The organism is Streptomyces akebiae, assembly GCF_019599145.1.
Lineage (GTDB): Bacteria > Actinomycetota > Actinomycetes > Streptomycetales > Streptomycetaceae > Streptomyces > Streptomyces akebiae.
In genome coordinates this window covers 8314962-8372396 of sequence record NZ_CP080647.1, presented here as the reverse complement: position 1 = coordinate 8372396, position 57435 = coordinate 8314962, and the positions used below count along the sequence as shown (strand labels likewise).

Annotated in this window: 50 protein-coding genes and 5 pseudogenes (1 of these 55 cut by a window edge); 18 read left to right on the top strand and 37 right to left on the bottom strand. The window is 70.2% G+C overall.

The features are described from left to right. Positions 1-1268 carry the 3' portion of an ethanolamine permease gene (gene eat, locus K1J60_RS36295; RefSeq protein WP_220649910.1) on the top strand. Its footprint begins 172 nt before the window's first position, so 1268 of the gene's 1440 nt are visible here — the last part of the coding sequence; the start codon falls outside the window, past its left edge; the stop codon is at positions 1266-1268. A gap of 74 nt (positions 1269-1342) precedes the next feature. Continuing rightward, positions 1343-2026: a gamma-glutamyl-gamma-aminobutyrate hydrolase family protein gene (locus tag K1J60_RS36290; RefSeq protein WP_220649909.1), complete on the top strand. Its 684-nt coding sequence runs from the start codon at positions 1343-1345 to the stop codon at positions 2024-2026. Positions 2027-2197: 171 nt separating this feature from the next. On the opposite strand, the gene K1J60_RS36285 is transcribed toward K1J60_RS36290, so the two are convergent. The 4 genes and pseudogenes from K1J60_RS36285 to K1J60_RS36270 form a co-directional block, all read right to left on the bottom strand. Next, entirely contained in the window at positions 2198-3127 is a 930-nt protein-coding gene (locus tag K1J60_RS36285; protein ID WP_220649908.1) for a LysR family transcriptional regulator, read from the bottom strand. A 225-nt stretch (positions 3128-3352) separates the two neighbouring features. Further along, a complete protein-coding gene (locus tag K1J60_RS36280; RefSeq protein ID WP_220649907.1) occupies positions 3353-4111 on the bottom strand; it encodes a helical backbone metal receptor in 759 nt (252 codons plus the stop codon). 4 nt (positions 4112-4115) lie between these two features. Then, a complete protein-coding gene (locus tag K1J60_RS36275) occupies positions 4116-4697 on the bottom strand; it encodes a helix-turn-helix domain-containing protein (RefSeq protein WP_033531692.1) in 582 nt (193 codons plus the stop codon). A gap of 689 nt (positions 4698-5386) precedes the next feature. Continuing rightward, positions 5387-5756 (bottom strand): annotated as a pseudogene (locus K1J60_RS36270) (ATP-binding cassette domain-containing protein); the annotation flags it as partial. 225 nt (positions 5757-5981) lie between these two features. On the opposite strand from K1J60_RS36270, the gene K1J60_RS36265 reads away from it, so the two are divergent. The 3 genes and pseudogenes from K1J60_RS36265 to K1J60_RS36255 all read left to right on the top strand — a co-directional run. Continuing rightward, complete coding sequence (locus K1J60_RS36265) at positions 5982-6911, top strand: 5'-3' exonuclease (RefSeq protein WP_259408352.1); 930 nt, start codon at positions 5982-5984, stop codon at positions 6909-6911. Between the two features lie 174 nt (positions 6912-7085). Then, positions 7086-7931: a siderophore-interacting protein gene (locus K1J60_RS36260; RefSeq protein ID WP_220649906.1), complete on the top strand. Its 846-nt coding sequence runs from the start codon at positions 7086-7088 to the stop codon at positions 7929-7931. 235 nt (positions 7932-8166) lie between these two features. Beyond that, positions 8167-8523: pseudogene (locus K1J60_RS36255) on the top strand (type I restriction endonuclease subunit R); the annotation flags it as partial. A 54-nt stretch (positions 8524-8577) separates the two neighbouring features. Here the strand turns inward: K1J60_RS36255 and K1J60_RS36250 are convergent. The 5 genes and pseudogenes from K1J60_RS36250 to K1J60_RS36230 all read right to left on the bottom strand — a co-directional run. Continuing rightward, a complete protein-coding gene (locus tag K1J60_RS36250) occupies positions 8578-8784 on the bottom strand; it encodes a DUF397 domain-containing protein (RefSeq protein WP_220649904.1) in 207 nt (68 codons plus the stop codon). Continuing rightward, positions 8781-9276 (bottom strand): annotated as a pseudogene (locus K1J60_RS36245) (Scr1 family TA system antitoxin-like transcriptional regulator); the annotation flags it as partial. The gene K1J60_RS36250 and the pseudogene K1J60_RS36245, both read right to left, overlap by 4 nt. Positions 9277-9290: 14 nt before the next feature. Continuing rightward, a complete protein-coding gene (locus K1J60_RS36240) occupies positions 9291-9653 on the bottom strand; it encodes a hypothetical protein (protein ID WP_220649903.1) in 363 nt (120 codons plus the stop codon). A 17-nt stretch (positions 9654-9670) separates the two neighbouring features. Continuing rightward, positions 9671-10903, bottom strand: a pseudogene (locus K1J60_RS36235) (IS256 family transposase); the annotation flags it as partial. A 125-nt stretch (positions 10904-11028) separates the two neighbouring features. Further along, positions 11029-11270: pseudogene (locus tag K1J60_RS36230) on the bottom strand (helix-turn-helix domain-containing protein); the annotation flags it as partial. A gap of 115 nt (positions 11271-11385) precedes the next feature. Here K1J60_RS36230 and K1J60_RS36225 point away from each other — a divergent pair. Both K1J60_RS36225 and K1J60_RS36220 read left to right on the top strand, forming a co-directional pair. Continuing rightward, positions 11386-11883, top strand: a complete 498-nt coding sequence (locus tag K1J60_RS36225) for an ATP-binding protein (RefSeq protein ID WP_220649901.1) — start codon at positions 11386-11388, stop codon at positions 11881-11883. A 146-nt stretch (positions 11884-12029) separates the two neighbouring features. Next, positions 12030-12629: an ALF repeat-containing protein gene (locus tag K1J60_RS36220; protein WP_220649900.1), complete on the top strand. Its 600-nt coding sequence runs from the start codon at positions 12030-12032 to the stop codon at positions 12627-12629. 74 nt (positions 12630-12703) lie between these two features. Here K1J60_RS36220 and K1J60_RS36215 read toward each other — a convergent pair whose 3' ends face one another. Continuing rightward, entirely contained in the window at positions 12704-13591 is an 888-nt protein-coding gene (locus tag K1J60_RS36215) for an N-formylglutamate amidohydrolase (protein ID WP_220649899.1), read from the bottom strand. 312 nt (positions 13592-13903) lie between these two features. Here K1J60_RS36215 and K1J60_RS36210 point away from each other — a divergent pair, with 312 nt between their 5' ends. The 3 genes from K1J60_RS36210 to K1J60_RS36200 all read left to right on the top strand — a co-directional run bounded on the left by K1J60_RS36210 (position 13904) and on the right by K1J60_RS36200 (position 18173). Beyond that, positions 13904-15421 carry an amino acid permease gene (locus K1J60_RS36210; RefSeq protein WP_220649898.1) on the top strand — a complete coding sequence of 506 codons (1518 nt, stop codon included), beginning with the start codon at positions 13904-13906 and terminating at the stop codon, positions 15419-15421. 688 nt (positions 15422-16109) lie between these two features. Further along, complete coding sequence (locus tag K1J60_RS36205) at positions 16110-17126, top strand: terpene synthase family protein (protein ID WP_220649897.1); 1017 nt, start codon at positions 16110-16112, stop codon at positions 17124-17126. Between the two features lie 81 nt (positions 17127-17207). After that, entirely contained in the window at positions 17208-18173 is a 966-nt protein-coding gene (locus tag K1J60_RS36200) for an RluA family pseudouridine synthase (protein ID WP_220649896.1), read from the top strand. Positions 18174-18181: 8 nt separating this feature from the next. Here the strand turns inward: K1J60_RS36200 and K1J60_RS36195 are convergent, their stop codons facing one another. From K1J60_RS36195 to K1J60_RS36170, 6 genes are all read right to left on the bottom strand, one after another. After that, positions 18182-19642, bottom strand: coding sequence for a cytochrome P450 (locus K1J60_RS36195; RefSeq protein ID WP_220649895.1), 1461 nt, complete (start codon positions 19640-19642; stop codon positions 18182-18184). Between the two features lie 116 nt (positions 19643-19758). Then, complete coding sequence (locus K1J60_RS36190; protein WP_220649894.1) at positions 19759-20397, bottom strand: GTP-binding protein; 639 nt, start codon at positions 20395-20397, stop codon at positions 19759-19761. Then, positions 20378-20812 (bottom strand): DUF742 domain-containing protein, encoded by a 435-nt coding sequence (locus tag K1J60_RS36185; protein WP_220649893.1) that lies wholly within the window; start codon positions 20810-20812, stop codon positions 20378-20380. The genes K1J60_RS36190 and K1J60_RS36185 overlap by 20 nt, the downstream gene beginning before the upstream one ends. Continuing rightward, on the bottom strand, positions 20809-21216 hold the full coding sequence (locus tag K1J60_RS36180; RefSeq protein ID WP_033531682.1) for a roadblock/LC7 domain-containing protein: 408 nt from the start codon (positions 21214-21216) through the stop codon (positions 20809-20811). Before K1J60_RS36180 ends, K1J60_RS36185 begins: the two co-directional genes overlap by 4 nt. Next, entirely contained in the window at positions 21213-22850 is a 1638-nt protein-coding gene (locus tag K1J60_RS36175; protein ID WP_220649892.1) for a sensor histidine kinase, read from the bottom strand. The genes K1J60_RS36180 and K1J60_RS36175 overlap by 4 nt, the downstream gene beginning before the upstream one ends. A 362-nt stretch (positions 22851-23212) precedes the next feature. Beyond that, positions 23213-23848 carry a TetR/AcrR family transcriptional regulator gene (locus K1J60_RS36170; protein WP_220649891.1) on the bottom strand — a complete coding sequence of 212 codons (636 nt, stop codon included), beginning with the start codon at positions 23846-23848 and terminating at the stop codon, positions 23213-23215. A 191-nt stretch (positions 23849-24039) separates the two neighbouring features. On the opposite strand from K1J60_RS36170, the gene K1J60_RS36165 reads away from it, so the two are divergent. The 4 genes from K1J60_RS36165 (at position 24040) to atzF (ending at position 30888) form a co-directional block, all read left to right on the top strand. Beyond that, a complete protein-coding gene (locus tag K1J60_RS36165; RefSeq protein WP_220649890.1) occupies positions 24040-24864 on the top strand; it encodes an urea amidolyase associated protein UAAP1 in 825 nt (274 codons plus the stop codon). Beyond that, on the top strand, positions 24861-25466 hold the full coding sequence (locus K1J60_RS36160) for an urea amidolyase associated protein UAAP2 (RefSeq protein ID WP_220649889.1): 606 nt from the start codon (positions 24861-24863) through the stop codon (positions 25464-25466). The genes K1J60_RS36165 and K1J60_RS36160 overlap by 4 nt, the downstream gene beginning before the upstream one ends. Then, positions 25463-28990 carry a 5-oxoprolinase/urea amidolyase family protein gene (locus tag K1J60_RS36155; RefSeq protein ID WP_220649888.1) on the top strand — a complete coding sequence of 1176 codons (3528 nt, stop codon included), beginning with the start codon at positions 25463-25465 and terminating at the stop codon, positions 28988-28990. The genes K1J60_RS36160 and K1J60_RS36155 overlap by 4 nt, the downstream gene beginning before the upstream one ends. A 239-nt stretch (positions 28991-29229) precedes the next feature. Continuing rightward, positions 29230-30888, top strand: coding sequence for an allophanate hydrolase (gene atzF, locus K1J60_RS36150; RefSeq protein ID WP_220649887.1), 1659 nt, complete (start codon positions 29230-29232; stop codon positions 30886-30888). Between the two features lie 94 nt (positions 30889-30982). Here the strand turns inward: atzF and K1J60_RS36145 are convergent, their stop codons facing one another. The 11 genes from K1J60_RS36145 to K1J60_RS36095 form a co-directional block, all read right to left on the bottom strand. Next, positions 30983-33832, bottom strand: coding sequence for a DEAD/DEAH box helicase (locus K1J60_RS36145; protein ID WP_220649886.1), 2850 nt, complete (start codon positions 33830-33832; stop codon positions 30983-30985). 145 nt (positions 33833-33977) lie between these two features. Further along, a complete protein-coding gene (tatC, locus tag K1J60_RS36140) occupies positions 33978-34928 on the bottom strand; it encodes a twin-arginine translocase subunit TatC (protein WP_220649885.1) in 951 nt (316 codons plus the stop codon). A gap of 50 nt (positions 34929-34978) precedes the next feature. Continuing rightward, a complete protein-coding gene (tatA, locus tag K1J60_RS36135) occupies positions 34979-35266 on the bottom strand; it encodes a Sec-independent protein translocase subunit TatA (RefSeq protein ID WP_220649884.1) in 288 nt (95 codons plus the stop codon). Between the two features lie 258 nt (positions 35267-35524). Then, complete coding sequence (locus K1J60_RS36130) at positions 35525-35719, bottom strand: hypothetical protein (RefSeq protein ID WP_033531672.1); 195 nt, start codon at positions 35717-35719, stop codon at positions 35525-35527. A 22-nt stretch (positions 35720-35741) separates the two neighbouring features. Continuing rightward, positions 35742-36002, bottom strand: coding sequence for a hypothetical protein (locus tag K1J60_RS36125; RefSeq protein ID WP_033531740.1), 261 nt, complete (start codon positions 36000-36002; stop codon positions 35742-35744). A 176-nt stretch (positions 36003-36178) separates the two neighbouring features. Further along, positions 36179-37180, bottom strand: a complete 1002-nt coding sequence (locus K1J60_RS36120) for a helix-turn-helix transcriptional regulator (protein ID WP_220649883.1) — start codon at positions 37178-37180, stop codon at positions 36179-36181. Positions 37181-37195: 15 nt separating this feature from the next. Then, the gene (locus K1J60_RS36115) at positions 37196-38173 is read right to left on the bottom strand and encodes a helix-turn-helix transcriptional regulator (RefSeq protein WP_033531670.1); all 978 of its coding nucleotides are present in this window, start codon (positions 38171-38173) and stop codon (positions 37196-37198) included. Positions 38174-38323: 150 nt separating this feature from the next. Next, positions 38324-38695 carry an FKBP-type peptidyl-prolyl cis-trans isomerase gene (locus tag K1J60_RS36110; protein WP_220649882.1) on the bottom strand — a complete coding sequence of 124 codons (372 nt, stop codon included), beginning with the start codon at positions 38693-38695 and terminating at the stop codon, positions 38324-38326. 62 nt (positions 38696-38757) lie between these two features. Next, positions 38758-39702: an FKBP-type peptidyl-prolyl cis-trans isomerase gene (locus K1J60_RS36105; protein WP_220649881.1), complete on the bottom strand. Its 945-nt coding sequence runs from the start codon at positions 39700-39702 to the stop codon at positions 38758-38760. A gap of 108 nt (positions 39703-39810) precedes the next feature. Beyond that, positions 39811-41172, bottom strand: a complete 1362-nt coding sequence (gene pafA / locus K1J60_RS36100; RefSeq protein WP_033531667.1) for a Pup--protein ligase — start codon at positions 41170-41172, stop codon at positions 39811-39813. Positions 41173-41181: 9 nt separating this feature from the next. Further along, positions 41182-42441, bottom strand: a complete 1260-nt coding sequence (locus tag K1J60_RS36095) for an MFS transporter (protein ID WP_220649880.1) — start codon at positions 42439-42441, stop codon at positions 41182-41184. A 107-nt stretch (positions 42442-42548) separates the two neighbouring features. Here K1J60_RS36095 and K1J60_RS36090 point away from each other — a divergent pair, with 107 nt between their 5' ends. Further along, complete coding sequence (locus tag K1J60_RS36090) at positions 42549-43571, top strand: LacI family DNA-binding transcriptional regulator (RefSeq protein WP_220649879.1); 1023 nt, start codon at positions 42549-42551, stop codon at positions 43569-43571. Between the two features lie 102 nt (positions 43572-43673). On the opposite strand, the gene prcA is transcribed toward K1J60_RS36090, so the two are convergent. The 6 genes from prcA to arc all read right to left on the bottom strand — a co-directional run bounded on the left by prcA (position 43674) and on the right by arc (position 49814). Continuing rightward, positions 43674-44420 carry a proteasome subunit alpha gene (gene prcA, locus K1J60_RS36085; RefSeq protein ID WP_220649878.1) on the bottom strand — a complete coding sequence of 249 codons (747 nt, stop codon included), beginning with the start codon at positions 44418-44420 and terminating at the stop codon, positions 43674-43676. A 67-nt stretch (positions 44421-44487) separates the two neighbouring features. Next, a complete protein-coding gene (gene prcB, locus K1J60_RS36080) occupies positions 44488-45333 on the bottom strand; it encodes a proteasome subunit beta (RefSeq protein WP_033531663.1) in 846 nt (281 codons plus the stop codon). Beyond that, the gene (locus tag K1J60_RS36075; RefSeq protein ID WP_317619735.1) at positions 45285-45722 is read right to left on the bottom strand and encodes an endonuclease VII domain-containing protein; all 438 of its coding nucleotides are present in this window, start codon (positions 45720-45722) and stop codon (positions 45285-45287) included. Before K1J60_RS36075 ends, prcB begins: the two co-directional genes overlap by 49 nt. A 174-nt stretch (positions 45723-45896) precedes the next feature. After that, on the bottom strand, positions 45897-46112 hold the full coding sequence (locus K1J60_RS36070) for a ubiquitin-like protein Pup (protein ID WP_005485230.1): 216 nt from the start codon (positions 46110-46112) through the stop codon (positions 45897-45899). A gap of 189 nt (positions 46113-46301) precedes the next feature. Further along, the gene (dop, locus tag K1J60_RS36065; protein ID WP_398683796.1) at positions 46302-47813 is read right to left on the bottom strand and encodes a depupylase/deamidase Dop; all 1512 of its coding nucleotides are present in this window, start codon (positions 47811-47813) and stop codon (positions 46302-46304) included. Positions 47814-48047: 234 nt separating this feature from the next. Continuing rightward, positions 48048-49814, bottom strand: a complete 1767-nt coding sequence (gene arc, locus K1J60_RS36060; RefSeq protein ID WP_217180225.1) for a proteasome ATPase — start codon at positions 49812-49814, stop codon at positions 48048-48050. Positions 49815-50083: 269 nt separating this feature from the next. Between arc and K1J60_RS36055 the strand changes: the two genes are divergently transcribed. Further along, positions 50084-50389, top strand: a complete 306-nt coding sequence (locus K1J60_RS36055) for a ferredoxin (protein ID WP_184896119.1) — start codon at positions 50084-50086, stop codon at positions 50387-50389. Positions 50390-50480: 91 nt separating this feature from the next. Here K1J60_RS36055 and K1J60_RS36050 read toward each other — a convergent pair whose 3' ends face one another. The 3 genes from K1J60_RS36050 to K1J60_RS36040 form a co-directional block, all read right to left on the bottom strand. Continuing rightward, on the bottom strand, positions 50481-51056 hold the full coding sequence (locus K1J60_RS36050) for a hypothetical protein (protein ID WP_220649876.1): 576 nt from the start codon (positions 51054-51056) through the stop codon (positions 50481-50483). A 194-nt stretch (positions 51057-51250) separates the two neighbouring features. Continuing rightward, complete coding sequence (locus K1J60_RS36045; protein WP_220649875.1) at positions 51251-52153, bottom strand: tRNA (adenine-N1)-methyltransferase; 903 nt, start codon at positions 52151-52153, stop codon at positions 51251-51253. Positions 52154-52235: 82 nt separating this feature from the next. Further along, a complete protein-coding gene (locus K1J60_RS36040; RefSeq protein ID WP_220649874.1) occupies positions 52236-53858 on the bottom strand; it encodes a site-2 protease family protein in 1623 nt (540 codons plus the stop codon). Positions 53859-54076: 218 nt separating this feature from the next. On the opposite strand from K1J60_RS36040, the gene K1J60_RS36035 reads away from it, so the two are divergent. Together K1J60_RS36035 and K1J60_RS36030 are read left to right on the top strand one after the other, a co-directional pair. After that, complete coding sequence (locus K1J60_RS36035) at positions 54077-55000, top strand: RecB family exonuclease (RefSeq protein ID WP_220649873.1); 924 nt, start codon at positions 54077-54079, stop codon at positions 54998-55000. 15 nt (positions 55001-55015) lie between these two features. Then, on the top strand, positions 55016-55687 hold the full coding sequence (locus K1J60_RS36030) for a response regulator (protein WP_033531654.1): 672 nt from the start codon (positions 55016-55018) through the stop codon (positions 55685-55687). A 113-nt stretch (positions 55688-55800) separates the two neighbouring features. Here K1J60_RS36030 and K1J60_RS36025 read toward each other — a convergent pair whose 3' ends face one another. Then, on the bottom strand, positions 55801-57384 hold the full coding sequence (locus K1J60_RS36025; RefSeq protein WP_220649872.1) for an ABC transporter substrate-binding protein: 1584 nt from the start codon (positions 57382-57384) through the stop codon (positions 55801-55803). Positions 57385-57435: the final 51 nt, after the last annotated feature.

The following is a 57435-nucleotide window of genomic DNA, read 5'->3' as shown; positions in this document are numbered from 1 at the left end:
GTCTGGCGATCGCCACGGTGCTCATGGGCACCATGTACGCCTGTATGGTCTTCGCCCTCGCCGAGCTGTCCGCGATCCTCCCCACGGCGGGCGGCGGGTACGGCTTCGCACGCCGGGCGCTCGGCCCGTGGGGCGGCTTCCTGACCGGCACGGCGATCCTGATCGAGTACGTGCTAGCCCCGGCCGCCATCGTGATCTTCATCGGTGACTATGTGGAGTCGCTGGGGCTGTTCGGCCTGGAGTCCGGCTGGCCGGTCTACCTCGTCTGCTTCGCGATCTTCATCGGCATCCACCTCTGGGGGGTCGGTGAGGCGCTGATCGCCAGCTTCGTCGTCACCGGCATCGCGGTCCTCGCCCTGATCGTGTTCGCCCTGGGCGCGCTGCCCGACTTCAGTGTGTCCGGCCTCGACGACATCCCGGTCGACACGGCCGCGTTCGGTGCGAACTCCTGGCTGCCCATGGGGCTGCTGGGCATCTGGGCGGCGTTCCCGTTCGGCATGTGGTTCTTCCTGGGCGTCGAGGGCGTGCCGCTGGCCGCCGAGGAGACCAGGGACCCGGCGCGTACGCTGCCGAAGGCCATCCGCTGGTCGATGGCCGTCCTGGTGGTCCTGGCGGTGATCACCTTCTTCGCCGCGGCCGGGGCGCGCGGCTCGAACGCCATCCAGGCGGCCGGCAACCCGCTGGTCGAGGCGCTCCAGCCGAACGGCGAGGCCACGGCGCTCAGCCGTTTCGTGAACTACGCCGGTCTGGCCGGCCTCGTGGCCTCGTTCTTCTCGCTGATCTACGCGGGCTCCCGCCAGCTCTTCGCGCTCTCCCGGGCCGGCTACCTGCCCCGGGTCCTGTCCCTCACCAGCAGCCGCAAGGCCCCGTACCTGGGACTGCTGGTCCCGGGCACGATCGGCTTCGCACTGGCCGCCGCCACCGGGGACGGCGGCCGGATGCTGAACATCGCCGTCTTCGGCGCCACCATCAGCTACGCGCTGATGTCGCTGTCGCACATCGTGCTGCGCCGCCGGGAGCCGGGGCTCGAACGGCCCTACCGCACGCCGGGCGGCGTGCTGACCTCCTCGGTCGCCCTCGTCCTCGCGTGCTCGGCGCTGGTGGCGACGTTCCTGGTGGACGTGACGGCGGCGTTCATCGCGCTCGGCGTGTACGCGGTCGCGGCGGCGTACTTCGGGTTCTACAGCCGCAAGCACCTGGTGGCGAAGGCGCCGGAGGAGGAATTCGCCGCGCTGGCCGCGGCCGAGGCAGAGTTGGCACGGGACTGAACGTTCCGCCCCATGGGATCCGAGAACTCCGTGGGTTCCGTGGGTTCCATGGGTTCCCTTCGTGAGGAGCATGTGTGACCAGGCCGTTGATCGGTGTGAGTACGTATCTGGAGTCCGGCGCGCGCTGGGGTGTCTGGGAGCTGGAGGCGGCCTTGCTGCCGATCGGCTATCCCCGGCTCGTCCAGGCGGCGGGCGGCGTCGCCGCGATGCTGCCGCCGGACGACCCGTCGTACGCCGCCGCGGCGGTCGCCCGTCTCGACGGCCTGGTCATCGCGGGCGGGCCCGACGTGGACCCCGCCCGCTACGGCGCCGAGCGCTCCCCGCGCTGCGGCCCGCCCGCGCCCGAGCGCGACGCGTGGGAGCTGGCGCTGATCCGGGCGGCGCTGGACACCGGCACCCCGCTCCTCGGCATCTGCCGCGGCATGCAGCTGCTGAACGTCGCCCTCGGCGGCACGCTGATCCAGCACGTCGACGACCACGTGGCCGAGGTCGGTGTCTTCGGCCGCCACGCGGTGAAGCCCGTACCGGGCACGCGCTACGGCGACCTCGTCCCCGAGGAGACCGACGTCCCCACCTACCACCACCAGGCCGTGGACCGACTCGGCACCGGCCTGCTTGACTCGGCCCACGCCTCCGACGGCACCATCGAGGCCATCGAACTACCGCACCCCGCCTGGGTGTTGGGCGTCCAGTGGCATCCGGAGATGGGCGAGGACGTAAGGGTGATGCGAGCACTGGTGACGGCGGCGACGGCCTGACACGGGGCTTTGAGCGGAGGTGCTCCACCCAAGTGCTCCACCCAAATGCTCCACCGAAGTGCCCCACCAGGGGCTGCGCCCCTTCGACCCCCATCCCCCAACCCCCCATCCGCGGGTCCGGTGGGGGCTGGTCGCGCAGTTCCCCGCGCCCCTGAAGGGGCCTGCGGCCCCTCAGAGCGCAGGCTTCGCACCCTGGGTGAGGCTCAGCAGGTCTCGTGCCGGGCCCGTCGGGCGGTGGCCCGTCGGCCAGACCGCTCGTAGGGCGCGTCGCAGGCGGACGCCGTTCACGGGGACGCGGACCAGACGGCGGGCGGAGAGTTCCTCGCCGAGGGCGAGTTCGCTGAGCACCGCCGGGCCCGCACCGCTCAGTGCGGAGGACTTGACCGCCGTGGTGGAGGAGAGCTCGATGAGAGGCCGGGCCAGTCCGCCCAGGGCCGTCTCCAGGACCTGCCGCGTACCCGAGCCCTTCTCGCGCAGGATCAGCGGCGTGGAGGCCAGCTCGGCCGCCTCCAGGGGCTTGCGACGGCGCGCCCAGGGGTGGCTGGGCGCGGTCACGACGATCAGGTGGTCGTGCGCTATCACGGCCGCGTCCAGCCCGGCCGGAACGGTCGGTCCCTCGACGAACCCCAGGTCGGCCTCGTCCGCGAGCAGCCGCTCCGCCACGACCGTGGAGTTGCCCGCGAGGAGGGAGACCGCCGTGTCCGGACGCTCGGTGCGCAGCGCGATGAGCCAGCCGGGCAGCAGATACTCGGCGATGGTCATGCTCGCGGCGACCCGGAGCCGGGAGTCACGCCGGTCCCGCAGGGCCTGCGCGCCCACGTCGAACGCCTCGGCCGCCTCCACGATCCGCCGGGCCCAGTCGGTGACGAGCGCCCCCGCGTCGGTGAGCCGGGACCCGCGCGGCGACCGGTCGACCAGCGCGACCCCCAGCTGTCGTTCCATCGAGCGGACGCGACTGCTCGCGGCGGGCTGGGTGATCCCCAGCTCCCGCGCCGCCCGCCCGAGCGAGCCCAGCCGGGCCACGGCCAGCAGCAGTTCGAGCGCCCCGAGGTCCGGCACCCGGTGGGCCAGTCCGCCCCGCTCCCCGCTCGTCTCACTCATAACCCCAGCTTATGTCCCCATACAACCGGACTCCCTGGTGGGCCCCGCACGGTCTCGACGGCCCGGTGGGCGTTCACCTTCCCGGTCGGCACCCGCGCGGACCGGCGCGACGGGAACCGGCCCGGCACACGGGCCGCGTCGCCCTCGACGTCCTCGCCGTCGCGCTGAACGCCCTGCTGCTGGCGGCCTGGGCCGTGGCCGCCGTGTGCACCGCGCGCGGTCCGCTCAGCGGCGGGCCGCTCGCAGCGCCGCGTCCAGCACCCGCGGAGCCTCGGCCAGCGACGGCCCGTACCAGGTGAGGTGCCGACCGCTGAGCAGCGCGCACGGCAGCCCGGGGAACGCCTCGGGGCCGTCGTCGGCGGTGAAACGGTACGGCTCGTCGGGCAGGACCACGACGTCGGGCGCGGCGGCCCGCAGCTCCTCCACGGGGACCCGGGGATAGCGCTCCGCGTGCCCGGTGTACAGGTGGTCCACGCCGAGCCTGGCGAGCACGTCACCGGCGAAGGTGTCCCGGCCGAGCACCATCCACGGCCGGCGCCAGATCGGCACGACGGCGGTCGTCCGGCGGCCGGGCGTCAGCGGGCCGTCCGCGGCGGTGCCCGACAGCCGGGACCACGCCGACTCCGCTTCGTCCAGCCAGCCCGGCCGGGAACGGGCCCCGCAGGCCCGCAGCACCCGGTCCAGTTCGGCGCAGGCGCCCGGCACGTCCCGTACCTCGGTGACGAGGACCTCGACACCCGCCTCCCGCAAGGCGGCCAGATCCGCCTCCCGGTTCTCCTCCTCGTTGGCGATCACGAGGTCGGGGGCGAGGCGGGCGATGTCGTCGGTCCTGGGGTTCTTGGTGCCGCCGATCCGCACGACATCAAGATCACCCGGGTGGGCGCACCAGTCGGTCGCGCCGACCAGCACGCCGGGCAGCGAGACGGCGACGGCCTCGGTCAGCGACGGCACGAGGGAGACGACCCGGGAGACGGAACGCGCCACGACCTCACGCCCCCTTGCGGTGGCGGTCCTCCAGGGCCTCGATGTGGTCCGCGACGGCGACCACGATCACCCGGGTCTCGGGCTCGGTGGCCCGCCACCGGTGCCGCACGCCACCGGACATGTACAGCGTGTCACCGCGTCCGAGGCGGTGGGCGCGGCCCTCGGCCTCGACCTCGACGGCGCCGTCGACGACGTACATCAGCTCGTCGTTGCGGTGCTGGACCTCGCGGCCCTCGTCGTGGTCGCCGGTGAACTCCATGGCGTGCAGCTGGTGGTGACCGCGCACCAGGGAGCGCGAGCAGGAATCGGGGGGCGTGAAGCCGTCCTCGTCTGCGGCGCGCACGACGTCGACGCTGCACGCCGGGTCGGCCGCGGCGAGGAGTTCGACGGCGGTGGTGCCGAGGGCGTCCGCGATGCGTTCCAGGGAGGGCTTGCTGGGGCGGGCCCGTTCGTTCTCGACCTGGCTGAGGAAGGGGACCGACAGGCCGCTGCGCTCGGCCACGGCGGCGAGGGTGAGCTGTTGCGCCCGGCGCCGCCGCCGGACGGCCGCGCCCACCCGAAGGGGCTGTTCTTTGTGGTCGCCCATCGCTCCGGCTCCCTCCTTCGCTCGTCGGTCGGCTCGCGGACGCCCACCGGGCGGGTCCGCGAACGCTCACTGGTCCGGTTACGGATGGCCACCCGTCCGGCACTCATCGGGTGCGCTTCTCCTGATGAGTTCTCTGCACCCTACGCATGTTCGGCAAACCGTTTCACGTGCCCGTCACATCCCTGTGAACCGGCAGGGGGTCCATGCTCACACTTCGCGCCAGCGGAGCCGCCACCCCACCTCCATTCTCGCGGCCCCCTCGCACGGCGGGGCGGGGGTCGCCGGCGCCCCTGCGGGCGCGCGGAGTGCCCTCTCCGGCACACCGCGTCACCGGGTCGCCGGTCCGCCTCCGCCGTCCCCCGGAGCCGCCCCGCGCAGCCACGACATCGTCCCGGGCGGACGGCGGGGCAGCACTTCACCCCGCCAAGTCACGCACCCGGTAACGGAGTTGAACACCCGGGAACGGCCCGCCCCAACGGCCGCCAGGCCGCGCCGACCGGACGGATACGGACCACCACAGGGTTGTCCGGATCTTTCTCGTACGCCAGTACGCAATGCCCGGCATGCGTTCGGGCGGCGCGTGCGGCTGCCTCACCGGGGCCGTCTCGTCGACGATCCCCGGATGCGCGTCGATCCGCTTCTCGACGCCGTCGCCCTCCTTGCCGCGCCGGGCCTTCCGACCGGCCCGAGGCGAAGCGCTGGAAGACCATGCTGATGCCGGTGGCACGCACCGCCCGCGGTTCACGGTCGTCGATCGCGGTCAGGTCCCGGCCGCCGAGGCGGACGTGGCCGGCGGTGGGCTCCAGGAGCCCGTTGAGCATGCGCAGCAACGTGGACTTGCCGGACCCGGACACGCCCGTGACGACGAAGACGTGACGACGAAGACGTGACAACGAAGATCTGGCCGGACTCCACCGTGAAGGGGGCGTCGATCAAGGCGGCGGCGGTGCCCTCGGCGCGCAGTTCCTCGCGGTCGGCGCCGGCCCTCAGCCGGTCCACCGCGTCGTCGGGTCGTTGCGTCGTCGGGTCGTCGGGTCTGTCGGGGCGTCGGCCGAACACCTTGAACCGGCTCTGCTCCGGGGCCGCGCCTGCTCCGGCCGTGCCGGGCGAAACGCGACCGTGTTCCGCTTCACAGGGCGTTCACCACAGGTCACGGGTGATCACGGAACACCTCCACGCGGCGCACGCGCTGTCGCGAGGGTGGCCACGCGCCGCCGCGTCGGGACCCACGCGCTGTCGGGTCGGGGGCGGCATGTCGGTGGCGTGTCGGTGGCGTACGGCATGATGCGGGGCGTGACCCGACGCCTGATGCTTCTCGACACCGCCTCGCTGTACTTCCGCGCCTACTTCGGGGTGCCGGAATCCGTGAAGGCCCCGGACGACACCCCGGTGAACGCCGTGCGCGGGCTGCTCGAATTCATCGACCGGCTGGTCAAGGACCACCGGCCGACGGACCTGGTGGCGTGCATGGACGCGGACTGGCGGCCGCAGTGGCGGGTCGACCTGATCCCCTCGTACAAGGCGCACCGCGTCGCCGAGGAGCACGAGGTCGGGCCGGACGAGGAGGAGGTGCCGGACACCCTCTCCCCGCAGGTGCCGATCATCGAGGCGGTGCTGGACGCGCTCGGCATCGCGCGCGTGGGTGTCGCCGGGTACGAGGCGGACGACGTGATCGGCACCTTCACGGCCCGGGCGAAGGAGCCCGTCGACATCGTCACCGGCGACCGCGACCTGTATCAACTGGTCGACGACGAACGCGAGGTGCGGGTGCTGTATCCGCTGAAGGGCGTGGGCACGCTGCAGCTCACCGACGAGGCCTGGCTGCGCGAGAAGTACGGGGTGGTCGGACGCGGGTACGCGGATCTGGCCCTGCTGCGCGGCGACCCGAGCGACGGGCTGCCGGGGGTGCCGGGCATCGGCGAGAAGACGGCGGCGAAGCTGCTCGACCAGTTCGGCGACCTGGCGGGAATCATGGCGGCGGTCGACGACCCGGCGGCGAAGCTGACCCCGTCGCAGCGCAAGAGGCTCGACGAGGCGCGGGCCTATGTCGCGGTCGCACCGAAGGTGGTCCTGGTGGCGGCCGACGTACCCTTGCCGGACGTCGACACGGCACTGCCGCGCGCCCCGCGGGATCCGGCGGCGCTGGAGGCGCTCGCAGCGCGCTGGGGGCTCGGCGGATCGTTGCAGCGGCTGCTGACGACGCTCGGGACGTGAGACGCATGTCCTGCGGAGGGGGCGTACGCCGGAGGACGGGGTGACACTTCGGTAGTGAGGGGTCTGAGGCGCGATTCACATCGGGAAGTCCTCGTACACGCTCCGAGCGTGGGGTGTTAATAGGGGGGAGATGGTAACTTAGGTAAGCCTTAGCTAGGTATTTGGGAGGCTGTCATGGCAGAGCGTCCGGTACGCAGGACCCCGAAGCCCCACTCCGCGCGAGTCGTCCGCACCGAGCGGCTCACCCCGCACATGCAGCGCGTCGTACTCGGTGGCGACGGCCTCGCCGAGTTCTCTCCGCGCGGCAGTACGGATCACTACGTAAAACTGCTGTTCGGGCCCGAGGGCGTGACCTACCCGGAGCCCTTCGACCTCGAGCGGATCCGCGCGGAGTTCCCCCGGGACCAGTGGCCGGTGACCCGGACGTACACCGTGCGCGCCTGGGACCCCGAACTGCGCGAGCTGACCGTCGACTTCGTGCTCCACGGCGACGAGGGCATCGCGGGCCCCTGGGCCACCCGTGTCCAACCGGGCGAGCTGATCCGTTTCCTGGGCCCCGGCGGCGCGTACGCGCCCAACCCGGAGGCCGACTGGCATCTCCTCGTCGGCGACGAGTCCGCCCTGCCGGCGATCGGCGCCTCGCTGGAGGCACTTCCCGACGGCGCCCGCGCGCACGCGATCGTCGAGGTCGCCGGCGCCGAGGAGGAGCAGAAGATCAACTCCGATGTGGAGGTGGTCTGGCTGCACCGCGGCGACCGTCCCGTCGGCGCGGCCCTCGTCGAGGCCGTACGCGCACTGGAGTTCCCCGAGGGCCGACTGCACGCCTTCGTCCACGGCGAGGCCGGCTTCGTCAAGGAGCTGCGCCGCCTGCTCCGCGTCGAACTCGCCATCCCCCGCGAGGACTTGTCCGTCTCGGGCTACTGGCGCCTCGGCCATGACGAGGACGGCTGGCAGGCGGCGAAGAAGGATTGGAACGCGCGCGTGGAGGCGGAGCAGGAGGGCGAGCCCACGCCGACGTGACCCACGAGGGCCCGGCGACCCTGCCGACGTGGCCTCGTGCGCGTGCGGCGACGCGACCTCGTGTGTCCCCCTTGTCCCCGGCCTGCGTGACCGCACACGACCGGTGGTCTGTCCGGCGTTCCCCCGTACGGGTCCGACGACGTGGCCCCGTGCGACACCGGCGGCCCGCCCATGTGCCCTCATGGGGTCCCACGTCCCTGCTCTGCCCTGCCCTGCTCTGCCCTGCGCGCATCCCGGCGCCGGTGTGGGCGGCGCCAAGGAGGCCGAGAAGTCACTTCTGTCGGAGCTGATCGACAAGTTCAAGGCGAAGTTCGGCACGGACTTCACCGAGGAAGACGTCCTCCCGGCGTTCAACGCGGCCGAGAACGACCCCAAGGTCCGCGCCGCCGCCGTCGTCAACGACGAGGACAACTACGGCGTCGTTTTCGACAAGGCGTTCAACGGCTACATGATGGATCACGTCTCGACGATCGACACGCTCGGCAAGCGCCACTTCGGCGCGGACCGCAGCTTCAAGTCCAACCTGGACCGGAGCGCTCGCCGCGCGGCGTGGCGGATGATCCGCAACGAAGAGGGTTTGGACGACCTGTAGGTCCGAACGCGTCAGAGGGCCCGGCCTTTCGGCAGGGCCCTCCTGTTCATGTGCTCAGCAGCCTGCTGCCAAGGTCACCAGCCCAGCCCACGCCTCAGGCCCAACCGCCAGTACGGGCCCGGTGAGCTGCTTCGAGTCTCGTATCAGTACGGCCCTGGGAGTTGTGGCGACCTCGACGCATTCGCCGCCTCCACCCGTGCTGTAGCTGCTCTTGAACCAAGCGGCCTCCGGCACGGCCGCCTGGCTGCGGTGAGCGTTCATGCCTCTCCCATCAGTTGAACGATGAATGCCGACGACTCACTCGGTGTCAGCGCCCGTGATCGGAGGATGCCATAGCGGGCTTCCAGCTCACGGACCCTCGGCGCATCGGTGTACAGGCGGCTGTCGTCCTGTACCTCGGCATACGCGATTCGACGGCCCTTTTCCGCGTCGATCAACGTGAAGGGACCGCCGAGTGCAGCATTGTCCTCGTGCTCGGTTGGCATCACTTGCACCTCCACGTTCCTCATCTGCCCGATCAACAGAATCTGTTCCAGCGTCCCGCGCAGCGCCTTCCGGCCGCCGATCGGTCTGCGCAGCACAACAGACCCGGAACAGCAAATACGGCGTACACGTTCAGTGCTGTGGCCCTCGCCTCCAAGCGGGCCGCATCTCGAAGTAAGCCGGATACTGCGCCCGAGCCAACTCCTCCTTCAGGGCCGCCAACACACCCCCGGCCCCCAGCACCTCATGAGTAATTGTCAATTCCTGTGGATCGGTGGTGCTCTTCAGTTTTCTTCAGGCTCCTGATCTTTGGCGTCGAGGATGCGGCGGAGACGTCGGATCTCGGCGATCAGGCGGGGAATGTCCTGGCGGGCGTTGGCGATGAAGTGGGCGTTCTCGTCCCAGCGTTCGTCCGCGACGTCGACATAACGTGGCTGCTGGACCAGGGTGGCGGCCACGATCTGCCGGTGGTCGAAGTCTGGCCAGCGTTCGCCGGTCCCGGTGTCGGGGACCGTGCTGATCGCGACGAGGCTCATGGCGAAGTCGTCGTCGAGTTGGCGCACGTGCCAGGGCCCTGGGGTGGCGGCACCGGCAAGATCCTCGATCTCGGAGAGTTCCTCGTCGGTCAGCGGATTGGGCGTGTCCATCAGGCTGCCTGCTCCTCACGCTCAACCAGCTGACCGCGTTCGAAGTGGGCGCCGGCGCGGACAAGTGCGACGAGGTGGGGCGCGTTCACCGCCCGCCAGCGGGCCTGGGCCGACTCGATGAGCTTGAAGACCATGGCCAGTCCCGCCGCGCGGGAGCCGGCACCCTTGGTGACCTTGGTTCGAAGCCGCACGGTGGCGAAGGTCGACTCGATCGGATTCGTGGTCCGCAGGTGGATCCAGTGCTCGGCGGGGAAGTCGAAGAACGCCAGCAGCTCGTCCTCGTCGTCCGTGATCCGCTTGACGACCTTGGGGTATTTCGCCTGGTAGGCCCGTTCGAAGTCGCGGACGGCCCTGGCCGCGTGGTCCTTGTCCTCGGCGTTGTAGATCTCCTGGATCGCGCGTTTTGCCGCGGGCTGGGCCGACTTGGGCAGCGCGTCCAGGACATTGGCGGTTTTATGAACCCAGCACCGCTGATGGCGGGTGTCAGGGAAGACCTCGTTCAGCGCGTTCCAGAAGCCGAGCGCGCCGTCGCCGACGGCCAGGACTGGGGCCCGCATGCCCCGGCGGGCGCAGTCCCGCAGCAGTCCTGCCCATGCCTCGGACGACTCGCGGTATCCGTCGGTCATCGCGATCAGTTCCTTCGTGCCGTCCGTGCGCACCCCCATGAGCACCAGGACGGCGGCCCTCGCCTCCTCCAGGCGGATGCGCAGGTGGACGCCGTCTGCCCAGACGTACACGTAGTCGCTGGCGGACAGGTCCCGGTCCATGAACGCGGTGTGGTCGGCCTGCCACTGTGCGGTCAGCCGTGTCACGGTGGCGGGTGACAGGCCGGCCGAGGAGCCGAGGAACTGCTCCAGCGCGGGCACGAAGTCACCCGAGGACAGGCCGTGCAGGTAGAGCAGGGGCAGCACCTCGCTGACCTTCGGGGACTTGCGGCACCAGGGCGGCAGGATCGCCGAGGAGAACCGCTTGCGCTCGCCCGTGGTCTCATCGACGCGCTTGTCGTTCACGCGTGGGGCCCGCACCTCGACCGTCCCGGCTGCCGTGGTGACCTTCCTGGGCTGGTGGTAGCCGTTGCGCACGACCAGGCGGCGACCGTCGCCGTCCCGTTCACCGGCCAACTCGGCTATGTAGCTGTTGACTTCCACTTCCAGGGCTGCGGCCAGCATCCGCCGGGCCCCCTCACGGACGATCTCGTCGATCAAGGAGCCGTTTGGCGTGGAACCGTCAGCATTGACTACCGTGAGCACGGGCGTGCCTTCCCGACCGACGCGCCAACGTCGGCCTACTCGATGACCATCACAGGATCATTCGGGAAGGTACGCCCTCCACGTTGCCTCGCCGACACCGATCCACAGGTCATGAGCATTGCTCGCACCTCATCCGCCCGGTCCACAAACCTCGGCTGGGGAATCCGCCTCCCCTGCTCGATCGACGCGACCGAGTCCGCCGCGTACCCCACCAGCTTCCGAACGCCGCCCGATCCAGCCCCGCCCGGACCCTCAGCAGCTTCAACTACCGTCCGAACGCGGCCACCACACCGGTCCCCGGCTCGTCCTCCGGCCGCTGCCCGACCCCGTCGGCCCGGTCCACCCCGTCGACCTCGTCGTCCCTCATGGGTCACCACATCCACCCGCACCGCACGTACACGCACAGCACCCCCGCGTACAACCCACCCACGACGGCGCGTCACCACCGGTAACGCTACGCCACCAACGGCCACGGTGGAGCCATGACCAGCAACCCCACGATCACCACCCCCACAGAAGCCCCTACCGAACCCCGCACCACCCAACTCACGAACCCCACCCACCACTTCGCGATGAGCTTCCCCTCGGCCCGACGCGGTGCCCGCCTCGCCCGTCGCCTGTGCGGGGTGCGGCTCGACGCCTGGGGCATCCCCTGCGACAGCGACGCGCACGACGCGCTCGCGCTCATCGCCGCCGAACTGTGCGTCAACGCCGTGCGGCACGGGACCGTGCCCGGACGGGACTTCCACCTGCGGATCACCGCCCACGACAGGACCGTACGCCTGGAAGTGACCGACACACGCGGCGAACGCATCCCGGTCCTGACCCCGCACGGCACGCCCGCCGACCGGACCGATGGCCACCTCCCGGCCAGCCGGAGCCGTGGATCTCTTCAGGAGAGCGAGGACCCTGGGGTCAACTGGGCTCTCTGCGCGTCAGTCGACGGCGCGTACCCGGATTATCGATCGCCGACAGAGTGATCGAATCTAAACTGCTCGTGCTAGTGGTAGGCCTCGGCAATGAGGAGCCCGTGAAGACTGCGTGATCCGGGCGGTGGCCCGGCCGGCTCTCCTTGGGACGATGCCCCCACCGCACTCCGCGACAACGACACAAGGTGGTTGACTCCTTGAGACTGACCCGCGCGACCCTCGCCGTGGCCGCCGGCGCCCTCGCCCCGGCCCTGCTGCTCTCCACTCCCTCCTTAGCCACCGCCACGGCCACGACGCCGTCGACCGCCGCCGCGGCGTCGGCCGCGGGCTCCCCCTACGACGAGATGAACGCGGACGACCTGCGCATCGCGATCGCCCGCATCCTGGCCGACCCCGACAGCGGCGAGCGCGTGACCCGCGAGGCCAACGAGCTCCTCGACGACGGCACCGTGGAGGAGATGCGCGCCTGGCTCGAAACCGGATACGGCCTCGCTCAGGCCGAGGACGACCGTGTCACCATCGGCAGAATCCTCGCCGACCCCGACAGCGGCAAGGCCGTCGTCCGTGAGGCCAACAAGGCCCTCGACGACGGCAGCCCCGAGGTCGTGCGTGAATTCCTCGAAACCGGCCTCCGTCTCGCCCAGGCCGAGGACGACCGTGTCACCATCGCGCGAATGCTGGCCGATCCCGACATCAGCGACGCCCTGCGCACGGCGGCGAACGCGGCCCTGGACGACAACACCCCGGAAGCGCTGCGCTACTTCATTGAGGTCGGCCAGTACGAGGTAGACGGCTAGAGGGGCCTGCCGTTCGGCTGGGCCGGATCAGGGAGTGGGGCCTGGTACGTGCAACTGCACCCGCCCGACTGGCCTCACCCCTGAAGGGGGCGAGGGACCAACAGATCCGCACCATCCGGATCGGCCAGGCGTGCGCGGTGTCGTGAGGCAGTGGTCACCACATCAACGAGACGGCCGAGGGCGTCCGCCAGTGGGTCCACTCCCTGCCCCGCCGGCCCACCCGGCTCCGTCATGTAGACGTCCCGGCGGATCTCGATCATCAGGGCGGTCACCCTTGGGTCGTGCCCGTAGTACTCCAGCGGGACGTACGCGCCGCCGAACGGGCTGTTGACGCCGATGCCACCGAACCCGGCGAACACGTCCTCGGCGGCGGCCAGCAGGCCGGCCGGAGTGTGGAAGGGGTCGCTGCCCAGACAGACGGGCGGGCGAGGGCCCTCGCCGTGGAGTTCGTAGGGGAGGGGCTCGGTCGGGTACGAGTGGACGTCGATGACGACCGCCCGGCCGACCGTCTCCAACAGGTGCGTCACGGCATGGGTCATGGCGGCGGCGTAGGGGCGGAAGTAGCGGTCGACGAGCGACTGTCCGCCGAGGGGCTGACCGTCGCGTCCGGCCGGGCGGAGCACCTCCCCGTGCGTGGTCCTCGTGTAGACGGCGCCCATGCCCACGGCCAGCATCTCCTCCCGCTCGTCCGGGAACCGTTCGGGATCGACCACGAGCCGGGACAGCCGGTTCACGAACCGCCACGGGCGCACGGCAGACCGCACGGCGGCCCGCTCGGCGATGCGGTCCGTGTACGCGTCGGTGATGTGGTCCAACTCCCGCTCCAGCGCGGCGTCGTCGAGCACGATCCCGTCCCGTACGGCCGCCGGGATCGCGCGCGAGCCGTGCGGCACGTGCAGCAGCACGGGCGAGCCGTGCGCGCCCGGGAGAAGCTGGTGGGCGGGGGGTGCGGCGTCGTTCATCCGGAGGTTCCTCACCGCGATCGTCGGAAGCCGGCTGCCCGGGGCCGCTCAGCACGGGGGCGCGACACCGCCCCCGCCGCGACGCCGGTCCGGCGGGCCTCGCCGACCGTATCCCGGCCTTCTCGAACATGCCTGCGTCACTCCTTGCCCACCTGCCCGCCCTTGCCGTGGTCGTGAGGATTTGGGCGCGCCCCGGACACGGTCGCGTGACGCGCGCGACACAGGTCTCCCCTAATTTCTGTCGCCCGACAGGAATTCGCGCCGCTGGTGCGCGAAAGCTCGCGCCGCTTGTTGCGAAAGCAGGTTGCCGTCATGACGAGCACCGCCCCCGACCTCCGTCCGGAGCCGCCCCACTCCGCCGACGACCGTTCCCTGACCGAGTTCGGCTATCGCCAGGAGCTGCACCGCAGCCTGAGCAGATACGCCTCGTTCGCCGCCGGTTTCTCCTTCATCTCGGTCCTCACGACCGTCTTCCAGTTCTTCGCCTTCGGATACGCGTTCGGCGGCCCGGTCTTCTTCTGGACCTGGCCGGCGGTGCTCGTCGGCCAATTGCTGGTGGCCGCCTGCTTCGCGGAGCTCGCGGCGCGCTACCCGATATCGGGCGCGATCTACCAGTGGTCCTCGCGCCTGTCCAACCGGACCTTCGGCTGGTTCGCCGGCTGGATCATGGTGATCGGACAGATCGTGGTGGTCGCCGCGGCCGCGCTCGCGCTCCAGATGGTGCTGCCGGCGATCTGGTCGGGCTTCCAGTTCGTGGGCGGCGACCCGACACCCACCTCGCCGACGGGCGCGGCGAACGCGGCCGTCCTGGGTGTGCTCCTGCTGGCCCTCACGACGTTCGTGAACGTCCTCGACAACCGGGTGCTGTCCGTGGTCAACCGGGTGGGCGTGACCGCCGAGATCATCGGCGCGGTCCTGATCATCGTCCTGCTGCTCACCCACTCCGAGCGCTCCCCCGGCATCACGTTCCACATGGCCGAGGGCAGCACCGATCTGCTGGGTGCCCTGCTGGTGGGCTCGTTCATGGCCGCGTACGTGATGATCGGCTTCGACAGCGCGGGCGAGATGAGCGAGGAGACCCACCATCCGCGCCGCGTCGCGCCCCGCACGATCCTCACGGCACTCGGCGCGGCCGGTCTGCTCGGCGGTCTGCTCGTCCTCGGCGGTCTGCTCGCCGCGCCGAGCCTGACCGACGGCAGGCTGGGGGTGGACGGCCTGAGCTATGTGCTGACCAGCAGCCTCGGTGACGGGGTGGGTCGCGTCCTGCTCGCCGACGTGGTGGTGGCGATCACCGTGGCCACGCTCGCGATCCAGACATCGGCCAGCCGCATGCTCTTCTCGATGGCCCGCGACGGCCGGCTCCCCTTCGCCGGGCGGCTCGCCAAGGTCGCCCCACGCACCGGCATGCCCACCGCCCCCGCCCTGGTCGTCGGCGTCCTCGCCGCCGCCCTGCTGCTCCTCAACTTCGCCTCGCCGGAGGCGTTCCTGGCCATCGGCACGACCTGCATCGTGATGCTGTACCTGGCGTACGCGATGGTCACCGGCCCACTCCTGATACGGCGCCTGAAGGGCACCTTCCCCACCCCGGGCACCGACGAGACCGGCAAACCCCTCTTCTCCCTCGGCCGCTGGGGCATCCCCGTCAACGCCCTCGCTCTCCTCTACGGCCTCTTCATGACCGTCAACCTGGCCTGGCCCCGAGCAGACGTCTACGACCCGGCCGGCGGCCACTGGTGGTTCCAGTGGTTCAGCGTCCTGTTCCTCCTGGCCACGGTGGCCGCGGGCGTCACCTACCACCTCATCCGCAACCACCGCGCGCGCTCCGGGTGACACTCGTCCCGCTCGGCAGCACCACCACCACCCGCCTCGGCAGCGCGCCGCTCCCCCGACCGCCGCACAGGCCCGGCACGGGCGGCGCGCCGGGCAGCGCGGGACGAACGGCCGCTCCACGCGCCGGGGTCGCACGCCCTGTCGGTGGCCCTCATGCCATCGCATGGTGCGAAGTGGTGGGTTGTCGGGGCGATTTGCCGCCACAGCAGGGGGCAGGGATGAGAGAGCGGCCAACGGTGTCTCGTACACCTTTCGCAGGGGACTGGCCTGTTTTCACGCCCTGCGCCCCACATTCAAGTCAAACGATTGACACATCACCATAGGTCTTCGTTGCGTGCCCTCCTGGAAGGTCCGCCGAGGTTGACGCAGGACAGCGGGGAGCGGATGGTGGTTTGGAAGGTCAATTACCCGGAGAGCGTCCAGAGGAAAGCGGGGGGCGATTCACGGCCTGGTCGCCGATGGCTTGATCGCCGATGGCTCGGTCGCGGCGGTGGTGATCACGGATTTTCTGCACCGTCCGTACGTCACCTCGAAGTTCACGGCCGACGACACCGCCCGGCACGCAGGCGACGAGGCCCCGTTCGACCGGAGTACAGCGCGTGATGCACGGACCTGGTGGCGGCCCGCACGCCGTCGACACAGGACTGAGGGCGGTGCAGAGGCAAGTCGTCACAGACAGGAGGCAGCCGTGGCGGACACCTTCCAGATACCCTCGTTCTACATGCCGTTCCCGGCCAGGGTGAACCCTTACTTGGAGGAGACCCGTCCACGCGTTCGCGCGTGGGCGCAGTCCATGGGATTACTCGAACCCCAGCACACCGATTCGCACCACGGCGGATGGAGTGCCGAGATCTTCGACCGGGCGGACTTCACGCGGTTCACCGCCCTGACCTACCCGCACGCGTCGGCCCGTGAGCTGGAGCTGCTGTCCGGTTGGCACAGTGTGATCTGGTGCCTCGACGACATCTTCCTGCCCTGGTGCGAGGCCCTCGGAAAGCGTGAGCAGATCCTCGACCGCATCGAACGCCTGATGTCCTTCCTGCCGGTGACGGCACATCTCCCGGACTCGGGCCCGACTCCGAAGGAGCCGCTGGAACGCGCGCTGGCGGACCTGTGGCGGCGCACCGCGCCCGCGGCATCCCTCTCCTGGCAGTTCCTGTACACCAGGTCGATACGACAGTTCCTGGAAGCCTCGCTGTGGGAGACGGAGAACCTCACCCGCCACAGGTTCCCCGACCTGATCGAACAGACGGAGATGCGCCGTGACTACGGGGCGGCCGGGTGCAGCGCCCTGCTGATGGAGCACTCGCTCGGCTGGGAGATCACCGACGACATCCGCGCGACGCGCCCCTTCACCGTACTGATCAACGCGTTCCGGGACACCGTCGATCTGCACAACGACATCGTGTCCTACCCCAAGGAAGTGCGCGAAGGTGTCGCCAGGAACAACATCGTGCGCGTCACCCAGGAACTGCACGGCGTCCCCCTCCCCGAGGCGGTCTCGCTCGTCAACCGCATCCTGACAGGCCGTGTCAGGACACTGGACGAGACGGTCAGGTCGGACCTCCCGCAAGCCCTGCACGACCTGCGTACGAGTCAGCACACCCAGCGCGCCGTGCTCCGCCACGCCAGGGCCATCCAGGGCTGGGCCGCGGGTTCCTACCACTGGCACGAGGACACCGATCGCTACCGGTGCGCCGCCTGACGCCACCGACGGCGGGCCCGCTCGGAAGAAGGGGGACCGGACCGCACACACGCCACCGGTCCCCTCGTAGGCTTGCTCGTGATGAGACGCAGACGTCCGGTGCCCCCTTCCCCCCTGCCGCAGCGCGACGGGATCGATCCGGTGCGGGTCAGGCTGCCGCAGGGAACGGCATGGGCGACGGTGCGTGATCACCTGGTGGACCGGCTGGCGGCCGGGCCGGGCGTGATCGACGGCATGCTGGACGCCGGGCTGATCGTGGACGTCGAGGGGCGGCCGGTGCCGCGTGACACGGCGTATGTGCCGGGCATGTGGGTGTGGTTCCACCGGGACCTGCCGCCCGAGGTGCCGGTGCCGTTCGCACTGGACGTCGTGTACCGCGACGAGCACATCGTCGTGGTCGACAAGCCGCACTTCCTCGCCACGACGCCACGCGGCAGCCATGTCGCCGAGACCGCGCTCGCCCGGCTCCGCCGCGACCTGGGGCTGCCCACGCTGAGCGCCGCCCACCGCCTGGACCGGCTCACCGCCGGGCTGGTGCTGTTCACCGTGCGCCCCGGGGAACGGGGCGCCTACCAGTCGCTGTTCCGCGACCGGCTCGTCACCAAGGAGTACGAGGCCGTCGCCCCGTACGATCCGGCCCTCGCCCTCCCGCGCACCGTGCGCAGCCGGATCGTGAAGGAGCGCGGGGTCATGGCGGCCCGAGAGGTCGAGGGCGAACCCAACGCCGTCAGTGAGGTGGAGCTGCTGCGGCGGCGGGACGACGGGCCGGCCCGCTATCGGCTGACTCCCCGCACCGGGCAGACGCATCAACTGCGAGTGCACATGGCCACGTTGGGCGTGCCGATCCTCGGTGACCCGCTGTACCCGGAAGTGCGGGACCCCGTGCCGGCCGACGACTTCAGCCGTCCGCTGCAACTGCTCGCGCGGGTGCTGGAGTTCACCGATCCGGTCACGGGGCGCGAGTACCGGTTCGTGAGCGGGCGGGTGCTTCAGGCGTGGGCGTCGTACGAGGAGTGGGCGGGCACACCGTACGACGCCCGGGCCTGAGGGGTCGGCTATCGGCCGCTCATCCACAGCAGCACGCGGCGCAGGAGACCGGGCCGGGCGGGCGGTTCGGCCGATGCCGACGCCGACCGCGCGGGCGCGGCAGCCTCGGACTTCGGGCTCGGCGGGGTGGCCTTCCCACCCTCGCGCTGCGCCGGCACGGGACGGCCCAGGGGCCGCGGCTCCAGTTTCTCCTTCTCCTTCGGCTCGAAGCGCACCGGAAGCTCGACCAGATGCCGGGTCGAGATCGAGGACCGCCAGCGCAGCTCGTGCTCCTCGCAGTTGAGCTGGATGTCCGGAAGGCGCGCCAGCAGGGCGTCGACACCGACGTCGGCGATGGCTCGGCCCGTGTCCTGGCCCGGGCACTCGTGCGGGCCGCCGCCGAAGGCGAGGTGCGAGCGGTTGCCCTGCATGTTGGCGGTGAGATCGGGCCGTACCCGCGGGTCGACGTTGCCCGGCGCGATGCCGAAGAGCAGACCGTCGCCCTTGCGGATCCGCTGACCGCCCAGCTCCGTGTCCTGCTTGGCGAAGTAGGCGAGCTGTGTACTGAAGGGGGGCTCGTCCCACAGGGACTGCTCGACCGCCTCGGGCACGGTCATCTGGCCGCCCTTGAGCTGGGCGCGGAACCCGGGGTTGGTGAGGACCACCCGCAGCACGTTGGCGAGGAGGTTGGTGGTGGCCTCGTACGCGGCGATGAGCACGACGCGCAGGTGCTGGCTCACCTCCTCGTCGTTGAGCCGGGCCGGGTGGTTGATCAGGTGGCTGGTGAAGTCGTCCTGGGGGTGCGCCCTGCGGCGGGAGGTGAGCCCCGTCAGGGCTTCCATGATGTAGGCGTTGCTGGCGATCGCCGTCTCGGTGCCCTTGAGCATGTCGCGGGCGGCGTGCACGATCCGGTCGTTGTACTCCTCGGGCATGCCGAGGATCTCGCACATCACCGCCATCGGCAGGTGCTCGGCGAACTGGCTGACGAGGTCCGCCTCGCCCTCCTCGCAGAACTCGTTGACGAGCTGCTGGGTGTAGCGGTTGATGCTGCGGCGGATGCCCCGGAAGTTGATCGTCGACATGGCGCCGGTGACCGCGCCGCGCAGCCGCAGGTGCTCGTCGCCCTCGGCGTGGCAGCAGATGGGCTGCCAGGCGATGTGCGGCATCAGCGGGTTGTCGGGCTTGAACGTGCCGTCCTGGAGTTTGTTCCAGAGCCGGGTGTCCCGGGAGTACTGCGACGGCGTACTCACCATGTGCAGGTTCTCGCCGTGCCCCAGCACCACCCAGATGGGTACGTCGTCGTGGAGCAGGGCGGGGGCCACCGAGCCGTGTTCCGCGCGGAGCTTTTCGTACACGGCTCCCAGGTCCTCCGCCTCGGGGCCGTACAGGCGGCGGCGCCCGTCGGGGGGCGAGCAGTGGGCGGGGCAACCGGGGGGCGGCCCGAGCGTGGGGTCGTCCGTACCGGTCAGGGAGTTTGCTTCAGGCGTCACGGTGATCGCTCCGAACTGAGGTGAATCCGGTGTCTGTGGAAGTGCGACGGATCGCGGGGATGACGGGGGGACAGGGATGACGGCGGGGCTCCCCGGCGTGCGCGGGCGCGCGACGGTCAGGCCGAGGCTGCGCCCGGTGCCGTCGCCCCTGACATCGCCAGGGAATGCAGGAAGGTCATGAGGGTCATCAGGACGTCCCGGCTGGACGCGCGGCGGCGTACGTCGCAGCGGATGATCGGGATCTCCTCGGACAGGTCGAGGGCCTGACGCAGTTCCTCGACGGCGTAGCGGGGCGCGTCCGGGAAGTCGTTGACCGCCACGACGAAGGGCACACCGCGTTCCTCCAGGCGGCCCATGACATCGAAGCTGACCTCCAGCCGACGGGTGTCGACCAGGACGACCGCCCCGAGGGCCCCCTCGAACAGGCCGTTCCACAGGAACCAGAAGCGCTCCTGCCCGGGGGTGCCGAACAGGTAGAGCACCAGCTCGTCCGTGATGCTGATGCGGCCGAAGTCCATGGCCACGGTGGTGGCCGTCTTGGACTTGGAGCCGAAGTTGTCGTCGACCCCGATGCCGGCCTGGGTCATGGTCTCCTCGGTCGTCAGCGGCCTGATCTCGCTGACGGACCCCACCATGGTCGTCTTGCCGACGCCGAAACCGCCCACGATCACGATCTTCGCCGCGGCCTGCGCGGTGTGCGGGAGGTGGTCCTCGGTCCGTGGACCCGTGATGGTGTCAGAGCTTTTGAAGTCCATGCATCACCGCTTCGAGGAGGGAACGGTCTGCCCGCGCCTGCCGGACGACCGGTGCGCGCGCCTGAACCAGTTCGGCCGTCAGCAGCTCGGTGAGCAGGACGGTCACCACGCTGATCGGCAGGTTGAGATAGGCCGAGATCTCGGCCACGGACAAGGGGGCCTGGCAGATCCGCAGCAACGCCGACTGCTCCGGAGCGGCGGACGGCGGCGGATCGGCACGCGCCACGATTAACGTGACGAGGTCGATCGGGGCTCGCTCACCGTCCGCGCCGGTGAGGATGTAGAGCCGCTCGGGCGGGCGACCGCCCGATTCGCCGACGGGGTCTTCGCCCTCGGGCTGCGAGGACAGCGGCGGAAGCGGCGGGGGCGGGGGCTCGTGCTTGGGCTGGCGCCGCCGTCGTTGCGGAGGCGTCATACGGTCTGCCCGTTCCGCCGCGGCGGACTGGTGAGGTGGGAGCCGATGCGGTCCACGAGGTCGCGCATGCGGTTGCTCATCAGGCCGGGTTCGGCGACCTCGTTGGCGAGCACCGCGAGGTAGGCGTTGGCTCCGGCGGCCATCATGTAGAAGTAGCCACCGTTGATCTCGATGATGACCATCCGCATGTGGCCGTCGCTCTGCGGGATCTCACCGGCCACGGCGCCGGCCAGACTCTGCAGCCCCGCGCAGGCGGCGGCGACGCGGTCGGCGGCGTCCGGGTCGCCGCCGTGGCGGGCGATCCGCAGGCCGTCGGCGGAGAGCACGACGATCTGCTGGATACCGGGTACGCCGTCGGCCAGATCCTTCAGCAGCCAGTCGAAATTGGCTCGTTGCTGGATCACTTGAGGTCCCCCTCGTCGTCGGCCTCGGTGCGGGCCGGCTCGGTGTTCGCGGTGAGAGCGGTGGACGCCGTCGAGTCGTCCGGGTTCCGTCGGGCGTTCGGATCGGGGTCGCCCTTGAGCCCGGCCATGAACGCCTCGACCCACATGCCGGGCGGCGGCAGTTCCTTCTCCGGTTCGGGCTCCGGCTGCCACACGGGGGCGGCGGCCATGGCTGCCTCGGCCGCGGCCTCCGCTGCGGCGGCCTCGGCGTAGCGCTGGCTGAGCGGGATCTTGCTGCGGCTGCGGCGCTGCGGCAGGCCGTTGGCGGTCCACTCGGTGACGACGGGAACGTCGTCCTCCATGTCCCGGCTCATCTCCTCCGCGGAGCTCGGGATCCGCGGTCCGGTGGTCGGGCGGCGGCGCTTGGGCTTGCGGTCGGGGCCTGCGACGCCGCCGTTGTCGATGGTCGTCACGGCGCCGGCGCCGATGCCGTGCGCGAGGCCGGGGGCGGGTTCGTCGGTCAGCAGGTCGCGGGGCACCACGATCACGGCGCGGACGCCGCCGTAGGCGGAGGGCCGCAGCGAGACGTGCATCTTGTACATGGTCGACAGGCGGCCCACGACGGCGAGGCCGAGACGCGGGGTGTCGCCCATCTCCTGGATGTCCACGCCCTGCTGGGCCTTGGCGAGCATGTCCTCGACCTTGGCGCGGCTCTCCTCGCTGAGACTGATGCCGCCGTCCTCGATCTCGATGGCGATGCCGGTCTGCACCTCCACGGCGGTGACGTGCACCTTGGTGTGGGGCGGCGAGTAGCGGGTGGCGTTGTCGAGGAGCTCGGCGCAGGCGTGGATGACCGGTTCGACGCCGACGCCGTTGACGTTGACCTTGGCGATCGATTCGAGCTCGATGCGGCGGTATTCCAGGATGCGGGACATGGCGCCGCGCAGCACGCTGTAGAGCGGGACGGGCCGGGTCCACACACGGCCGGGGCGGCTGCCGCCTAGGACGGCGATGGAGTCGGCGAGACGGCCGATCAGGGCGGTGCCGTGGTCGATGCGCAGCAGGTCGTCGAAGACCTCGGGGTTGCGCCCGTGGTCCTCCTCCATCTCGCGGAGTTCGTTGTTCTGCTGGTGGACGATCGCCTGGACGCGGCGGGCGATGTTGACGAACGACCGCTGCGAGGAGTCGCGCAGCGCTTCCTCGCGGTCGACGATGGTGAGCAGGGTACGCAGCAATTCGCGCTGGGATTCCGGAAGTTCGCGCCACTCGACGTCACCGTCGACGACGTGACGAATCACCTCTGAGGGGGATTCTCCGGTGCGCAGCCGGTAGAGCGCTGCGGGCAGGATCTCCTTGCCCAGCCGGTTGAATTCCTCGTCGTGGGCGGTGATCCGCTGCTCGAGGAAGGCGGTCTGACGCTGCTGTTCGGCGCGCAGTTCTCGGACCGTACGACGGCCGCCGCGCACCGCGACGACGGCGACCGTGATCAGCAGGAGCGTCGCGACGGCTCCGCACAAGCCGACGGCGAGCCGGGCCGGACCCGTCACCAGGGAGACGGCGGTCCCGGTCGCCGCGGCCATCAGTATCGCCGGCAGCGGCAGCACGCGCGCGTAGGGAAGTTCACGGCCACCGGGAGGCGATTGAACACTCACCATGTATGCCCTCTAAAGACGGTTCGGCTGATGGTCGGGTGACTTGCGGAGAGTTGCTGGAGGTTGATCGGCTTCATCCGCGAATCAAACTGGATCTTCGGTATTTTTTGGAACAAGCGCCCGAATACATCTCAACTCGGTGCGCTGCGGGCGAGCTTAGTCCGACCGGATCATCGCTGTGTCATATTCAGCAACCGACTGAAATCACCCTCGCGACAGGAGTACGCTCTGGTCATTTACACGCCGGGTCGCCGCTCGCACACGCCGAGTAGCGAGGAACGGCCGTACGAAAAGAGCCCCTTGACAGAGTGAACCGACGACGCAGACGGACGCCCGGACCCTCCGCCGGGCACCGAAGAAGGCCGTCAGACCCCGGCGATACGCAGCGCCGCGTCCGCCGTCGCCTCGGCGAAGACGGAGACGGGGCGGTCGGGCTCGGAGCGGTGGACGAGGATGACTCCCTCGATCAGCCCGAAGACGAGATCGGTCCGCAGTTCCAGCTCACTCTTGGCGAGCGTCCCACCCACGGCCGTCGCCGCGATCAACTGCCGGTAGGCGTCCTTGAGTTCGGACCGCACGGCATGGAAGCCCGCGAAGCGTTCGGCGCGGACCTCCGGGAGGAGGTACAGGCCGCCGAGATTGTGCGGCCCGCCGCAGAGCAGGGCGACGTCGGCGCGGCACAGCTCCCACAGCCGCTCCTCGGCGGGGGCGGCGTCCCGGGCGAGAAGGTCACGGGCACAGAGCAACGACGGCGTGACCGTGGACTCCAGCAGCTCGGCGAGCAGCTCCTCCTTGCCGGACACGTAGTGGTACATGGACGCCTGCCGCATGCCGGCGCGCTCGGCTACGGCCCGGGTGGTGGTGGCGGCGTATCCCCGCGTCGTGAACAACTCGGCGGCGGCGTCCAGCAGTTCGTCCCGGGGCGACAGCCCGCTCTCCGGCCGGCCCTCGGCGCGCGGTCTGCCGACCCGCCGCCCACCGCCGCCACCCGCGCTTCCCATGCGTTCGATCCTCGCACACGGCCCCCGGCCACCGGCGACGGCCGACGCGCTGTTCCGCCACCCCCCGGCCGGGCACGATCATCGTGAGAGCTCGGTAACCGCCCGGCAACGCGAGGGACATGGCACCGACGCAGCCCGCTCCTAATTTCTGTCGCACGACAGAAATGCATGCCGCACCCGGAGGTCCCACGATGGCGACATCGACGACGTACGGAGCACGTGATCATGCCCGCGCACAGGAGGGCGCCCGGGCCGAGGCCATGCCCGTCGTGCCCGCGAGCGACTGGCCCGACCCTCCCCCCGAGGCCGCCCGGCTGGTCTGGGCCGAGACGGTGGCGGGCGGCAACTACACACACCGGGTGCTCGCCCGCGGCACCGAGATCCGGCTGACCGACCTGCGCGGCGACGCGTGCGCGCATCTGCTGCTGCACCACGCCGACCGCCCCTGGGAGCGGCTGAACGTGGCCGACACCGTCAAGGTCCAGTGGAACGCCTACCTGGGCGAGGGCGTCCTGCTGCTCTCCGACCAGGGCCGCGTCCTGGCCTCGGTGGTGGCCGACACCTCCGGCCGCCACGACGCCCTGTGCGGCACCTCCACCCTGGTGCGCAACACCGAGCGGTACGGGGACGGCACCCCGCACTCCTCGTCCCCCGCCGGACGTGAACTGTTCAAGCTCGCCGCCGCCAAGAACGGTCTGGAACCCCGGGACCTCCCGCCCTCCCTCTCCTTCTTCCAGGGCGTACGGGTACGCGAGGACGGCACCCTCGACTTCACCGGCTCGGCCGGCCCCGGCGCCGCCGTGACCCTGCGCACCGAGCAGGACGTGACCGTGCTGATCGCCAATGTGCCGCACCCGGCCGACCCGCGCCCCGAGTACGTCAGCACCCCGCTGGAGGTGGTCGCCTGGCGTGCCCGGCCGACCGGGCCCGGCGACCCCCTGTGGGACGCCTCGCCCGAGGGCCGCCGCGCCTTCCTGAACACCGCCGAATTCCTCGCCGCGAGGGGGACCGCATGAGCACGAGGACCGTGGTCCCGGCCCGCGCCGCCTGGTCGTCGATGATCCGCGCCGGCGAGAGCCTCACCCTCACCGATCTGCACGGCAACCAGGCCGTCGACTTCCTGGTGTACGACGCCCACGACACGGCCGTCCGCTACAGCGCGCCCGACACGATCCACGCGCAGGGCGGCATCTTCCTCACCACCGGCAGTGTGCTGATGTCGAACGAACACACCCCGCTGATGACCGTGACCGCCGACGACGTGGGCCGGCACGACACTGTCGGCGGCGCCTGCTCCAAGGAGTCGAACACCCTGCGGTACGGGCACCACACCTGGTCGCAGCACGCCTGCGTGGACAACTTCCTCGCGGAGGGCGCCAGGCACGGCCTCGGCAAACGCGACCTGGTGTCGAACATCAACTGGTACATGAACGTACCGGTCGAGAAGGACGGCACCCTCGGCATCGTCGACGGGATCTCCGCGCCCGGTCTCGCCCTCACCCTGCGCGCGGAGCGCGACGTGCTGGTCCTGGTCTCCAACTGCCCCCAGATCAACAACCCCTGCAACGGCTTCGACCCGACGGCCGTGGAGATGACGATCACCGGGAAGAACACATGACCTTCGACACCCTGCTGGTCGCCAACCGGGGCGAGATCGCCGTCCGGATCATCCGCACCGCCCGCGAACTGGGCCTGCGCACGGTCGCGGTGTACTCCGACGCCGACCGCTCCGCCGCCCACGTCCGGCTCGCCGACGAGGCGATACGGCTCGGCCCGGCGCCCCCGAAGGAGTCGTACCTCGACGCGGACCTGGTCCTGAAGGCCGCGAAGGACACCGGCGCGGGCGCCGTCCACCCCGGGTACGGGTTCCTCTCCGAGGACGCCGAGTTCGCCCGCCGCTGCGTGGAGGCGGACATCGTGTTCGTCGGCCCCACCCCCGATCAACTGGAGCTGTTCGGCGCCAAACACACCGCGCGGGCCGCGGCCGAGGCGGCGGGCGTGCCCCTCCTGCCCGGCACCGACCTGCTCGACTCGCTCGACGAGGCCCTCGTCCAGGCCTCGGCCATCGGCTACCCGGTGATGCTCAAGGCCACCGGCGGAGGCGGCGGTATCGGTATGTCGGCATGTCGATCCGCCGACGAACTCACCGAGGCCTGGGAGCGGGTGCGGCGCGTCGCCGCCGCCTCCTTCGGCCCGGGGTCCTCGTCAGGTGTCTACCTCGAACGCCTCGTCGAGCGGGCCCGCCACGTCGAGGTGCAGGTCTTCGGCGACGGCGACGGCCTCGTCGTCACCTTCGGCGACCGTGACTGCACCCTCCAGCGCCGCAACCAGAAGGTCGTCGAGGAGGCCCCCGCTCCCGGCCTGCCCGACCACGTACGCGCACGGCTGGCCGCCGCCGCCCGCGACCTGTGCGCGAGCGTCGAGTACCGCTCCGCCGGCACGGTCGAGTTCGTGTACGACGCCGCCTGCGAGGAGGCGTACTTCCTGGAGGTCAACACCCGCCTCCAGGTGGAACATCCGGTCACCGAGGAGATCTACGGCGTCGACCTCGTCGCCTGGATGCTGCGCCTGGCCCGCGGCGAGGTCTCCGTCGTCCGGGCCCCGGGGCAGCCGCGCGGCCACGCCGTCGAGGCCCGGGTCTACGCCGAGGACCCCTGTCGTGAACACCGGCCGAGCGCGGGCCTGTTGACGCGGGTCGAGTTCCCGCCGGGTGTCCGCGTCGACGGCTGGGCGGAGACGGGTACGGAGGTCACGGCGTCGTACGACCCGCTGCTCGCGAAAGTCGTCGCGCACGGCTCCGACCGCGCCCAGGCCCTGCGCCGGCTCGACGAGGCGCTGGCCGGGACCCGGGTCGACGGCATCGAGACGAACCTGGGCCAGCTCCGGGCGGCCCTCACCGACGGGGACTTCCAGCGGGCCGGCCACTCCACGGCGACCCTCGCCGCCGTCACCGATCCGACACCCCGGATCGAGGTCGTCTCCGGCGGCACCCTCACCACGGTGCAGGACTGGCCCGGCCGCACCGGGCACTGGCAGGTCGGCGTCCCGCCCAGCGGCCCCATGGACGACCTGTCCTTCCGCCTCGGCAACCGGGCGCTGGGCAACCCCGACGGCGCCCCCGGCCTCGAATGCACCCTCCAGGGCCCGTCGTTGCGCTTCACGCACGCCACCACGGTCTGCGTGACGGGCGCCCCGGCCCCGGTGACCGTGGACGGCTCACCGATCGCGCGGTGGGAACCGGTGACGGTACCCGCCGGAGCCGTACTGGCCGTCGGCGCCCCCACCGGACACGGACTGCGCACCTACGTCCTCTTCGCGGGCGGCGGCCTCGACGTCCCTCCGTTCCTCGGCAGCGCGGCCACGTTCACCCTGGGCCGCTTCGGCGGCCACGGCGGCCGGGCCCTGCGCACGGGCGACGTCCTGCACGGCGGCGAAGCCACGCGGCACGCGGGACCCGTCCCACCGGAAGCGCGCCCCTCCTTCCCCGCCTCCTGGCAGGTGGACGTCCTCGAAGGCCCGCACGCAGCGCCGGAGTTCTTCACCGAGGAGGACATCCACGAGTTCTACGCGGCCGACTGGAAGGTCCACTTCAACTCGGCCCGCACCGGCGTACGCCTCGTCGGGCCCAAACCCCGCTGGGCCCGCGCCGACGGCGGCGAGGCGGGCCTGCACCCCTCCAACATCCACGACACCCCGTACTCGGTCGGCGCCGTCGACTACACCGGGGACATGCCGGTCCTCCTGGGCCCCGACGGCCCCTCCCTCGGCGGCTTCGTCTGCCCGGCCACGGTCGTCTCCACCGAGCGCTGGAAGCTGGGCCAACTGCGTCCCGGGGACACCGTCCGCTTCCGCCCGGTCGCGGACGACGCCTCGCCCCGCCCCGCGATCGTCGACGGCGGCGTCCTGGCCCGCGACGGCGACGTGACGTACCGCCGCAGCGGCGACGACAACCTCCTGGTCGAGTTCGGGCCCATGCGGCTCGACCTGGCCCTGCGGATGCGGGTCCACGCCCTGATGGAGGCCGTCGCCGAGGCGGGCCTCGACGGCGTCACCGACCTCACCCCCGGCATCCGCTCCCTGCAGATCCGCACGGACCCGGGACGGCTCCCCCAGTCCGAACTCCTCACAGCGGTACGCCGGATCGCGGCGGCCCTCCCCCCGACGGACGAGCTGGTCGTCCCCTCCCGCACCATCCACCTGCCCCTCTCCTGGGACGACCCCGCGACCCGTGAGGCCATCGCCCGCTACATGGCGGGCGTCCGCGACGACGCGCCCTGGTGCCCCTGGAACATCGAGTTCATCCGCCGCGTCAACGGCCTGGACACGGTGGCCGACGTCTACGACACGGTATTCGCCGCCGAGTACCTGGTCCTGGGCCTGGGCGACGTCTATCTGGGCGCTCCCGTGGCGACCCCGCTGGACCCCCGTCATCGCCTGGTGACCACGAAGTACAACCCGGCCCGCACCTGGACGGCGGAGAACTCGGTCGGCATCGGGGGCGCCTACCTCTGCGTCTACGGCATGGAAGGGCCCGGCGGTTACCAGTTCGTCGGCCGCACCACCCAGGTGTGGTCGCCCTGGCAGCAGCGCGGCGCCTTCGAGCCCGGCTCCCCCTGGCTGCTCCGCTTCTTCGACCGCGTCAAGTGGTATCCCGTGGACGCCGACGAACTACTGGACCTGCGCGCGGACATCGTCTCGGGCCGCTTCGTCCCGCGCGTCGAGCAGGGCACGTTCTCCCTGGCCGAGTACGAGGCCTTCCTGTCCGAGAACGCCGAATCCGTGGCCGAGTTCAGGAGGCGGCAGCAGACGGCGTTCGCGGCGGAGAGAGCGGCCTGGGAGGCCGCAGGCGAGTTCGACAGGGGGGAGACGGGGACAGCCGAACCGCTACCGCCCGCCGAGATCCACGTCCCCGAGGGCGGCCACCTGATCGAGGCCGAGTACGCCGCCTCCGTCTGGCAGGTGAACATACGACCGGGAGACCGGGTGACCACCGGCCAGCCCCTCCTGTCCCTGGAGGCGATGAAGATGGAGTCCCACGTCCCGTCCCCCGCGAACGGCGTCATCGACCAGATCCTGACCACCCCGGGCGCCCAGGTGACCGCGGGCACCGCCTTGATCATCCTGACTCCGGACCGCACCTAGGGGGCTTCTGATGGATCTCCGTGGAAGAAGGAGCGGCGTTCGGTGCGTGCTCTCGGCGTGCCGGGCGGAAGTCCTCGTAGCGGAGCTACTTGGGCTTTCGTCCGGTGCGGCGAGAGTGCGTGCCGGGCATCGCGACGCCGCGGAGATCCATCAGAAGCCCCCTAGCCCCGACAGGGGCGCGGGGAACTGCGCGAGAAGCCCGACCGACCCGCAGCCGACCACAGCCCCCAGGAGCACAGATGCCCCACTCCCCCACCCTCACCAGAGTCCGCACCGCCTACGCCCGCATCGAAGCCGTCGACCGCCCCGAGATCTGGATCGACCTACGCCCCCGGGCCGAAGCGGAGGCCGAAGCAGAAGCCATCGACGCCCGCCTGGCCGCGGGCGCCCACCTCCCCCTCGCCGGCCGTCTCGTCGCCGTCAAGGGCAACATCGACGTCCACGGCCTGCCCACGACCGCCGGCTGCCCCGCGTACGCGTACACCCCGGACGCCGACGCCCCGGTCGTCGCCCGCCTCCGCGCGGCCGGCGCTCTCGTCCTCGGCACCACCAACCTCGACCAGTTCGCCACGGGCCTGGTCGGCACCCGCTCCCCGTACGGCGCCGTGCGGGGCGCCCACGACCCGTCCCGGGTCAGCGGCGGCTCCAGCGCGGGTTCGGCCGTGGCGGTGGCGCTGGGCCTCGTCGACTTCGCGCTCGGCACCGACACGGCGGGCTCCGGCAGGGTGCCCGCCGCGTTCAACGGCATCGTCGGCCTGAAGCCCACCCGGGGCCTGGTCCCCACCACCGGCGTGGTCCCGGCCTGCGCCTCGATCGACTGCGTCACGGTGTTCGCCCGCACCCTCCCGGAGGCGGAGCAGGCCCTCGCCCACATGGCCTCCCCGCCCGACCGCACCCTCCCGCCCCTCCCCCCGCGCACCCCGGGCCCCTGGCGCGTCGCGGTCCCCCCACGCGAGCAGCTGGGCGAGCTGGACGAGGGCTGGGCGGAGGCGTACGAGGCGACGGTGACCCGTCTGAGAGCCGCGGGCGCGGACGTACGCCCCCTGGACCTCGCCCCCTTCACCGAGGCGGCGGCCATGCTCTACCAGGGCGCTTTCGTGGCCGAGCGCTACACGGCGGTCGGCGCCTTCGTCGACAAGGCGATCGCGGACGGCGTCGACTCCCTGGACCCCACCGTCGCGGGGATCATCACCCGGGCCCGGGACATCCCGGCCCACCGGCTCTTCGCCGACCAAGAGCAGCTGGCCGCCCTGCGCAGCCGCGCGCTCGCCGAACTGGCCGACGCGGACGCCCTGTTGCTGCCGACGACACCGGGCCACCCCACGCTCGCCGAGGTGGCCGCCGACCCGCTGGGCGCCAACGCCCGCCTCGGCCGTTTCACCAACTCCACGAACCTCTTCGACCTGGCCGCGGTGGCCGTCCCCGCGGGCGAGGTGAACGGTCTCCCCTTCGGCGTGATGCTGATCGGCCCGGCCTTCACGGACGACCGCCTGGCCCGCCTCGCCGCAGAGCTCCAGCCGGACACCCGTCTGGCAGTCGTCGGCGCCCACCTCTCGGGCCAGCCGCTGAACCCCCAACTGCTGTCCCTGGGCGCCCGACTGGAGCGAACGACCACGACGGCCCCCGTCTACCGCCTCCACGCGCTGCGTACGGAACCGCCCAAGCCGGGCCTGGTCCACGTGGGCGAGGGCGGCGCCCCGATCGAGACCGAGATCTGGCGCCTCCCGGCAGCAGGCCTGGGCCGCCTCCTGACGACCCTCCCCCGCCCCATGGCCCTCGGCTCCGTCGAACTCTCCGACGGCACCCGAGCCCCGGGCTTCCTCTGCGAACCGACGGCCCTCCGGGACGCCCCGGACATCACCGAACACGGCGGCTGGAGGCGCTACCTGGCCCGCTGAGCGGTTCAGGGGGGCGCGGGGAACTGCGCGAGAACCCCCACTCACCCGCACCCGCCGACGAACCCCAGTCCACCCCACCCCAGGCGAACCCGCCTCACCCCACCGACGAGTAAGCCACAACCCCCCTCAATACCCCGTCCACAGCCTTGCGCGCACTCTTGCCCACGGTCGAACCGGCCGGCGCCGCCGCCGAGATCTGCCCCAGCACATCGATCACCTGCTTGCACCACCGCACGAAATCACCCGCCGGCATCTCCGCCTCACGCAACACCTCGTCGAGCCCCGACCCCGAAGCCCACATGTACGCGGCCCAGGCGAAGCCGAGGTCGGGTTCCCGCTGCCCGACCCCCTCGCTCTGCGTGATCCGGAACTCCTCCTCCAGCGCGTCCAGCCGCCCCCAGATCCGCACCATCTCGCCCAGCGCGGCCTTGGCGTTCCCGGACGGCAGCTTCGGCGCCATCGCGTCGTCCCCGACGCGGGCCTCGTAGACCAGGGCCGAGACGCAGGCCGCGAGCTCCGCCGGTCCGAGCCCCTCCCACACACCCGCCCGCAGACACTCACTGGCGAGCAGGTCCAGCTCGCCGTACAGCCGGGCGAGCCGCTTGCCGTGCTCGGTGACCTCGTCACCCCGCAGATAGTCCAGCTCGGTGAGCAGGGCGACGATCCGGTCGAAGGTCCGCGCGATGGTGTTCGTACGGCCCTCGATACGCCGCTCCAGCTGTGCGGTGTCCCGCTTGAGCCGGTGGTACCGCTCGGCCCACCGCGCGTGGTCCTCGCGCTCGTCGCAGCCGTGGCACGGATGCGCCCGCAACTCGGTGCGCAGCCGGGCGATCTCGCGGTCGTCCGCGGCGGCGGCCCGCCGCTTGCGGTGCCGGTCCGGCACGAGGTGCCCGGCCTTGGTGCGCAGCGCCGACGCCAGGTCCCGGCGGGACTGCGGCGAACGCGGGTTGAAGGACTTCGGGATCCGCATCCGCTCCAACGCCTCCACCGGCACCGGGAAGTCCATCGACGCCAGCCGCTTGACCTGCCGTTCGGCGGTCAGCACCAGCGGACGCGGCCCGTCGTGGTACTCCAACCCCCGGTGGCCGTTGGACCGCCCGGCGGGCAGCCCGGGGTCCAGCACCAGCGCGAGCCCGGCGTACTTGCCGGTCGGCACGTGGATGACGTCCCCGGGCTTCAGCTTCTCCAACGCGACGGCGGCCTCGGCGCGCCGCTGCGCGGCCCCCTGCTTGGCCAGCTCCGTCTCGCGGTCCTTGAGCTCCCGCCTGAGGCGCGCGTACTCGTCGAAGTCCCCGAGGTGGCAGGTCATGGACTCCCGGTAGCCTTCGAGGCCCTCCTCGTTGCGCTGCACCTGCCGGGAGATCCCGACGACCGACTTGTCGGCCTGGAACTGCGCGAACGAGGTCTCCAGCAACTCGCGCGAGCGGTGCCGCCCGAACTGTTCGACGAGGTTGACCGCCATGTTGTACGACGGCTTGAAGCTGGAGCGCAGCGGATACGTACGGGTGCCGGCGAGCCCGGCGAGGTGGTCGGGGTTCATGCCGCGCTGCCACAACACCACCGCATGGCCCTCGACATCGATGCCGCGCCGGCCCGCCCGCCCCGTCAGCTGGGTGTACTCACCGGGGGTGATGTCGGCGTGCTGCTCGCCGTTCCACTTGACGAGCTTCTCCAGCACCACCGAGCGGGCCGGCATGTTGATGCCGAGCGCGAGGGTCTCGGTGGCGAACACGGCCTTGACCAGGCCGCGTACGAAGAGTTCCTCGACGACCTCCTTGAACGTCGGCAGCATGCCCGCGTGGTGGGCCGCGATGCCGCGCTCCAGACCCTCCAACCACTCGTAGTAGCCGAGGACATGGAGGTCCTCGCGGGGAATGGAGCCGGTGCGCTCCTCGACGAGGGCGCGCACCTTGTGCCGGGACTCGTCGTCGTTCAGCCGGAGTCCCGCGTACAGGCACTGCTGGACGGCGGCCTCGCAGGCGGCGCGGCTGAAGATGAAGGTGATGGCGGGCAACAGACCTTCGGAGTCGAGCCGTTCGATGACTTCGGGCCGGCTCGGGATCCAGATCCTCGACCGCTGTCTGCGCTCACGCTCACGGTCGGCCTCGCGCATGGAGCGGCCGCGACGGCGGTCCTGGAAGGACGGCCGGCTGGCCTCCATCCGTGCCATCCGGGTCAGGTCCGGGTTGACGGCCTTCTTGTTGCCCTCGCCCTCCTCGAACAGGTCGTACATCCGCCGTCCGGCGAGCACGTGCTGGAACAGCGGCACCGGCCGGTGTTCGGAGACGATCACGTCCGTGTCGCCGCGCACGGTGTCCAGCCAGTCGCCGAACTCCTCCGCGTTCGACACGGTGGCCGAGAGGGAGACGAGGGTGACCGACTCGGGAAGGTGGATGATCACCTCTTCCCACACCGCGCCCCGGAAGCGGTCGGAGAGGTAGTGCACCTCGTCCATGACCACGTACCCGAGGCCGAGGAGGGTCTGGGAACCCGCGTACAGCATGTTCCGCAGCACCTCGGTGGTCATCACGACCACGGGGGCGTCGGAGTTGACGCTGTTGTCGCCGGTGAGCAGACCGACCTTGTCGGCGCCGTGACGGCGGCACAGGTCGGCGTACTTCTGGTTCGACAGGGCCTTGATGGGTGTCGTGTAGAAGCACTTCTTGCCCTGGAGCAGGGCGAGGTGGACGGCGAACTCGCCGACGATCGTCTTGCCCGAGCCGGTCGGGGCGGCCACCAGGACGCCCTTGCCCGCCTCCAGCGCCTGGCAGGCCTCGATCTGGAAGGGGTCGAGACCGAAGTCGTACATCTCGCGGAAGGAGGCGAGCGCGGTGGCCTGCTCGGCAGCGCGCCTACGTGCTGCCGCATACCGCTCAGCGGGTGAGAGATCCTCTGTCATCGTGCTTTCGAGCGTACCGGGCCCCACTGACAACAGGACGATCATTATCCGGATCGTGGCACCGTCGAGATCAGGACCGTCCACGGTCCGAAAAGGAATCACGGCGAACGGACGCACGACGACGGCGGTGGGCCCCCGGATCCGGGGGCCCACCGCCGTCGTGGCTCCGCTTCGTGCCGTGCGCCGGTGCTCAGGTCACGTCGTCGTACCCGTTGATCCGTTCCCGCTCGGGCTCGGTCTGCGCGGGAAGCGCCTTGCTCACGGACACGGTCTCGATCTCGCCGATGTCCTCGGGGGTGAGATCCAGCTCGGAGGCCTCGTCGTCGGCGGGGCCGAGCGCATCGCGCTGGCGCCTGCGCTTGTCGTTCAGCAGGGAGAACCCGGTGGCCACGAAGTAGAGCGCGATGATCGGCGCGGCGAGCGAGAGCATCGAGACCGGGTCGACGGTCGGGGTGGCGAACGCGGCGAACACGGTGACACCCATGATCATGGCCCGCCACCAGCCCAGCATCCGGCGGCCGGTGACCATGCCGGTCATGTTCATCATGACGAGCACGAGCGGCAGCTCGAAGGAGAGACCGAAGACGATGACCATGCGGGTCACGAGGTCCAGCAGCTCGTCCAGGGGCAGCAGGTTGACGGCGTTGTCAGGGGTGAAGTCCAGCAGGACCTCGGCGGCCGCGGGCAGCACGTGGTACGAGAAGTAGGCGCCCACCATGAAAAGGGGGAAGCCCGCCGCCACGAAGGCCATCGAGTAGCGCTTCTCGTGCCGGTGCAGACCGGGCGCGATGAAGGCCCACAGCTGATAGAGCCAGACCGGGCTCGCGATGACCACACCGGCCGTCAGCGACACCTTGATCATCAACGTGAACGGGCCCATCAGACCCGACATCGTGATGTTGCCGCAGGCTCCGGTGCTCTCCTTGGCGAGCTCGGTGAAGTCGCGCGTGCACCCGACGGACTCCTGGACCGGCCGGGTGAGGAAGTTGATGATCTCCTGGTAGAAGACCAGACCCACCACAGAGGCCACGATGATGGCCAGGAGCGCTTTGCCCAGCCGGTTGCGGAGCTCGCGAAGGTGCTCCACGAGGGGCATCCGCCCCTCGGGATCCTTCTCCTTGTTGCGGGCAGACTTGAGCAACCCACGTCCTCATCTCGTGCGGCAGGCCGGAAGTCCGATCCGGCCTTGCGTCAGCGCTTGGTGGTGTCCGTCGGCTCGCTCACCGGGCGGGAGCTGGTCACGTCGCCGGGGGCGGCCTGGATGGTGCGCTGGGCCGGAGCCTCGCTGCCGGCGTGCGGAGGCGCGGCCGCCGCGGTGGTGTCGTCCTGGCCGTCGGACTTCATGGCCTTGGCCTCGCTCTTGAGGATGCGGGCGGACTTGCCCAGCGAGCGCGCCATGTCCGGAAGCTTCTTCGCACCGAACAGCAGGATGATGACGACGAGGATCAGAATGATCTCGGTGGGGCCGAGCCTACCCATAGCTGTCTACCTTCTTCACCGAGGCGGCGGGTGGGGGCTGTCCGACCGGTCGGACAAGTGTCCGAACGATCGTACTGGCAGCGATCGTAACGCTCAGGGGTGAACGCTGGGCAATCCCCGTGCGTACTCCCGATTCGCGACCCGGGCCTCGTTCTCCGCGCCGCGACAGGCAGCGTACCTGCCCAAGGTGAGAAGGTGACAGGGCGAAGTGGCGCAAAACGCACCGCGCGGTCAACTCACAGGGGCCTCGGCCGCAACTCACAGAGCGTCCACAGAGCGGGCCGCGCTCGCCGTCGCCCGCTCCAGGTCCTCCGCCGCCCGGCTGATCCTCCGCGCCGACTCCGTGACCTGCGCACCGAGCCGCCGAGCCTCCAGAAAGACCCGCACGGCCAGCACCCCGAGCACGACCAGCCCCACGAAACCGACAGCCACCGCGAACATCGCCCAGAACATGAGCCGACCCTAGCCCCTGGCCCTACCCCGCCGAATGCAGCCTGAGGGTCCGCACGCCGCCCCCGGTCAGCAGCTCGACGATGCGCTCGCCGGCCGGCTTGCGGACGGCGGTGCCGCACTCGGGGCAGGTGAAGGAGTAGAAGGTGGTCTTGCTGGTGGCGCCGATGGCGAGACGCAGTGCGCTCGCGCCCAGCTCGAAGTTGGCCCGGCAGTCGGGGCAGCCGGCACGGAACACCACGTCGACCGCTTTCCTCATCCCCGCGAAGGCGACCGCGACGGTCATCTCCCGGATCTCCTGGATCTCCTGCACCCCGGACTTCACCCCGGACTTCACACCCGACACAACCGACCCGCCGCTCACAGCCCTCGCATCTCCCTTTTCCGGTCGTACGTCGTCGTACGTCGTCGTCGCGCCTCACCGTCACGGTCCCGCGCTCCCGAGGTCACGCGGCCCGCCCGTCACGGTCTCGTCGTCGTCACAGCCTCGTCGTAGGCCGCCAGCGCCTCACGGGCCGCCCGGCGGGCAGCGTCGGCCAGGTCCTGCGGGGAGACGATCCGGCCGTCGCGCCCGAGCCGCAGCGCCAGACGCCGCAGCGAGGCGGGGTCAGGGGTGCGCAGAGTGATGCGCAGCCCGCCCTCCGGCAGCTCTTCGGCGCTGTCGTGCGGGTAGTACTCGGCGACCCAACGCCCGCCGGGACCGACCTCGACGACGACCTCGGGGTCCTCGGCGGCCGGCTGCACCAGCGCCTCCGACAGGTCCCGCAGCTCGATCTCGGGCGGCGCGGACGGCTCGTCGAGGATCTTGATCTCGGCGACCCGGTCCAGCCGGAACGTACGCCGGGCCTCGGAGCGGCGGCACCAGGCCTCGACATAGGTGTGGCCGACGCTGACCAGGCGGATCGGGTCGATCTCGCGCTCGGTGACCTCGTCCCGGGCGGGCGAGTAGTAGCGGATCCACAGCCGCCGCCGCTCCGAGATGGCCCGGTCGACGTCCGCGAAGACCCCGCCCTCGGCCTCGAAGGTGACCGACAGCCGTGAGCTGGCGCCCGCCGCCTCCCCGGCCGCGGTCTCGACCTTGGCGGTGGCCCGCAGCAGGGCCTGCCGGTCGCTCTCGCGCAGCCCGGGCAGGGTGGCGACCGCGCGGGCGGCCACCAGCAGGGCCGTGGCCTCGTCGGCGGCCAGCCTCAGCGGCTCGGCGGCCTCCGCGCCCAGGGCGGCCGGGTTGTGCCACCAGATGCGCTCGCCGTCGGTGTCGATGTCCAGCAGATCACCACCGCGGAAACTGGTCCCGCACATGGGCAGCACATCGAGGTCCGAGACCAGCTCGTCCTCGGTGATCCCGAAGGCACGGGCGACGTCCTCGATCCGGGCCCCGGGCCGCTCCCGCAGATACGTCACCAGGGAGAGCATCCGCCGAGTCTGGTCGATGGCGTTCGCCGGCCGGGCCGGTTTTCCCACCACGTTCTTACGTCCCCCTCAACCCTTGGCCACGGCACGCAGCCGGTCCACCACGTCGGCCCGCAGCTCGGCGGGCTCCAGGACCACCACGTCGGGCCCGAACTCGACCAGCCAGGCATCCAGACCGTGCCCGTACGGAATCTCCAACTCGTCCCAGCCGTCCCCGAGTTCCCGTACGAGGGAGGCCTTCGCCCGCAGCGGGTAGCCGGCGCCGGAACGCAGCCGGATCAGCGCGGAGCGGTCGGCGGTCTCCCCCGCCCAGCTCGCGACCGTCTCCCGCACGGTGACGACGTCGGGGACCTCGGCGGTGAAGGCCGCACCCCGGCTGCGGACCTTGCCGGTGATCCGGGAGAGCCGGAAGACCCGCTCCGCACCCCGGTCCCGGTCGAAGCCGGCCAGGTACCAGTGACCACGCCAGCACTCCAGCGCCCACGGCTCGACATGGCGGGGCTCGGGGCGCGCGGCGGTCGCCTTGCGATACTCGAACACGACCGGACGCCGGTCACGGCAGGCCAGCATCAGCGGCTCGAAGGCGGCCTCGTGCACCGGGATGCGCGGCTCCAGGGCCCCATGGGCCTCGTACGGGTCGACTCCCTCGGGCAACCCGGCCGCGCGCAGCTTCTGCAGGGCACCGCTCGCGGCCCCGGCGAGGCGGGCCTGCTGCCAGACCTTCGCGGCGAGACCGAGGGCCGCGGCCTCCTCGGCGTCGAGCGTGATCGGCGGGAGGCTGTTGCTGTCGCGGCGGGCCAGGTAGCCGACCTCGCCGTCGAGATTCTCCACCGTCTCGATGACCAGGCCGAGTTCGCGCAGATCGTCCTTGTCGCGCTCGAACATGCGGTTGAAGGAGTCGTCGCTGCCGGCTGCGCCGCTTCCCGTCCCGGCGGCCTCGACGTACGCCTCGATCGAATCCCGCAGCTCGCGCTTGCTGAGCGGCCGGCGCGTCCCCAGCAGACACAGCGCCAGGTTCATCAACCGCTCGGCCTTGGCAATGGCCATCGACGCCCTTCCTCCGGGTGTTTCCGCGGCACGACCGTACCGCTACGAAGCGTCGCGGCAAAAGCCGAGGGCCCATGCCCGAAAAGGCATGGACCCCAGACAGTCGGGACCGGTCACGGCACGATCACCGCGGACCCGGCATCCGACAGATCAGACCCCGAGAAGGTCGACCACGAAGATCAGCGTCTCACCGGGCTTGATCGCCGGAGTCGGGCTCTGGTTCCCGTAGGCGAGGTGGGCCGGAATGGTCAGCTGGCGACGGCCACCGACCTTCATGCCCTGCACACCCTGGTCCCATCCCTTGATGACACGACCGCCACCGAGCGGGAAACGGAACGGCGTCCCACGGTTCCAGCTGGCGTCGAACTCCTCACCGGTGGAGTAGGACACACCCACGTAGTGCACGGTGACGGTCTGGCCCGCCTGGGCCACCTCGCCGTCGCCCTCCCAGATGTCCTTGATCTCCAAGTCCGCCGGCGGCTCGCCCTCGGGGAAGTCGATCTCGGGCTTCTCGATGCTCACTGCACTGGCTCCTCTGTCGTACGAACGTCATGCGCGATGCCTGACGGGCAACCTGCCCAGTCTTACATCACGGCCAGAATGTCGACGGCGAAGACCAGCGTGGAGTTCTTCGGGATGCCCTGCTGCTCCTTGTCACCGAACGCCTGGTCGGGCGGCACGACGAGAAGCACCCGGCTGCCCTCCTTCTTGCCCACGAGACCGTCCTTCAGGCCCTTGAGCGTCAACTGGTCCAGCGGGAAGGTCGCCGTCTTGCCCGTGTCGTACGTGCTGTCGAACTTCTTGCCCCCTTCCCAGAGCAGGGCGACATAGTTCACGACCACGCTGTCCGTGGCCTTCACGACGGCGCCGTCGCTCTCCAGGACGTAGGTCGAGACGAGCTTCTTCGGCGGGTCACTGTCCTTCGGCACGGTCACCGTCGGCGCCTTGCCGTCGGTGTTCGTGCCGACCTTCGGCAGGTCGATGTTGTCCTGGGCGACCTCCGTACCCTTCGCCGAGGCGGGGATCGTCGTGCCCTTCACGATGTCCACGACGAAGACCAGCGTGGCGTTCGCCTTGATGTCGCCCTGGCCCTGCGCCCCGTACCCCAGATCCGGGGGGATCACCAGCTCCACGCGGCTGCCGATCTTCTGGCCCTCCAGGCCCTGCTCCCAGCCCTGGATGACACCGCCGGCCCCCAGAGTGACCGGGAACGTCTGCTTCTTGTCGAAGCTGTTGTCGAAGGGCTCCGACTCGTCGTACTCCTGGCCGAGGTAGTTCACCTCGGCGACGTCACCCTTCTTCAGCTTCGCGCCGTCGCCCTCACTGATGACCTTGGTCTTCAGCTCTTTCGGCGGGTCACCCTCCCCCTTGGCGAGGGTCGGCTTCTCCCCGAACTCGGCGCCCTTGGTGATCGCGGGCACTCCGTTCTTCGTGGAGGTGGAGTCGGAGCCCTTGTCGTCGTCGCTGCCGCAGGCCGCTGCGGAAAGCAGCAGCAGCGGCACGACGAGAAGGCCGGCAATTCGGCGCACGTGTTCCTCAGATCTCAGACGGCACTCTGGTCGCCCGCCACTCTAGGGCGTGCGACGGGCCCCGTACGAGAACGTACGGGGCCCAGGGCCGGTTTCCTCAACCGGAGGTCACATACCCGCGATCAGCTTCTCCACCCGGTCGTCCACCGAACGGAACGGGTCCTTGCACAACACCGTCCGTTGTGCCTGGTCGTTGAGCTTGAGATGCACCCAGTCGACCGTGAAATCCCGACGCTGTTCCTGCGCGCGCCGGATGAAGTCACCGCGCAACCGGGCCCGAGTGGTCTGCGGCGGAACCGACTTGCCCTCGAAGATCTTCAAGTCATTGCAGATGCGAGCGGCTTGACCTTTCCTCTCCAACAGGTAGTAGAGGCCACGACGGCGGTGGATGTCGTGATACGCGAGGTCTATCTGCGCCACGCGCGGATGCGACATGGTCATGTTGTGCTTGGCCCGGTACCGCTCGATGAGCTTGTACTTCATCACCCAGTCGATCTCGGTACCGATCCGGTCGAGGTCCTCCGCCTCGATCGCGTCCAGCGTGCGGCCCCACAGCTCCAGGACCTGCTCGACGGTGCCCGTACGGATGCCGCGGCGCTCCACGAAGTCCACGGCCTTCTCGTAGTACTCGCGCTGCACCTCCAGCGCGGAGGCCTCCCGGCCGCTGGCCAGCCGCACCTTGCGACGGCCGGTGATGTCATGGCTGACCTCGCGGATCGCCCGGATCGGGTTCTCCAGGGTGAGGTCACGCATGACCGTGCCCGCCTCGATCATGCGCAGCACCAGGTCGGTGGCACCGACCTTGAGCAGCATGGTCGTCTCGGACATGTTCGAGTCGCCCACGATGACGTGGAGACGGCGGTACCGCTCGGCGTCCGCGTGCGGTTCGTCACGGGTGTTGATGATCGGCCGGGAGCGGGTGGTCGCCGAGCTGACGCCCTCCCAGATGTGCTCCGCGCGCTGGCTCACGCAGTACACCGCACCACGCGGGGTCTGCAGCACCTTGCCCGCGCCGCACAGCAGCTGCCGGGTGACGAGGAACGGAATCAGGATGTCCGCGAGACGGGAGAACTCCCCGTGCCGCGCCACCAGATAGTTCTCATGGCAACCGTATGAGTTGCCCGCAGAGTCCGTGTTGTTCTTGAAGAGGTAGACGTCGCCCGCGATTCCCTCCTCGTGCAGGCGGCGTTCGGCGTCGACCAGCAGTCCTTCGAGAATGCGCTCGCCGGCCTTGTCGTGAGTAACCAGTTCGGTCACGTTGTCACATTCGGGTGTCGCGTATTCCGGATGTGAGCCCACGTCGAGATAGAGGCGGGCCCCGTTCCGCAGAAACACATTGCTGCTGCGGCCCCATGACACGACACGGCGGAAGAGGTACCGCGCCACCTCGTCAGGAGACAGACGGCGCTGTCCCCTGAACGTGCACGTGACGCCGTACTCGTTCTCCAGCCCGAAAATGCGGCGGTCCATGACTGAACATTACGCCCGATCCACCGAGCTGAAACGGGGTTCGACAGCACGGTTTGGATCATTTTCCGATGAGACCGCAACCACCGCACCCGCGGAGGGAACAGCGAGAACCCGCCCGGTGGCCAGCAGAACCAGCAACGACACGGCCCCCGCGGCACCCGGCACGACGAACCCCCACAGCGTCCCGCCCCACTCGACGACCGGCCCCGTGACGGCCGTGCCGACCGACTGGCCCACCGTGAACGTCGTCACGATCCAGGAGAACGCCTCGGTGACCGTGCCACGCGGCGCGTGCCGGTCCACGAGGACGAACACACACGCGATCGCCGGCGCCAGGAACACCCCCGCGAGTGTCGTCAGCCCCGTCATCCCCACCGGACCCGGCATCAGCGTCAGCGGCACGTAACACACCGCCAGAAGCGCCACCAGCACCTGCAGACGCCGCTCCGGCGCACCACTCCACCGCCGCGCGCCGTACGCCGTACCGCCCACGAGCGCCCCCAGCCCGACACCCGCCATCAGCCATCCGTACACCGCGTCCCCGCCGTGACCGTCCGCGTACGACACGGCGGCGACGGTGATCGAGCCGAGCGCGACACCGACGAAGAGGAACGCGCCCAGCAGCGCCAGCAGTCCGGGCGAGCGCAGCGCGCCCAGCCAGTGGGCCTCGCGCGGGGCGGAGCGCCAGGCCCGCGAGGGAGGCGACACGACCACCCACAACGCCCCGAGCACCCCGACGACACTCAGCACGACGAGCGCGGTCGACGCCGACCACAGGGCCACGCACAACGTCACCAGCAGCGGCCCGACGGTGAACATGACCTCCTGGGCCACGGCGTCCATCGCGTACGCCGTGTGCACCTGCTCCTCCTTGCGGAGCACCGAGGACCACAGGGCCCGCAGCCCGCCCTCCAGAGGCGGCGTGCACAACCCCGCGACCGCCATCGCGAGATACGCCACCAGAAGCGTCTCCAGCCCCGACAGCGCGAAGACGACCATGGCTAGGGCGGAGACGACCGCCGCCGGCAGCTGCACCCGCGGCTGGCCGTACAGGTCCACCAGCCGCCCCAGCAGCGGCTGACCCACCGCGTTGGCCAGCCCGTACACGGCCGCCAGGGCGCCCGCGAGGCTGTAGGTGCCGCCCTCCGCGCGGACGAAGAGCACGATCGCGATGGCGGCGGTGGCGTTCGGCAGCCGCCCCACCAGCGTTCCGGCGAGCAGCCGCGCGGCGTGCCGCGTCCTGAGGATCTCGAGATATCCGGCGGCCATGTCCTGCCTCTCGATGGGCTCTCGCGAGCGACGTGTTACGTATAACGTCTCCCGTCATACGTACCATGTGCCCTGACCACGAGTCCAGACGAGGGAGCAGGCCGACGGTGGCACGAGGTACTACACGGCCCACGAGCCGTGACGTCGCCCAGGCCGCCGGCGTCTCCCAGGCCGCCGTCTCCCTGGTCCTCGGCGACAAATGGCGCGGCCGCGTCTCCGAGACCACGGCCGAACGCGTACGGCAGGCCGCGCGCGAGCTGGGCTACCGGCCCAACCTCGCCGCCCGCAACCTCCGCCTCGGCCGCACCCGCACCGTCCTGCTGGTGGTCCCCGCCCTGACCACCGAGTTCTTCGCCGGCGTCTACACGGGCGCCGCCCGCGTCGCCGCCCGGCACGGCTTCGGCGTGGTCCTCTACCCCTCCCCCGAGGGCGTCGGCCCCGCCCGCGACCCCTTCGCCTCCGCCCAGGCCGCCCTCGACGGCGTGATCGCCTCGTCGATGGCCGCGGACGCGCTCACCGCAATCCGAGGCGACCAACTGCCCCTCGTCATGCTGGACAGCGACCCCGACGGCAGCCTCGGAGCCGCGACGGTCAACCTCGACATCCGCGACGGCATCCGGCAGGTCACCGAGCACCTCCTCGCACTGGGACACCGCGACTTCCTGCATCTCGCCGCGGACATCCCCTCCTGGACCTTCCACGTCCGCGCGCGGGAGCTGGCGGCACGGCTGGGTTCGGTGCCGGGCACGTCCCTGCGGACGGCCGCCGCGCCGATCTCCATCGAGGGAGCACTGGCCGCAGCGGAAGCGGCCCTCACCGAGACCGGCGGCACCGAAGGACGTCCCACCGCGGTGGTGTGCGACGACGACAAACTGGCGGCCGGGGTCTACAAGGCCGTACGGCGCCTCGGGCTGCGGATCCCGGAGGACGTGTCCGTGACCGGGCTCGACGACCTCGCCCTCGCCACGGCGCTCGACCCCGAGCTCACCACCGTGCGGCTGGACTCCGAGCTGTTCGGGGAGCGGGGCATGGAAGCGCTGCTGGCCGTCCTGGACGGGCGTACACCGACGGAGGGGGACATCCCGGTGGAGCTGGTGGTACGGGGCTCCACGGCCCGGACAGGGGCCTGACACGGCACCGCCCGGCACCTCCGCGAACGGCACCGAACGCCGCGCGCCCCGGCCTGTGCCGGCCGGGGCGCACTACGGGCAGAGCGGTACGAGCCGCCAGGGCTACTCGTCCTCGTCCTCCGTGGAGCTCTCGGCCTCCGTGGTGGCGCCACCCGCCTCCAGCAGACGGGCGAGCTGACGGCCGACGATGCGCTTGAACTTGCGCTGCTGCGGACGCGTACGGTCCAGGACCGCCACCTCCAGACGCTCGGCGGGAATCTCCCGCTCGGTGCCGTTGGTGTCGCGCGACAGCGCCTGGACGGCGAGCTTCAGCGCCTCCGCCAGGGACATGCCGTCCTGGTGCCGCTGATCCAGATAGCTGCTGATCTGCTCGGCGTTGCCACCGACCGCGACCGAACCGTGCTCGTCGACGATCGAACCGTCGTGCGGCAGCCGATAGATCTGATCACCCTCGGGAGTCTCCCCCACCTCGGCCACGACCAGCTCCACCTCGTACGGCTTCTCGGCCGCCGAGGAGAAGATCGTGCCCAGGGTCTGGGCATAGACGTTGGCGAGACCACGAGCGGTCACGTCGTCACGGTCGTAGGTGTACCCACGAAGGTCGGCGTAGCGCACACCACCGATCCGCAGGTTCTCGTACTCGTTGTACTTGCCGGCGGCCGCGAAGCCGATCCGGTCGTAGATCTCGCTGAACTTGTGCAGCGCGCGGGACGGGTTCTCGCCGACGAACACGATGCCGTCGGCGTACTGCAGCACGACCAGGCTGCGGCCACGGGCGATGCCCTTGCGGGCGTACTCCGCCCGGTCGGCCATCGCCTGCTGGGGTGAGACATAGAACGGCGTCGACACCGGTTATCCGTCCCTTTCTGTCGAAGTCACTGGATCACCTTGATAAGAGGGCCGTCGACCGGACCGGCTAGAGCAGGGCGGCGCGGGGGCCGTCGGGCTGCTCCAGACGCCGTTCCAGGATCGAGCGGGCGATCTCGGAGGACTCCTCGTCGGTGAGCCGGCGGAAGCCGTCCTCGGTGATCACGGTGACGATGGGGTAGATCCGGCGGGCGACATCGGGGCCACCGGTGGCCGAGTCGTCGTCTGCCGCGTCGTAGAGGGCCTGGATCACCAGGGTCGTGGCCTCGTCCTCGGTGAGGTCGGCACGGAAGAGCTTCTTCATGGCCCCGCGCGCGAAGATCGAGCCGGAGCCGGTGGCCGCGTAGCCGCTCTCCTCGGAACGGCCGCCCGTCACGTCGTAGGAGAAGATGCGCCCCTTCTCGCGGTCCACGTCGTAACCGGCGAAGAGCGGGACGACGGCCAGACCCTGCATGGCCATGCCGAGGTTGGAACGGATCATGGTGGACAGCCGGTTCGCCTTGCCCTCCAGGGAGAGCTGGGCGCCTTCCACCTTCTCGAAGTGCTCCAGCTCCAGCTGGAACAGCTTCACCATCTCCACGGCCAGACCGGCCGTGCCGGCGATACCCACCGCCGAGTACTCGTCCGCCGGGAACACCTTCTCGATGTCCCGCTGCGCGATCATGTTCCCCATCGTGGCCCGGCGGTCACCCGCGAGCACCACGCCGCCGGGGAACGTCACGGCGACGATCGTCGTTCCGTGCGGGGCCTCGATGACGCCCTGGGTCGGCGGCAGCTGCCGCTTGCCGGGGAGCAGCTCCGGCTGGTGGTCCGACAGGAAGTCCATGAAGGACGACGACCCAGGCGTCAGGAAGGCAGCTGGTAGACGCCCGGTGCTACGAGTGTTGGCTTCCACGCGTTTCCTTCCAGATAGTCGGCAGCTCGGTTCATCGCGTCAGGGTCGTCCCTCAACAGACCGAGGCCAGCATTGCAGTTGAAGCACAGTACGCCTCGGACCCTACCCGTCTTGTGGCAGTGATCCACATGCGCGGCCGGGGCCGACGAACAGATACAGCAGACGCCCCCTTGAGAGGCGATCAACTCGTCGCGGTCGGCTTCGGTGAGACCGTACTTACGCCGAAGATGCTCTGCAGGTCGCGCCGCCGTCCTGCACGCCTTACAGCGACCGGCGAAGCCCTCGCGCTTTCGATGCCACTCACCGTGCGGCTTCACCTGACCACACCCGCGACAGCGCTTGTGCCCCTCAGCCACGCAATCGGCGGGGCCGAGCACCGGAGACTCCATGTCTCGGCTAGGGACGCTGGTCGCGCAGTTCCGGCAATGGCGCTGCAAGCCGTCTAGATTCGACCGCTTGCGAGCGAACGCCGCATACGGTCTGAACTCCCCACACCGTACGCAGCGCTTCGCACCTTCTTCACTTGCCATCCGAGGCAGCCCCAGCAACCTTCGATTCGAAGGTCACTCGCCACCTTTCTGAACGAATGACCGAACGAAGTCCTCGGCGTTCTCTTCGAGCACATCATCGATTTCGTCCAGAACCGAGTCCACGTCGTCGCTCAGCTTCTCCTGGCGTTCCTTGAGGTCCTCCGAGGCCTGCGCCTCCGGCGCCGCCTCGGTCTCCTCCGTGGAACGGGTGGCCTTCTGCTGGCCGCCGCCGGTGTCCTTGGTCGCCATAACCCTCACCCCGCTCTGTTTGCCCGACATGGTCGGCAGGTCGGCTTTCCTGCCGATCGGTGATGATCAGACCCTACAAGCCGGGTCCGACATTGGCCCCGTCGTTTCCACAACGTCCGGGGGCCACCTCGATGATTCCCGGACGGCGGTGTTTCCACCCTGCCCCGCTGATCACGATTGAAGCGCGGTTCAGTGGCCGGAAAGTACCCTGACCAGGTCTTCTGCCGTGCGGCAGCGGTCCAGCAGCTCCTTGACGTGATTTCGCGTTCCGCGAAGCGGTTCGAGGGTTGGAACGCGCTGGAGCGAGTCCCGGCCCGGGAGGTCGAAGATCACCGAGTCCCAGGAGGCCGCCGCGACGTCGTCCGCGTACTGCTCCAGACAGCGACCGCGGAAGTACGCGCGGGTGTCCTCCGGCGGCTTCGTACGGGCCCGGTCGACGTCCGCCTCGGTCAGGAGCCGCTTCATCTTGCCGCGGGCCGCGAGACGGTTGTAGAGGCCCTTCTCGGCGCGCACGTCGGCGTACTGCAGGTCGACGAGGTGCAGCCGGGCGGCGTCCCAGTCGAGGCTGTCGCGGCGCCTGTAGCCCTCCATCAGCTCTCGCTTGGCGACCCAGTCCAGTTCCCCGGAGAGGCTCATCGGGTCGTTCTCGAGCCGGTTGAGGGTGTCCTCCCACCTGCTCAGGACGTCCTTGGTCTGATCGTCCGCGTCGGCCCCGAACCGCTCCTCCACGTACTTGCGCGACAGCTCGTAGTACTCCATCTGGAGCTGCACGGCGGTCAGTGTGCGCCCGCTGCGGAGGGTGACCAGGCGTTGCAGGGTCGGGTCGTGCGAGACCTGATGGAGGGTGCGTACGGGCTGGTCGACGGCCAGGTCGACGGCGATGAAGCCGTCCTCGATCATGGAGAGGACCAGGGCTGTCGTGCCCAGCTTCAGGTAGGTCGAGATCTCCGAGAGGTTCGCGTCGCCGATGATCACGTGGAGGCGGCGGTACTTCTCCGCGTCCGCGTGGGGTTCGTCGCGGGTGTTGATGATGGGGCGCTTCAGCGTGGTCTCCAGGCCGACCTCGACCTCGAAGTAGTCGGCGCGCTGGCTGAGCTGGAAGCCGTGTTCGTGGCCGTCCTGGCCGATGCCGACGCGGCCGGCGCCGGCGAAGACCTGACGAGAGACGAAGAAGGGGGTCAGGTGGCGCACGATGTCCGAGAAGGCGGTCTCCCGCTTCATCAGGTAGTTCTCGTGCGTGCCGTAGGAGGCGCCCTTGTTGTCGGTGTTGTTCTTGTAGAGGTGGATCGGCTGGGCGCCGGGAAGCTGTGCCGCGCGTTCGGCGGCTTCGGCCATGATGCGCTCGCCGGCCTTGTCCCACAGGACGGCGTCCAGGGGGTTGGTGACCTCGGGGGCGCTGTATTCGGGGTGGGCGTGGTCGACGTAGAGCCGCGCGCCGTTGGTGAGGATGACATTGGCGAGGCCGATGTCCTCGTCGGTGAGCTGGCTGGAGTCGGCGGCCTCGCGGGCGAGGTCGAAGCCTCGCGCGTCCCGCAGCGGGTTCTCCTCCTCGAAGTCCCAGCGGGCCCGGCGGGCCCGGTGCATCGCCGCTGCGTAGGCGTTGACGATCTGGGACGAGGTGAGCATGGCATTGGCATTGGGGTGGCCGGGGACGGAGATCCCGTACTCCGTCTCGATGCCCATTACTCGCCGTACGGTCATGCGGCCCTCCTTGCCCGGCGGCGTCCTCGGTCGGGGACGCTGCTCAAGTACCGCTGGCGCTCCGGTGCGTGTGCGGTGCCCGTCCCCGCACTGCGCGACTCGGCGGTACGAACGAGCCTAGAACGGCTTCGCGCTGGTGGGGAGATCATTTGCGTCATTGCCTTGCTCCGGCTTGTCCCTGGAAAACAGTCGGCTGCGGGTACCCATTGAGGGCACCCGCAGCCGCCCTGTGTTTTACAGGTACTGTCCGGTGTTCGCCACCGTGTCGATGGAGCGTCCGGTATCGGCGCCCTGCTTTCCGGTGATCAGCGTACGGATGTAGACGATCCGTTCGCCCTTCTTTCCAGAGATTCGGGCCCAGTCGTCCGGGTTGGTGGTGTTGGGCAGGTCCTCGTTCTCCTTGAACTCGTCCACGCAGGCCTGGAGCAGGTGGGAGACGCGGAGGCCCTTCTGGTTCTTGTCGAGGAAGTCCTTGATCGCCATTTTCTTGGCGCGGCCGACGATGTTCTCGATCATGGCGCCGGAGTTGAAGTCCTTGAAGTAGAGGACTTCCTTGTCGCCGTTGGCGTAGGTGACTTCCAGGAAGCGGTTCTCCTCGGATTCGGCGTACATGTGTTCGACCGCCGTCTGGATCATGCTCTGGACGGTGGTGGTCTTGGAGCCGCCGTGTTCGCCGAGGTCGTCCGTGTGGAGGGGGAGACGCTCGGTGAGGTACTTCTGGAAGATGTCCTTGGCCGCTTCGGCGTCCGGGCGCTCGATCTTGATCTTCACGTCGAGCCGGCCGGGGCGCAGGATGGCGGGGTCGATCATGTCCTCGCGGTTGGAGGCGCCGATGACCACGACGTTCTGCAGGCCTTCCACGCCGTCGATCTCGGCGAGCAGCTGCGGGACGATGGTGTTCTCCACGTCCGAGCTGACACCGGATCCGCGGGTGCGGAAGAGGGATTCCATCTCGTCGAAGAAGACGATGACGGGGGTGCCCTCGCTGGCCTTCTCCCTCGCACGCTGGAAGACGAGGCGGATCTGTCGCTCGGTCTCGCCGACGTACTTGTTGAGGAGCTCGGGGCCCTTGATGTTGAGGAAGAAGCTCTTGCCCTGGGCCTGGCCGGTGACTTCGGCGACCTTCTTGGCCAGTGAGTTGGCCACGGCCTTGGCGATGAGCGTCTTGCCGCATCCGGGGGGTCCGTAGAGCAGGACACCCTTGGGCGGGCGCAGTTCGTGCTCCTTGAACAGGTCCGGGTAGAGGTACGGGAGCTCGACCGCGTCGCGGATCATCTCGATCTGGTTGCCGAGGCCACCGATCTGCTCGTACCCGATGTCGGGGACCTCTTCGAGGACGAGTTCCTCGACCTCGCTCTTGGGCACGACCTCGTAGACGTAGCCGGAGCGGGGTTCGAGCAGGAGGGCGTCGCCGGGGCGGATGGTGATGTCCAGCAGTGGCTCGGCGAGCCGCACCACCCGTTCCTCGTCGGTGTGCCCCTGCACGAGGGCTCGCTCGCCGTCCTCGAGGATCTCCTTGAGGGTGACGATGTCGCCGACGCTCTCGAACTCCATGGCCTCGACCACGTTGAGAGCTTCGTTGAGCATCACTTCCTGGCCTCGCCGGAGCTCTTCCAGGTCGACGCTGGGGCTGACGTTCACCCGGAGCTTTCGGCCTCCGGTGAAGATGTCGGCCGTGCCGTCCTCGTTCGCCGTGAGGAAGACACCGAAGCCGGCCGGCGGCTGTGCGAGCCGGTCGACTTCCTCCTTGAGGGCCACGATCTGGTCGCGGGCCTCACGGAGCGTGTTGGCGAGCCGCTCGTTCTGTGCGGACACGCCGGCCAGATTGGTCTGCAGCTCGACGATCCGCTCTTCGAGAATCCTCGTGTGTCGCGGAGAGTCGGCGAGCTTGCGTCGCAGGACGGCGATCTCCTGCTCAAGGTAGGCAATCTGCCCGGCAGGGTCGTCGGACCCTCGTCCCGGGCGGATGCCGCGGTTCATGTCGTCGTCGTGGGCTGCCACGGTCCTCACCTCCTCCAAGGGGAGCTGGACGCTTCCAGACCCTACCTGGGTGGGTGTCGATTGAAACCCCTAGATCACAAAGACGGTCGGGGTGTGTCCGATCTTCACCCTTGCGCTCTCCCTCACGCCAGGGGAATACCCACCGAACATGATTGGGAAGCGGCCCCGGGTAGGGTCGAAGTGTTCAACACCCGTCAGAGCCTGCATCGTTCCCGACCGGCTCGACGAATGACTCGACGATTGACCCGACGCGTGAGGCGGCAGGAGAGATGAGCGTGCAGCAGGAGGCCACGGCCGCGGGCGAGGCGCTCGAGGTCTGGATCGACCAGGACCTCTGCACCGGTGACGGCATCTGCGTGCAGTACGCGCCCGAGGTGTTCGAGCTGGACATCGACGGACTGGCCTATGTGAAGAGTCCGGGGGACGAGTTGCTGCAGGCCCCGGGGGCGACAACGCCCGTTCCGCTGCCGCTTCTCACGGACGTGGTGGACTCGGCGAAGGAGTGTCCGGGCGAGTGCATCCATGTACGTCGCGTTTCGGACAGGGTCGAGGTCTTCGGACCTGACGCGGAGTGACCTGACAGGCACTCCGCGTCGCCCTGTGTCTGCTTTCTCACACCGGGTTTGCCGAGTGATCACTTCTCGTTCGCCCCGGGGACGACCGATGTCAGACGCTTTGTGCCCCGGCGGGCGTGGAGCGCACGAACGCCCCGTTCTTCCACTGCCACTTGACGGGGTCGGTGACGTCCGGGCAGCAGTTGGGGACCTCGGCCGACGAGTAGCCGTGCAGGGTGGCGGTGACGGCGGCGTCACGGACGGCGAAGTCGGAGACGGTGGTGCGGTCCTTGGGGTTCACCAGGGTGGCGACGACCCGGGGCTGCGCGGCGTCGGTGGAGCGGGTGAGCACGTACACGCCGTCGGGTGGGGTGCCCATGCTGGCGTCGCAGTGGACGACGGCCACGGTCTCGGGGCGACCGTCCCCGTCGAGGTCTGCCGAGCCCTTTTTCTTCACGACTACGCCGACGGGCCCGCAGTCGAGCGGGAGGTCCACCTCGGTGGGGTCGGGGGGCGCCACGGCGACGGGGGCCGGGGCGGTCTCGGGGGCCGGCTGGGCCGCTCTCGCCGCGTCGGGCTGGAGGGCGGACGACAGGGCGACGACACCGGCGAGGGCGGTGGCCGTGGCGAGCCAGTGGATGGGGCGGGTGTGCGCGTGTGCCAGTTCCGGGACGGCGGATTGCTGCACTAGGAGCGTCTCCTGAGGGTGCTGTGCCGGTTGGGATGACCCGCATGGTGCCACACGTCACAGTGGGGTGGAACGGCGGGGTACGTGGTTCCCACAGCTTTTCGGTGGCGCGTCAACGGGAAAGCGCCGTGGCCGAGTTCCCGGGCGCTGCGGGGAACTCGGCCACGTCAAGGGCGCGTTCGTCGTACGTCGGGTCAGCGGCCGGAGCCGCCGTCGGCGTTGGGGCCGGAGTAGTCCTCGCCGTAGGCGCCCTTGGCGGGGCGGCGGCGGCGCATGGGGGGCTCGACGCCGTCGGCGAGGCGCCGGGCGGTGAGCAGGAAGCCGGTGTGGCCGATCATGCGGTGGTCCGGGCGGACGGCCAGGCCCTCGATGTGCCAGTTGCGGATCATCGACTCCCAGGCGCTCGGCTCGTTGAAGCAGCCGATCTCGCGGATGGACTCGACGGTCCGGGCGAGCTGGGTGGTGGTGGCCACGTAGCAGCAGACGATGCCGCCGGGGACGAGGGCCTTGGAGACGGCCTCCAGGCATTCCCAGGGGGCGAGCATGTCGAGGATGACGCGGTCGACCTCGGTGTCGCTCAGGTTGTCCTGGAGGTCGCCGACGGTGAGCTGCCAGGCGGGGTGGGGGCCGCCGAAGTAGCGCTCCACGTTGGCCTGGGCGATCTCGGCGAAGTCGGCGCGGCGCTCGTAGCTGTGCAGCATGCCCTGGTCGCCGATGGCGCGCAGCAGGAAGCTGCTGAGCGAGCCGGAGCCGACGCCGGCCTCGACGACGCGGGCGCCGGGGAAGATGTCGGCGAAGGCGAGGATCTGCCCCGCGTCCTTGGGGTAGACCACGGCTGCGCCGCGGGGCATGGACAGGACGTAGTCGGGGAGCAGGGGGCGGAGCGCCAGGTAGGCGACGTTCCCCGTGGTGCGGACAACACTGCCCTCGGGAGCACCGATCAGCTCGTCGTGCGGGAAGGAACCCTTGTGGGTGTGGAAGTTCTTTCCCTCTTCGAGCGTGAACGTGTAGTGGCGTCCCTTGGGGTCGGTGAGCTGGACCTGGTCCCCGACCTTGAAGGGCCCGCGACGGCGGGCGGCACCGGTCGGTTCGGACATGTGACCAGCCTACCGGCGTTTAGGAGGGCCGAGGACCATGGTGCGGGCGCCCCGCCCCTTGAGGGCGCCGCGCGTGCCGGAGTCAGGAAGGCCTGGCCATCGCCTTGACGAAAGCGCGTTCCACGTCGGCCGCGGACAGGACGCCGTAGATCTCGCCCGAGTCCTCCACCACCAGGTACTCCGTGGCCGGCGCCGCGCGGAGGGCGTCGAGGAGCTCTTCGCCGGCGAGTTCGGCGGAGACGCGCATGCCGTCGGTGAGGTCCTGGGCGAGGCCGCTGACGGCGACCCAGGGGCGGCGGTGTTCGGGGACACCGACGATGGCGGCCTCGCGGACGAGGGAGAGGGGCTCGCCGTCGGGGTCGACGACGACGAGGGCGCGGGCGCCGGCCTCGTTGGCGCGGCGGAGGGCCTCGGAGAGGGGGGTGTCGGTCTCGACGGGGACGGCGCGGCGGGTGAGGGCGCGGGCCTGGAGTTCGGGCAGGTGTTCGCGCAGGCGGGCCATGCGGAGGCTGTTGCCGGCGCCGGTCCAGATGATGGCGGCGAGGATCGCTGCGAGCAGGGCGTCCAGGACGGTGTCCATGCCGACGCTGTCCTCGGCGGCGGAGCCCAGCAGGCCGGACTGGGTCAGCAGCGGGAGTCCGATGAGGACGGAGACGGCGAGGGCTCGGCCGACCCAGGCCGCGGCGACGGTGCCGCTCATGGGCTTGCCGGTGATCTTCCAGACGACGGCGCGGAGCATGCGGCCGCCGTCGAGGGGCAGGCCGGGGAGCAGGTTGAACGCGGCCACGATCAGGTTGGAGACCATCAGACCGGCGAGCAGGACGCCCGGGACGGTGCCCGGTTCGACGGCCAGCAGGCCGACGTAGAAGACGCCCGCGAGGATCAGGGAGAGGAGGGGGCCCACGAAGGCGAGGACGAACTCGCGGCCCGGGGTCTCGGACTCCTTCTCGATCTCGGAGACACCGCCGAAGAACTGCAGCTGGATGCGGCGCACGGGCAGCTTGTAGCGCAGGGCGGCGATGGTGTGGGCGAGTTCGTGGACGAGTACGGAGCCGTAGAAGGCGACGGCGAAGAACAGGGCCACGAGGTAGCGGGCGGCGCCGAGTTCGGGCAGGACGCGGTCGAGTTGGCCGCCGAAGACCCAGGTGATCAGGGCGGCGACCAGGAACCAGCTGGGTGCGACGTACACGGGCACGCCGAAGGGACGGCCCATGAGGATGCCGCCGCCGGGCTCCTTGGGGCGCTCGGGGGGCTTGGGTGCGGCGTCCGGGTGGGCGAAGGGGCTCGTGGACCTCGCGGTGCGCTCCGGTTCGTCCGCCGGGGCGGGTGCTTTGGTCAGGTCGGCGGGTGCGCGTGCCTTGTCCGGGTCGGCGGGGGTCGAGGCCGTCGGCGGGTCGCTCGGCGGCTTGGTCACGTCGGCATCGGCGGGCGTCGCGGTGTCAGGCGCCTGGCCGTGATCGGCTGTGACGCCGTCATGGGAGGCTTCGCCGCCGTCAGGGGCCTCGTCGCGGTCGGCGGCCGGGGCCGCGGCCGTGTCGGGGGTGTCTTCCGAGGAGGTGCCGTCGGGCTCGTCGACGGTGGGGTGGGGCTCGGTCGGGGTGGGGGCGTCCTGGTTCGCCGGTGTTCCGGTCGCGTCGCGGTGGGCGGCCTCGGGCGCCTCTTCGCTGTCGGACCGCGGCTGCCCGCTCCCGCCGCTCGTCTCCACGATGTCCCCTCGTTCGAAGCGTCTTCCGTACCCGGTGGCCGGGCGGAAGGGTCTGTTGTCGATGCTATGCCGTCACCGGGGCGCGTTCCGCCCCGGCACCCCCTCTGTTTTCCCCGGCGTCGCACCAGGCACACGGGTGTCGGCGGGTGCGGTGTCGGTCGGCGGTCGTACGGGGCCGTGGCTGTCACTGTCAGTGGTGGGCCGTATGGTCTGTGGTCATGGAAACCAGCACCGACGGCACCCCCGCCGTTCCCGTGGGTGGCGAGGGCGAGCGCCCTGCCGTGCGGGCCGCCGCGCCGCCTGCCTCGCTGTCGCCGTCGCGCGCCAGCGACTTCATGCAGTGCCCGCTGCTGTACCGGTTCCGGGTGATCGACCGGCTGCCGGAGAAGCCGAGCGAGGCGGCGACCCGCGGCACGCTGGTGCACGCGGTGCTGGAGAGACTCTTCGACGCGCCGGCGGCCGAGCGGACGGCTCCGCGGGCGAGGTCGTTGGTGCCCGGACAGTGGGACCGGCTGCGGGAGAGCAGGCCGGAGGTCGGGGAGCTGTTCGCGGACGACGCCGAGGGTGAGCGGCTGGCGCGCTGGCTGGCGGAGGCCGAGCGGCTGGTGGAGCGCTGGTTCACGCTGGAGGACCCGACGCGGTTGGAGCCCGCCGAGCGGGAGTTGTTCGTGGAGGCGGAGCTGGAGTCGGGGCTCAGACTGCGCGGGATCATCGACCGGGTCGACGTGGCGCCCACCGGCGAGGTGCGGATCGTCGACTACAAGACGGGCAAGGCGCCGCGACCGGAGTACGCCGAGGGCGCGTTGTTCCAGATGAAGTTCTACGCGCTGGTGGTGTGGCGGCTGAAGCAGGTGGTGCCGCGCCGTCTTCAGCTGGTCTATCTCGGCAGCGGTGATGTGCTGACGTACGACCCCGTGGTCGCCGATCTGGAGCGGGTGGAGCGCAAGCTGCTGGCGCTGTGGGAGGCGATCCGGCTGGCCACGGAGAGCGGTGACTGGCGGCCGCGGCCGACGAAGCTGTGCGGCTGGTGCGATCACCAGGCGGTGTGCCCGGAGTTCGGCGGCACTCCCCCGCCGTACCCCCTCCAGGTGAGGTCACCGGAGTCGGCCGGTGAGGAGCAGGGCAGAATGGGGCCGGACTAGCCGAAGGAGATTTTCGTGGCCATCCGCGTCCTACTGGTCGACGACCAGCCGCTGCTGCGTACCGGGTTCCGGATGATTCTGGAGGCGGAGCAGGACCTCGCGGTCGTCGGGGAGGCCGGGGACGGCCTCCAGGCGATCGACCAGGTGCGGGCGCTGCAGCCCGATGTGGTTCTGATGGACATCCGGATGCCCCGGATGGACGGCGTGGAGGCGACCCGTCAGATCACCGGGCCCGGGCGGGACGGTCCGGCCAAGGTGCTGGTGCTGACCACGTTCGATCTGGACGAGTACGTGGTCGAGGCGCTGCGGGCGGGGGCCAGCGGATTCCTGTTGAAGGACGCACCGGCCAATGAGTTGGTGCAGGCGATCCGGGTGGTGGCGAACGGGGAGGCGATGCTCGCGCCGAGCATCACACGTCGGCTGCTCGACAAGTACGCGGTGCATCTGCCGTCGGGCGAGGAGCCGGTGCCGGACACGCTGCACACGCTGACGGACCGTGAGGTCGAGGTACTGAAGCTGGTGGCCCGGGGGTTGTCGAACGCGGAGATCGCCGCCGATCTGTTCGTCAGCGAGACCACGGTGAAGACCCATGTGGGCCATGTGCTGACGAAGTTGGGGCTGCGGGACCGGGTGCAGGCGGCGGTGTACGCGTACGAGAGCGGGCTGGTGCGCCCCGGCGCGCAGTAGACGACGGGCCCCGCACGGACATCGGGCTCCGGCGTACGCACCGAGGGCGCTCCCTTCTTGTGGAAGGGGGCGCCCTCGGTCGTACGGGGCCGTGGTGTCGGCCCGTGCTCGTGTCAGCCCTTGCTGATCTCCCAGAAGCGGAAGACGGTCGAGGCGTCCAGGCAGTACTCCAGTCCGTAGACGTCGTCGCGGACGACGGCGTACTGCTTGGCCTGCCAGACGGGGATGAGCGGGATGTCGGTGGCGACGATGTTCTGGAGTTCGGCGTACTCCTTCTCCGTGGAGGAGCGCTCGCTCTCGGCGGCGGTCTTCGTCAGGAGTTCACCGGTGATGGTGGCGTTGCTGTAGTTGTTGTCCAGCACGTTGCCCTTGCCGAAGAAGGGGCCGGTGAAGTTGTCGGGGTCCGGGTAGTCGGGGACCCAGCCCTTCACGTAGACGCCGTACTTGCCGGCGGCGATGTCCTTCTCGTAGCGGTCGAAGGGGACGGACTTCACGTCGGCGTCGAACAGTCCGCTGTCGTTGAGCTGCTTGGCGACGGCCTCCAACTCCTCGTCGGTGGAGGGGCCGTAGCGCGACGGCGTGGACCAGAGGGTCAGTTCGACCTTGTCGTCGATGCCGTCGGCGCGGAGCGCGGCCTCGGCCTTCGCCTTGGAGGGGCGGGCGCCGTAGGTGTCGAAGAAGGCCGTGTTGTGGCCGGTGATGCCCGCCGGGATGATCGAGTAGAGCGGGGTGGCGGTGCCCTGGTAGACCTCGTCGACGAGGGCCTCACGGTCGAGGAGGTAGGCGATGGCCTGGCGGACGCCGAGCTTGCCGGTGACCGGGTCGTCCATGTTGAAGACGAGGTGCTGGACCTCGGCGCCGGTGCCGTCGACGATCTCGACGCCGCTGGCGGTGGAGGTGTCGGTCTCGATGTCGGAGATGTCGGAGGCGCTGAGTCCGCGGTAGGTGAGGTCGAGGTCGCCCTCCATCAGGGCTTTCTTCAGGGCGTCCTGGTCGCCGTGGAAGAACTTGAGGGTCACACCGCTGTTCTCGACGTCGGCGCTGCCCTGGTAGTTCTCGTTGACGGTGAAGACGGCCTCGTCCTCGCCGAAGGATTCCAGCTTGTAGGGGCCGGAGCCGACCGCTTCGCCGTCCTCGCGGAGGCCGTCGGCGTCGTAGGAGCTCTCGTCGACGATCGAGCCGGCGCCGGAGGCGATCTTGCTGGGGAAGGTGGCGTCGGCGTACTTGAGGTCGAAGCGGACGGTCTTGTCGTCCGGGGTCTCGACCTTGTCGAGCATGGGGAACATGATCGCGGGGCCGGCGTCGTCGTTGATCTTCAGCATGCGGTCGAAGGAGAACTTGACGTCCTTCGCGGTGAGCGCCTCACCGTTGCTGAACTTCAGGCCGTCCTTGAGGGTGCACTCGTAGACCGTGGTGCCTCCGGCCTCGAAGGAGCACTCCTTGGCGAGGTCCGGCTCGGGCTCGGTGGCGCCGTTGGGGAAGCTCAGCAACGACTGGAAGACGTTGTTGAAGAGCAGCCAGGATCCGGGGTCGTAGCCGGAGGCGGGGTCGGTGGCCAGGACGTCGTCGGACATTCCCATCACGACGTTGGAACCGGAGTCCCCGGATCCCCCCGAGCCGGAGCCACAACCGGTCAGCAGGCCGGCGGCAAGCCCTGTCGCGATGGTCAGGACGGGCCACTGGGTGCGTATGTTCACGTATGGATGCCTTGTGTCGTCGGGTGCATTGCGGGCGCTCCGGCTCCCCCG

Coding starts and splice junctions, on each gene's coding strand:
- K1J60_RS36275 (WP_033531692.1), bottom strand. CDS start 4,697: ATGGGCGACCACAAAGAACAGCCCCTTCGGGTGGGCGCGGCCGTCCGG.
- K1J60_RS36210 (WP_220649898.1), top strand. CDS start 13,904: ATGACGAGCACCGCCCCCGACCTCCGTCCGGAGCCGCCCCACTCCGCC.
- pafA (WP_033531667.1), bottom strand. CDS start 41,172: ATGGACCGCCGCATTTTCGGGCTGGAGAACGAGTACGGCGTCACGTGC.
- K1J60_RS36170 (WP_220649891.1), bottom strand. CDS start 23,848: ATGGGAAGCGCGGGTGGCGGCGGTGGGCGGCGGGTCGGCAGACCGCGC.
- K1J60_RS36285 (WP_220649908.1), bottom strand. CDS start 3,127: ATGAGTGAGACGAGCGGGGAGCGGGGCGGACTGGCCCACCGGGTGCCG.
- K1J60_RS36200 (WP_220649896.1), top strand. CDS start 17,208: ATGAGACGCAGACGTCCGGTGCCCCCTTCCCCCCTGCCGCAGCGCGAC.
- tatA (WP_220649884.1), bottom strand. CDS start 35,266: ATGGGTAGGCTCGGCCCCACCGAGATCATTCTGATCCTCGTCGTCATC.
- atzF (WP_220649887.1), top strand. CDS start 29,230: ATGCCCCACTCCCCCACCCTCACCAGAGTCCGCACCGCCTACGCCCGC.
- K1J60_RS36215 (WP_220649899.1), bottom strand. CDS start 13,591: ATGAACGACGCCGCACCCCCCGCCCACCAGCTTCTCCCGGGCGCGCAC.
- dop (WP_398683796.1), bottom strand. CDS start 47,813: ATGACCGTACGGCGAGTAATGGGCATCGAGACGGAGTACGGGATCTCC.
- K1J60_RS36165 (WP_220649890.1), top strand. CDS start 24,040: ATGGCGACATCGACGACGTACGGAGCACGTGATCATGCCCGCGCACAG.
- K1J60_RS36045 (WP_220649875.1), bottom strand. CDS start 52,153: ATGTCCGAACCGACCGGTGCCGCCCGCCGTCGCGGGCCCTTCAAGGTC.
- K1J60_RS36145 (WP_220649886.1), bottom strand. CDS start 33,832: ATGATCGTCCTGTTGTCAGTGGGGCCCGGTACGCTCGAAAGCACGATG.
- K1J60_RS36115 (WP_033531670.1), bottom strand. CDS start 38,173: ATGGCCATTGCCAAGGCCGAGCGGTTGATGAACCTGGCGCTGTGTCTG.
- K1J60_RS36175 (WP_220649892.1), bottom strand. CDS start 22,850: ATGGTGAGTGTTCAATCGCCTCCCGGTGGCCGTGAACTTCCCTACGCG.
- K1J60_RS36185 (WP_220649893.1), bottom strand. CDS start 20,812: ATGACGCCTCCGCAACGACGGCGGCGCCAGCCCAAGCACGAGCCCCCG.
- K1J60_RS36125 (WP_033531740.1), bottom strand. CDS start 36,002: ATGACCGTCGCGGTCGCCTTCGCGGGGATGAGGAAAGCGGTCGACGTG.
- K1J60_RS36035 (WP_220649873.1), top strand. CDS start 54,077: ATGGAAACCAGCACCGACGGCACCCCCGCCGTTCCCGTGGGTGGCGAG.
- K1J60_RS36130 (WP_033531672.1), bottom strand. CDS start 35,719: ATGTTCTGGGCGATGTTCGCGGTGGCTGTCGGTTTCGTGGGGCTGGTC.
- K1J60_RS36190 (WP_220649894.1), bottom strand. CDS start 20,397: ATGGACTTCAAAAGCTCTGACACCATCACGGGTCCACGGACCGAGGAC.
- K1J60_RS36095 (WP_220649880.1), bottom strand. CDS start 42,441: ATGGCCGCCGGATATCTCGAGATCCTCAGGACGCGGCACGCCGCGCGG.
- K1J60_RS36160 (WP_220649889.1), top strand. CDS start 24,861: ATGAGCACGAGGACCGTGGTCCCGGCCCGCGCCGCCTGGTCGTCGATG.
- K1J60_RS36250 (WP_220649904.1), bottom strand. CDS start 8,784: ATGAACGCTCACCGCAGCCAGGCGGCCGTGCCGGAGGCCGCTTGGTTC.
- K1J60_RS36240 (WP_220649903.1), bottom strand. CDS start 9,653: ATGGACACGCCCAATCCGCTGACCGACGAGGAACTCTCCGAGATCGAG.
- K1J60_RS36265 (WP_259408352.1), top strand. CDS start 5,982: ATGCGGGGCGTGACCCGACGCCTGATGCTTCTCGACACCGCCTCGCTG.
- K1J60_RS36070 (WP_005485230.1), bottom strand. CDS start 46,112: ATGGCGACCAAGGACACCGGCGGCGGCCAGCAGAAGGCCACCCGTTCC.
- K1J60_RS36225 (WP_220649901.1), top strand. CDS start 11,386: ATGACCAGCAACCCCACGATCACCACCCCCACAGAAGCCCCTACCGAA.
- K1J60_RS36055 (WP_184896119.1), top strand. CDS start 50,084: ATGAGCGTGCAGCAGGAGGCCACGGCCGCGGGCGAGGCGCTCGAGGTC.
- K1J60_RS36075 (WP_317619735.1), bottom strand. CDS start 45,722: ATGGAGTCTCCGGTGCTCGGCCCCGCCGATTGCGTGGCTGAGGGGCAC.
- K1J60_RS36260 (WP_220649906.1), top strand. CDS start 7,086: ATGGCAGAGCGTCCGGTACGCAGGACCCCGAAGCCCCACTCCGCGCGA.
- K1J60_RS36155 (WP_220649888.1), top strand. CDS start 25,463: ATGACCTTCGACACCCTGCTGGTCGCCAACCGGGGCGAGATCGCCGTC.